The 57671-nt window shown below is 55.0% G+C and carries 53 protein-coding genes and 1 tRNA gene (2 of these 54 only partly in view); 41 read left to right on the forward strand and 13 right to left on the reverse strand.

Annotated elements, in window-relative coordinates; translation table 11 throughout:
* Both recB and recD read left to right on the forward strand, forming a co-directional pair.
* Positions 1-253, forward strand: the 3' end of a protein-coding gene (gene recB / locus FD737_RS07060) for an exodeoxyribonuclease V subunit beta (protein ID WP_160833097.1). The gene continues 3293 nt to the left of window position 1, outside the view; 253 of the gene's 3546 nt are visible here — the last part of the coding sequence; the start codon falls outside the window, past its left edge; it ends in the stop codon at positions 251-253.
* Complete coding sequence (gene recD, locus FD737_RS07065; RefSeq protein WP_160833098.1) at positions 250-2100, forward strand: exodeoxyribonuclease V subunit alpha; 1851 nt, start codon at positions 250-252, stop codon at positions 2098-2100. Before recB ends, recD begins: the two co-directional genes overlap by 4 nt.
* 194 nt (positions 2101-2294) lie before the next feature.
* Here recD and argA read toward each other — a convergent pair whose 3' ends face one another.
* Entirely contained in the window at positions 2295-3623 is a 1329-nt protein-coding gene (gene argA, locus FD737_RS07070; protein ID WP_160833099.1) for an amino-acid N-acetyltransferase, read from the reverse strand.
* Between the two features lie 232 nt (positions 3624-3855).
* Between argA and amiC the strand changes: the two genes are divergently transcribed.
* Positions 3856-5091: an N-acetylmuramoyl-L-alanine amidase AmiC gene (gene amiC / locus FD737_RS07075; RefSeq protein WP_034823092.1), complete on the forward strand. Its 1236-nt coding sequence runs from the start codon at positions 3856-3858 to the stop codon at positions 5089-5091.
* Positions 5092-5170: 79 nt separating this feature from the next.
* Here the strand turns inward: amiC and FD737_RS07080 are convergent.
* A tRNA-Met gene (locus FD737_RS07080) sits at positions 5171-5247 on the reverse strand.
* A 204-nt stretch (positions 5248-5451) separates the two neighbouring features.
* On the opposite strand from FD737_RS07080, the gene mltA reads away from it, so the two are divergent.
* Positions 5452-6600, forward strand: a complete 1149-nt coding sequence (mltA, locus tag FD737_RS07085; protein WP_034823090.1) for a murein transglycosylase A — start codon at positions 5452-5454, stop codon at positions 6598-6600.
* Positions 6601-6732: 132 nt separating this feature from the next.
* Complete coding sequence (tcdA, locus tag FD737_RS07090; RefSeq protein WP_034823088.1) at positions 6733-7539, forward strand: tRNA cyclic N6-threonylcarbamoyladenosine(37) synthase TcdA; 807 nt, start codon at positions 6733-6735, stop codon at positions 7537-7539.
* Here the strand turns inward: tcdA and csdE are convergent.
* Positions 7527-7976: a cysteine desulfurase sulfur acceptor subunit CsdE gene (gene csdE / locus FD737_RS07095; protein ID WP_097117983.1), complete on the reverse strand. Its 450-nt coding sequence runs from the start codon at positions 7974-7976 to the stop codon at positions 7527-7529. The two genes, tcdA and csdE, sit on opposite strands and share 13 nt — an antisense overlap.
* 4 nt (positions 7977-7980) lie before the next feature.
* Positions 7981-9186, reverse strand: coding sequence for a cysteine desulfurase CsdA (gene csdA, locus FD737_RS07100; RefSeq protein ID WP_097117982.1), 1206 nt, complete (start codon positions 9184-9186; stop codon positions 7981-7983).
* 208 nt (positions 9187-9394) lie between these two features.
* Between csdA and FD737_RS07105 the strand changes: the two genes are divergently transcribed.
* From FD737_RS07105 to rlmM, 4 genes are all read left to right on the forward strand, one after another.
* Positions 9395-9619 carry a YgdI/YgdR family lipoprotein gene (locus tag FD737_RS07105; protein WP_034823084.1) on the forward strand — a complete coding sequence of 75 codons (225 nt, stop codon included), beginning with the start codon at positions 9395-9397 and terminating at the stop codon, positions 9617-9619.
* 408 nt (positions 9620-10027) lie between these two features.
* Positions 10028-10945: a transcriptional regulator GcvA gene (locus FD737_RS07110; protein WP_045816412.1), complete on the forward strand. Its 918-nt coding sequence runs from the start codon at positions 10028-10030 to the stop codon at positions 10943-10945.
* Positions 10946-10995: 50 nt separating this feature from the next.
* The gene (locus tag FD737_RS07115) at positions 10996-11391 is read left to right on the forward strand and encodes a DUF423 domain-containing protein (RefSeq protein ID WP_034823080.1); all 396 of its coding nucleotides are present in this window, start codon (positions 10996-10998) and stop codon (positions 11389-11391) included.
* Positions 11384-12484 carry a 23S rRNA (cytidine(2498)-2'-O)-methyltransferase RlmM gene (gene rlmM, locus FD737_RS07120; protein ID WP_097117981.1) on the forward strand — a complete coding sequence of 367 codons (1101 nt, stop codon included), beginning with the start codon at positions 11384-11386 and terminating at the stop codon, positions 12482-12484. The genes FD737_RS07115 and rlmM overlap by 8 nt, the downstream gene beginning before the upstream one ends.
* A 354-nt stretch (positions 12485-12838) precedes the next feature.
* Here the strand turns inward: rlmM and xni are convergent, their stop codons facing one another.
* The 3 genes from xni to queF all read right to left on the reverse strand — a co-directional run bounded on the left by xni (position 12839) and on the right by queF (position 16020).
* Complete coding sequence (xni, locus tag FD737_RS07125) at positions 12839-13594, reverse strand: flap endonuclease Xni (RefSeq protein ID WP_058961520.1); 756 nt, start codon at positions 13592-13594, stop codon at positions 12839-12841.
* A 38-nt stretch (positions 13595-13632) separates the two neighbouring features.
* Positions 13633-14988 carry a nucleotide 5'-monophosphate nucleosidase PpnN gene (gene ppnN, locus FD737_RS07130; RefSeq protein WP_034823077.1) on the reverse strand — a complete coding sequence of 452 codons (1356 nt, stop codon included), beginning with the start codon at positions 14986-14988 and terminating at the stop codon, positions 13633-13635.
* 186 nt (positions 14989-15174) lie between these two features.
* Entirely contained in the window at positions 15175-16020 is an 846-nt protein-coding gene (gene queF / locus FD737_RS07135) for an NADPH-dependent 7-cyano-7-deazaguanine reductase QueF (RefSeq protein WP_160833100.1), read from the reverse strand.
* Between the two features lie 62 nt (positions 16021-16082).
* On the opposite strand from queF, the gene syd reads away from it, so the two are divergent.
* The 4 genes from syd to FD737_RS07155 all read left to right on the forward strand — a co-directional run bounded on the left by syd (position 16083) and on the right by FD737_RS07155 (position 18785).
* Positions 16083-16631, forward strand: coding sequence for a SecY-interacting protein (gene syd, locus FD737_RS07140; RefSeq protein WP_058961517.1), 549 nt, complete (start codon positions 16083-16085; stop codon positions 16629-16631).
* Positions 16632-17220: 589 nt separating this feature from the next.
* Positions 17221-17547 (forward strand): YqcC family protein, encoded by a 327-nt coding sequence (locus tag FD737_RS07145; RefSeq protein WP_097117977.1) that lies wholly within the window; start codon positions 17221-17223, stop codon positions 17545-17547.
* Positions 17547-18326 (forward strand): tRNA pseudouridine(65) synthase TruC, encoded by a 780-nt coding sequence (gene truC / locus FD737_RS07150; RefSeq protein ID WP_160833101.1) that lies wholly within the window; start codon positions 17547-17549, stop codon positions 18324-18326. The genes FD737_RS07145 and truC overlap by 1 nt, the downstream gene beginning before the upstream one ends.
* 12 nt (positions 18327-18338) lie before the next feature.
* The gene (locus FD737_RS07155; protein WP_034823070.1) at positions 18339-18785 is read left to right on the forward strand and encodes a flavodoxin; all 447 of its coding nucleotides are present in this window, start codon (positions 18339-18341) and stop codon (positions 18783-18785) included.
* 118 nt (positions 18786-18903) lie between these two features.
* Here the strand turns inward: FD737_RS07155 and garD are convergent, their stop codons facing one another.
* Complete coding sequence (gene garD, locus FD737_RS07160; protein WP_160833102.1) at positions 18904-20463, reverse strand: galactarate dehydratase; 1560 nt, start codon at positions 20461-20463, stop codon at positions 18904-18906.
* 506 nt (positions 20464-20969) lie between these two features.
* Between garD and FD737_RS07165 the strand changes: the two genes are divergently transcribed.
* From FD737_RS07165 to FD737_RS07190, 6 genes are all read left to right on the forward strand, one after another.
* Complete coding sequence (locus tag FD737_RS07165; protein WP_160833103.1) at positions 20970-22316, forward strand: MFS transporter; 1347 nt, start codon at positions 20970-20972, stop codon at positions 22314-22316.
* A 9-nt stretch (positions 22317-22325) separates the two neighbouring features.
* Positions 22326-23672 (forward strand): enolase C-terminal domain-like protein, encoded by a 1347-nt coding sequence (locus FD737_RS07170; RefSeq protein WP_160833104.1) that lies wholly within the window; start codon positions 22326-22328, stop codon positions 23670-23672.
* Positions 23673-23682: 10 nt separating this feature from the next.
* Positions 23683-25014: a glucarate dehydratase gene (gene gudD, locus FD737_RS07175; RefSeq protein ID WP_058961510.1), complete on the forward strand. Its 1332-nt coding sequence runs from the start codon at positions 23683-23685 to the stop codon at positions 25012-25014.
* A 52-nt stretch (positions 25015-25066) separates the two neighbouring features.
* The gene (garL, locus tag FD737_RS07180; protein WP_097117971.1) at positions 25067-25834 is read left to right on the forward strand and encodes a 2-dehydro-3-deoxyglucarate aldolase; all 768 of its coding nucleotides are present in this window, start codon (positions 25067-25069) and stop codon (positions 25832-25834) included.
* A 19-nt stretch (positions 25835-25853) separates the two neighbouring features.
* Entirely contained in the window at positions 25854-26738 is an 885-nt protein-coding gene (gene garR / locus FD737_RS07185; RefSeq protein WP_034823058.1) for a 2-hydroxy-3-oxopropionate reductase, read from the forward strand.
* An 85-nt stretch (positions 26739-26823) separates the two neighbouring features.
* Positions 26824-27963 (forward strand): glycerate kinase, encoded by a 1140-nt coding sequence (locus tag FD737_RS07190; protein WP_097117970.1) that lies wholly within the window; start codon positions 26824-26826, stop codon positions 27961-27963.
* Positions 27964-28158: 195 nt separating this feature from the next.
* Here FD737_RS07190 and barA read toward each other — a convergent pair whose 3' ends face one another.
* A complete protein-coding gene (gene barA / locus FD737_RS07195; RefSeq protein WP_160833105.1) occupies positions 28159-30888 on the reverse strand; it encodes a two-component sensor histidine kinase BarA in 2730 nt (909 codons plus the stop codon).
* Positions 30889-30979: 91 nt separating this feature from the next.
* Between barA and rlmD the strand changes: the two genes are divergently transcribed.
* From rlmD to queE, 6 genes are all read left to right on the forward strand, one after another.
* Positions 30980-32296, forward strand: a complete 1317-nt coding sequence (rlmD, locus tag FD737_RS07200) for a 23S rRNA (uracil(1939)-C(5))-methyltransferase RlmD (protein WP_160833106.1) — start codon at positions 30980-30982, stop codon at positions 32294-32296.
* A 32-nt stretch (positions 32297-32328) separates the two neighbouring features.
* Positions 32329-34563, forward strand: coding sequence for a GTP diphosphokinase (gene relA, locus FD737_RS07205; RefSeq protein WP_034823050.1), 2235 nt, complete (start codon positions 32329-32331; stop codon positions 34561-34563).
* Between the two features lie 151 nt (positions 34564-34714).
* Positions 34715-35506 (forward strand): nucleoside triphosphate pyrophosphohydrolase, encoded by a 792-nt coding sequence (gene mazG, locus FD737_RS07210; RefSeq protein WP_160833107.1) that lies wholly within the window; start codon positions 34715-34717, stop codon positions 35504-35506.
* Between the two features lie 249 nt (positions 35507-35755).
* A complete protein-coding gene (gene pyrG, locus FD737_RS07215; protein WP_034823046.1) occupies positions 35756-37393 on the forward strand; it encodes a glutamine hydrolyzing CTP synthase in 1638 nt (545 codons plus the stop codon).
* A gap of 77 nt (positions 37394-37470) precedes the next feature.
* Positions 37471-38766 (forward strand): phosphopyruvate hydratase, encoded by a 1296-nt coding sequence (gene eno / locus FD737_RS07220; RefSeq protein ID WP_160833108.1) that lies wholly within the window; start codon positions 37471-37473, stop codon positions 38764-38766.
* Positions 38767-38915: 149 nt separating this feature from the next.
* On the forward strand, positions 38916-39590 hold the full coding sequence (gene queE / locus FD737_RS07225; RefSeq protein WP_160833109.1) for a 7-carboxy-7-deazaguanine synthase QueE: 675 nt from the start codon (positions 38916-38918) through the stop codon (positions 39588-39590).
* A 142-nt stretch (positions 39591-39732) separates the two neighbouring features.
* Here the strand turns inward: queE and FD737_RS07230 are convergent, their stop codons facing one another.
* Positions 39733-40332 carry an inorganic diphosphatase gene (locus FD737_RS07230; RefSeq protein ID WP_160833110.1) on the reverse strand — a complete coding sequence of 200 codons (600 nt, stop codon included), beginning with the start codon at positions 40330-40332 and terminating at the stop codon, positions 39733-39735.
* A gap of 129 nt (positions 40333-40461) precedes the next feature.
* Positions 40462-40824, reverse strand: a complete 363-nt coding sequence (gene queD / locus FD737_RS07235) for a 6-carboxytetrahydropterin synthase QueD (RefSeq protein WP_176505758.1) — start codon at positions 40822-40824, stop codon at positions 40462-40464.
* A 294-nt stretch (positions 40825-41118) separates the two neighbouring features.
* Here queD and cysJ point away from each other — a divergent pair, with 294 nt between their 5' ends.
* From cysJ to FD737_RS07250, 3 genes are read left to right on the forward strand one after another with little or no spacing between them, the layout of a single operon-like run.
* Entirely contained in the window at positions 41119-42924 is a 1806-nt protein-coding gene (cysJ, locus tag FD737_RS07240) for an NADPH-dependent assimilatory sulfite reductase flavoprotein subunit (RefSeq protein ID WP_160833111.1), read from the forward strand.
* Positions 42924-44648 (forward strand): assimilatory sulfite reductase (NADPH) hemoprotein subunit, encoded by a 1725-nt coding sequence (gene cysI / locus FD737_RS07245; protein WP_058961502.1) that lies wholly within the window; start codon positions 42924-42926, stop codon positions 44646-44648. The genes cysJ and cysI overlap by 1 nt, the downstream gene beginning before the upstream one ends.
* On the forward strand, positions 44645-45379 hold the full coding sequence (locus tag FD737_RS07250) for a phosphoadenylyl-sulfate reductase (RefSeq protein ID WP_097117963.1): 735 nt from the start codon (positions 44645-44647) through the stop codon (positions 45377-45379). The genes cysI and FD737_RS07250 overlap by 4 nt, the downstream gene beginning before the upstream one ends.
* Before the next feature lie 100 nt (positions 45380-45479).
* Here FD737_RS07250 and FD737_RS07255 read toward each other — a convergent pair whose 3' ends face one another.
* The gene (locus FD737_RS07255) at positions 45480-45764 is read right to left on the reverse strand and encodes a YciI family protein (protein ID WP_160833112.1); all 285 of its coding nucleotides are present in this window, start codon (positions 45762-45764) and stop codon (positions 45480-45482) included.
* 9 nt (positions 45765-45773) lie between these two features.
* A complete protein-coding gene (locus FD737_RS07260; protein WP_160833113.1) occupies positions 45774-46793 on the reverse strand; it encodes an aminopeptidase in 1020 nt (339 codons plus the stop codon).
* 248 nt (positions 46794-47041) lie between these two features.
* Here FD737_RS07260 and cysG point away from each other — a divergent pair, with 248 nt between their 5' ends.
* From cysG to rpoS, 13 genes are all read left to right on the forward strand, one after another.
* Positions 47042-48457: a siroheme synthase CysG gene (gene cysG, locus FD737_RS07265; protein ID WP_097117961.1), complete on the forward strand. Its 1416-nt coding sequence runs from the start codon at positions 47042-47044 to the stop codon at positions 48455-48457.
* A gap of 9 nt (positions 48458-48466) precedes the next feature.
* A complete protein-coding gene (gene cysD / locus FD737_RS07270; RefSeq protein ID WP_160833114.1) occupies positions 48467-49375 on the forward strand; it encodes a sulfate adenylyltransferase subunit CysD in 909 nt (302 codons plus the stop codon).
* Positions 49376-49385: 10 nt separating this feature from the next.
* The gene (gene cysN, locus FD737_RS07275) at positions 49386-50813 is read left to right on the forward strand and encodes a sulfate adenylyltransferase subunit CysN (protein ID WP_097117960.1); all 1428 of its coding nucleotides are present in this window, start codon (positions 49386-49388) and stop codon (positions 50811-50813) included.
* Positions 50813-51418: an adenylyl-sulfate kinase gene (gene cysC, locus FD737_RS07280; protein ID WP_160833115.1), complete on the forward strand. Its 606-nt coding sequence runs from the start codon at positions 50813-50815 to the stop codon at positions 51416-51418. The genes cysN and cysC overlap by 1 nt, the downstream gene beginning before the upstream one ends.
* Positions 51419-51474: 56 nt before the next feature.
* Complete coding sequence (locus FD737_RS07285; protein ID WP_058961495.1) at positions 51475-51795, forward strand: DUF3561 family protein; 321 nt, start codon at positions 51475-51477, stop codon at positions 51793-51795.
* Positions 51796-51967: 172 nt separating this feature from the next.
* Positions 51968-52285, forward strand: a complete 318-nt coding sequence (gene ftsB, locus FD737_RS07290; RefSeq protein ID WP_007893240.1) for a cell division protein FtsB — start codon at positions 51968-51970, stop codon at positions 52283-52285.
* Between the two features lie 3 nt (positions 52286-52288).
* Positions 52289-53005, forward strand: coding sequence for a 2-C-methyl-D-erythritol 4-phosphate cytidylyltransferase (ispD, locus tag FD737_RS07295; protein WP_058961494.1), 717 nt, complete (start codon positions 52289-52291; stop codon positions 53003-53005).
* Positions 53005-53481 (forward strand): 2-C-methyl-D-erythritol 2,4-cyclodiphosphate synthase, encoded by a 477-nt coding sequence (gene ispF / locus FD737_RS07300; protein ID WP_045816453.1) that lies wholly within the window; start codon positions 53005-53007, stop codon positions 53479-53481. The genes ispD and ispF overlap by 1 nt, the downstream gene beginning before the upstream one ends.
* 2 nt (positions 53482-53483) lie before the next feature.
* Complete coding sequence (truD, locus tag FD737_RS07305; protein ID WP_160833116.1) at positions 53484-54527, forward strand: tRNA pseudouridine(13) synthase TruD; 1044 nt, start codon at positions 53484-53486, stop codon at positions 54525-54527.
* A gap of 217 nt (positions 54528-54744) precedes the next feature.
* Positions 54745-55506: a 5'/3'-nucleotidase SurE gene (gene surE, locus FD737_RS07310; protein ID WP_160833128.1), complete on the forward strand. Its 762-nt coding sequence runs from the start codon at positions 54745-54747 to the stop codon at positions 55504-55506.
* Positions 55500-56126, forward strand: a complete 627-nt coding sequence (locus FD737_RS07315; RefSeq protein WP_058961492.1) for a protein-L-isoaspartate(D-aspartate) O-methyltransferase — start codon at positions 55500-55502, stop codon at positions 56124-56126. The genes surE and FD737_RS07315 overlap by 7 nt, the downstream gene beginning before the upstream one ends.
* 166 nt (positions 56127-56292) lie before the next feature.
* On the forward strand, positions 56293-57432 hold the full coding sequence (gene nlpD / locus FD737_RS07320) for a murein hydrolase activator NlpD (RefSeq protein WP_097117956.1): 1140 nt from the start codon (positions 56293-56295) through the stop codon (positions 57430-57432).
* A 51-nt stretch (positions 57433-57483) separates the two neighbouring features.
* On the forward strand, positions 57484-57671 hold the 5' portion of the coding sequence (rpoS, locus tag FD737_RS07325) for an RNA polymerase sigma factor RpoS (protein WP_034822992.1). 805 nt of this gene lie beyond the right edge of the window; only the first 188 of its 993 coding nucleotides appear in the window; the start codon lies at positions 57484-57486; the stop codon falls past the right edge of the window.

Here is a 57671-nt window from a genome sequence, read left to right on the forward strand (position 1 = left end):
AGCGATGAGACAGGCGATGATCGACCACCGCTATGATTTGCAATATCAACTCTACACGCTGGCGCTACATCGCTATCTTCAACATCGCCTGGCAGATTATGACTACGAGCAGCACTTTGGCGGCGTGTTTTATCTGTTCCTGCGTGGCATGGATGGCACTTCACCGGCCAACGGCGTATTCCACACACGGCCAACTCTGGATTTTGTTTCACAACTGGATAGCCTGTTTCGCGGGCAGGGAGCCTCGGCATGAGTGGCATTACAGCGCTACTTCAACAGGCGGTTGAGCTGCGTTTGCTGCGCTCACTGGATGTTCAGTTCGCCCTGTTGCTGGCGGATGACACGCAGCCAGCACGCCTCCTGGCGGCTGCCTGTCTCAGCGCGGAAGCGGGTGAGGGGCACGTCTGCTTACCGCTGTCACAGCTGAGCCGTGAAGGGTTATTCAATGGCCGCCATCCTGAACTGGCGCAGGCCATCTGGCTGGCGGCGGGCGAGCCGCAGGACTGGACGCAAATTCTGGCTGGCTGGCCTGCTCTGAGCAACAGCAACAACGATCAGGCAGCACCGATTGTACTGACCGAAGGCCGTCTTTATCTGCATCGTCTCTGGCACCATGAAGGGCAGGTGGCGCGTTTCTTTCAGGCGCAGTCTGCTCCGCAGGCATTTCCTGATGGAGAGGTGCGTGCGGTACTGGATAACCTGTTTGGTACTGAACCCGATGACTGGCAAAAAATCGCGGCGGCGGTGGCGCTAACGCAGAAAACAGCAGTCATTTCCGGCGGCCCAGGCACCGGGAAAACCACCACCGTGGCAAAATTGCTGGCGGCATTGATTCGCCTGAGCCAGGGTGCACTGCGCATTCAACTGGCAGCCCCGACCGGCAAAGCGGCGGCGCGTTTAACCGAATCGCTCGGTAAAGCGCTGCAAAAACTGCCGGTCAGCGACACTGAGCGCCAACGCTTCCCAGCGGAAGCTACCACGCTGCACCGTTTGCTAGGTGCCCAGCCCGAAACCCAGCGCTTGCGCTATCACGCCGGTAACCTGCTGCATCTGGATGTGCTGGTGGTGGATGAAGCCTCAATGGTTGATTTGGGCATGATGGCCAATCTCATCGCCGCACTGCCACCCCAGGCGCGCGTGATTTTTCTTGGTGACCGCGATCAGCTGGCGTCAGTAGAAGCCGGTGCGGTACTGGGCGATATTTGCCGCTGTGCGGAAGCGGGATACAGCGTCGCGCGTGCAGCCCAGCTGAGTGCGTTAACCGGTTGCCAGGTTGAAGGCCACGATGATGACAGCGCGCCAGCCGTGCGCGACGCCATCTGCCTACTACGCAAGAGCTATCGCTTTGATGCTAACTCGGGCATCGGCAAGCTGGCGGCTGCGGTCAATGCCGGTGAGCCAAAGGCGGTTGAGGCGGCATTTAACGCGGGCTTCAGCGATATATCACGCCAGCCACTCAATGATGGCGAGGCCTATCAGGCAATGCTGAATGCTATCGCGGAAGGCTACCGTCCATTCCTGCGGCTGGTGAGCCAGCGAGCACAGCCCGCAGAGATTCTGCACGCATTTGGGCATTATCAGCTGCTGTGCGCATTGCGCGAAGGGCCGTTTGGCGTGCAGGGATTAAATCAGCGTATTGAGCAAAAACTGATGCAGATGCAGCTGATTCGTCGTCCGCTGGGGGGGAGCCGCTGGTATCAGGGCCGTCCGGTGATGGTGACTCGCAATGACAGCGCGCTTGGGCTGTTTAACGGCGATATTGGCATTACGCTGTTTGATGATGAAGGGCTGCTGAAAGTTTTCTTCCCGTTGCCGGATGGCAGCATCAAAGCCGTACAGCCAAGCCGGTTACCGGCGCATGATACGGCCTGGTCGATGACGGTGCATAAATCGCAGGGATCGGAGTTCGACCATACCGCGCTGGTGATGCCGGCACAGTTTTTACCGGTACTCACCCGCGAACTGATTTATACCGCCATTACGCGTGCGCGCAAACAGTTAACCCTTTACAGCGATGAAGGCGTATTTCGTCGTGCGGTGCAATTACGCACTCAGCGTCGCAGCGGATTGTTGGACCGGTTAAGCGGAGAGTCATTCTGAGCGAGAGTTGAGGTCGGTAAAGAAACCGACCGCATGCAATGCAGATGTTTTATTGGATGCGCGTGGATGCGCATCCTGACAACGTTACCAGTTTAAGACGTTGGGCAATTCCAGACCGTTTAGCGAAACCTATCCTACGCTGCCTTTAACTGCCTTTAACTGCCTTTAACCACGCTAGCTGGCATTCCCCGCCGTTAGCGCAAATCCGCCATCAACACTTTCGAACGGCGCTGATAGTTATACATCTGCTTCTTACTCTCCGGCAGTGATTCAATATCCACCGGCGTAAAGCCGCGTTCCTGGAACCAGTGAATACTGCGGGTGGTCAGCACAAACAGCTTCTTCAACCCCATCTGGCGTGCCTGTAGCGCCACACGCTCCAGCAACAGCTCACCGCGTGAAGAACTGCGGTAATCGGGATGCACCGCCACGCAGGCCATTTCACCAATCTGCTCATCCGGGAACGGATAGAGTGCAGCACAAGCGATGGTCAGATTATCGCGCTGAATAATGGTGAATTTGTCGATCTCCATTTCCAGCTGCTCGCGCGAACGACGCACCAGAATGCCTTGCTGCTCCAGCGGGCGAATCAATTCGAGAATGCCGCCAATATCGTTGATGGTGGCGCGACGAATCTGCTCAGCGGACTCCATCACAATCTGCGTACCAATACCGTCACGCGAGAACAGTTCCTGAATCAATGCGCCATCTTCCTGATAGCTGATCAGGTGGCTACGACGCACGCCGCTGCGGCAGGCTTTCACCGCGCCGCGCAGGAAACGCACGGTGCCTGACAGGAAATCACCGTCGTTCTCCATCTCATCGATACGCGCCTGCGCTTCGTTGGGGAACAGCTCAGAGATAATGATACCTTCGCGGTTGGTGACGCCTTGTTCAGAGCAGAAGCCAATCATTTTCTCGGCTTTTAGCTTAATCGCCAACTGCGTGGCCACTTCTTCTGATGTCAGGTTAAAGCTTTCACCGGTCACCGACACCGCGACTGGGCCGAGCAGCACAATGGCATCATTATCCAGCTGACGATGGATGGCTTCTTCATCAATACGACGAATACGGCCGCTGTGGCAGTAGTCGACGCCATCATCGACGCCCAGCGGCTGGGCAATAATAAAGTTACCGCTTACCACGTTGATGTGCGCGCCCTGCAGCGGGGTGTTATTCAGGCTCATCGACAGGCGTGCGGTGATATCCAGCTGCAAACGTCCTGCAGCCTGCTTCACCAGTTCCAGTGATTGGGCATCGGTTACGCGCGTGTGTTTGTGGTAAATCGGTTCCAGCTGTTGCTGGGCCATGCTGGCATCAATTTGCGGTCTGGCACCATAGACAACCACCAGGCGAATGCCGAGACTATGCAACAAGCCAATGTCGTTAACGATGCTGGAAAAGTTCTCATGCTCGATAGCTTCGCCGCCAAGCATAATGACAAAGGTCTTGTCACGGTGGGCATTTATATAGGGAACGGTATGGCGAAAACCCTGAACCAGTTCAGTACTACGTTCCTTCACGGCAAACCCTCTGTGAATGTTTATTCGTAATTTGTGTATTTTTATGCTCTTTTGCCGGCTATTGCAAGCGCCGGGCCTGACGTTACTTTACGATTTTCCTGATGCAACCCATGCTAACAGCCTGCATTATCTGGTTTTTCTGGCAAAACAACCCACGGCTTGCTAAGCAAAGTTTTCGCCTTCCTCTCGTCAATTGACGATATTTTAGACACTACACGGCAGTTGGAGCGGCATGTCCCAGGCTTTTACACGACGACGATTATTGCAGGGCGCGGGTGCGCTCATGCTATTAAGCGTAACGCGAACCGGGCTGGCGGCCAGTCAGCACATTGTGGCGGTGCGCATCTGGCCTTCGTCAACTTACTCCCGCGTGACGCTGGAGTCGAACGTCCCCCTCAAGTACAAACAGTTCACGTTGAGCAATCCCGATCGTCTGGTGATCGACATCGATAACCTGCATATCAATCCGGTCCTGAGAGGGGTGGATAAGCAGGTGCGCGTTGACGATCCCTATATCAAACATGCGCGAGTTGGCCAGTTTGATGCCAACACGGTGCGGGTGGTGCTGGAGCTGAAACGCAACGTGGCGCCGAAGATCTTCACGCTGGCACCGGTTGCGGGCATCAAACATCGCTTAGTGGTCGATCTCTATCCGAGCCAGCCCTCGCCGGAAGAGGATCCGCTACTGGCGTTACTGAACGATTACAACCAGGGCGATCTTGAGCGCGATCAACCGGCGCAAGCACCTTTGCCGGGCAAAGCGGGGCGCGATCGTCCGATCATCATCATGATCGATCCCGGCCACGGTGGCGAAGATCCCGGTGCGCATGGCAAATACAAAACGCGCGAAAAAGACATTGTGTTGAAGATTGGTCGCTATCTGAAGGCGCTGATCGACAAAGAGCGCAACATGAAGGCGTATATGACGCGCAACGAGGATGTGTTTATCCCGCTGCGCGTGCGGGTAGCGAAAGCACGTAAACAGCGCGCCGATCTGTTTGTCTCGATTCACGCCGATGCTTTTACCAGCCGTGCGGCGCGCGGTTCGTCGGTGTTCGCCCTTTCGACCAGCGGCGCAACCTCAACCGCAGCGCGCTTCCTGGCACAAACCCAGAACGAATCGGATCTGATTGGTGGGGTGAGCATGAGCGGTGACCGCTATCTGGATCACACCATGTTCGATATGGTGCAGCGGCAGACCATCAGCGACAGCCTTAAGTTCGGCAAAGAGGTGTTATCGCGCATGGGCCACATTAATCACCTGCATAAACGCACGGTGGATCAGGCGGGGTTTGCGGTGCTCAAAGCCCCGGATATTCCGTCGATTCTGGTGGAGACCGCGTTTATCAGTAATGTGGAGGAGGAGCGTAAGCTGCGCACGCCGCGTTATCAGCATCAGGTGGCTGAGGCGATTCTGCATGGGATTAAGGCGTATTTCGATAAAGGTGCGGTGCTGGCGCGTCGCTGAGAGGAGGGCGGCCACTGCGCCGCTTTTTTTACCGGAAGCCAAAAACAAAAAAACACCCGTTAAGGTGCTTATCTGTAATTGGTTGCGGGGGCCGGATTCGAACCGACGACCTTCGGGTTATGAGCCCGACGAGCTACCAGGCTGCTCCACCCCGCGTCCGTGGATGCGCACTATACTCTCGACGCGCGGCGATGCAACCCCTTTTTGTGTTAAAGCCTTAAATTTACAGCCAGTTGGTGATTAATAGTGCCATTGGGCGATTAATTGTACAGATGTGAGCGCGGTAACTCGTGGCGGATTTCATTCTCTCTGCCCCTTTGCTATCGTCGCGGTGCAAACAACCGAGAAAAAGAGAAAGTGATGAAAGGACATTGGGCGAAGTATGCACTTACTGGCGCGTTTCTCGCGCTGTTAGCAGGTTGTAGTTCTAAACCGACTGACCGTGGTCAGCAATATATTGATGGCAAGCTGGAGCAACCGCTTGGGCTGGTCAATGAACCGAATGCCAAAGGGCGCCCGGTGAATGGCAGAGATTTTGGTGTGCAGATTCAGCAGATTCAGAGTGCCTCCAGTGGCTTATACAGCCGCAACACCGGCACTTACAGCGCTATTCAGAACTGGCTGCTCTCCGGTGCCGATACCCGTCAGTTGAGCCAGTTCGGACTTAACGCTTATCAGATGGAAGGCACCGATAATTACGGTAACGTGCAGTTTACCGGCTACTACACCCCTGTGGTGGAAGCGCGCTACACGCGTCAGGGTGAGTTCCAGTATCCCATTTATCGCATGCCACCGCGCACGCGCGGTCAGAAGCTGCCGAGCCGTGCTTCTATATATAGTGGCGGACTTGACGATCGTTACGTGATTGCCTGGAGCAACTCGCTGATCGACAACTTTATGATGGACGTGCAGGGTAGCGGCTACGTTGATTTCGGCGACGGTCGCCCGCTGCGCTTCTTCGGCTACGGCGGCAAAAATGGCTGGGCCTATCACAGTATCGGCAAAGAACTGATCGATCGTGGTGAAGTGAAGCGAGAAGATATGTCGATGCAGGCGATTCGCCAGTGGGCACAGGAACATACGCCGGAGCAGGTGCGTGACGTGCTGGAGACCAACCAATCGTTCGTGTTCTTTAAACCAGAAGAGTATGTGCCGGTGCGCGGTGCCAGCGCAGTGCCTTTGATTGCCAAAGCGTCTGTCGCATCCGATCGTTCATTGATTCCCGCAGGTACGGCGCTGTTAGCCGAAGTGCCGCAGTTGAACGAGAAGGGCAAATTTAACGGCAAGTATGAGATGCGCCTGATGGTGGCACTGGATGTGGGTGGGGCGATTAAAGGTCAGCACTTCGACATCTATCAGGGTGTGGGTCCAGACGCTGCGCATCTTGCCGGATTTTATAATCACTATGGCCGCGTTTGGGTGCTGAAAGCCGCGCCAGGTGCAGGACAGCCGCTGTTCAGCAATCCGCAAAATGGCAATAATGGTTCACTGATTATCGGGGCGAATTGATATTCTTCCCTGCGGCAAATCAGCGGGAGTATTCAGCTGATTTGCCATGGGTCGCCAGTCTTCGCGATCCAATGCGTCCATCACTGTTTCTGTAGGGTGCGTATTCATGCGCACCGCATCAAAAGGTTTGATATGAAAGTAGTCAGCGATGCCTGGCGGCAACGTTTTGGCGGTACGGCACGTCTGTATGGGGAAGAGGCGCTGCAGCGTTTTGCCGACGCCCATTTTTGTGTGATTGGTATCGGCGGTGTCGGTTCGTGGTCCGCCGAAGCGTTAGCGCGCACCGGGATTGGTAAAATCACGCTGATCGATATGGACGACGTCTGCATTACCAACACCAATCGCCAGATCCACGCCCTGCAAGGAAAAGTAGGACAAGCGAAAACCGAGGTGATGGCGGAGCGTATTCGCGCCATAAATCCTGAGTGCGAAGTGATCTGCATTGATGATTTCATCACGCCGGATAACACCGCTGAAATGCTGTCAGCCGGTTTTGATTACGTGATTGATGCAATTGACAGTGTGCGCCCTAAAGCCGCGCTGATTGCCTGGTGTCGTCGTAACAAGATTCCATTGATCACCACTGGCGGTGCGGGCGGGCAGATCGATCCGACGCAGATTCAGGTCAGCGATTTAGCCAAAACTATTCAGGATCCGCTGGCGGCAAAACTGCGTGAGCGCTTGAAAGGCGACTTTGGTGTGGTGAAGAACAGCAAAGGCAAGTTAGGGATTGATTGCGTGTTTTCCACTGAGGCGCTGGTTTATCCTCAGCTAGATGGCAGTGTTTGTACTTCCAAAAGCACCGCAGAAGGCCCGAAACGTATGGATTGTGCGGCGGGCTTCGGTGCGGCCACCATGGTGACCGCCACTTTCGGGTTTATCGCGGTGTCGCACGCGTTGAAGAAATTCCTCGCACGCGCGGCGCGTCAGGCTGCTTGATGCGCGCGCGCGTGGCGCTGCACTGCATCTGCCAACGCTTTTAAGCCACTGCTGCGTGAGGCGCTAAGCTGCGCACGCAGGCCTAAAGTATCAAACAACGCCAGCGGATCTTGTGCTAACAGATCGGCTGGCGTTTTGCCTTCCACCGCCGTCAACAGCACCGCCAGCAAACCGCGCACGATGCGGCCTTCACTGTCGCCGTAAAAGTGAAGTTTGCCGTTGGGTAGCCGTTGGCTGCTCAGCCAGACACGATTTTCGCAACCGCTCAGCTCAATCTCTGCCGTCTTCACGTCATCTTCCAGAGCGGGTAACTGGCGGCTGAGCTGGATCAGCTGGCGATAGCGATCTTCCCACTGATGAAAATGGGAAAATTTTTCGGTCAGGCTGGCTTCAGTAATCACATCGCCAAACGGATGTGGGCCGATCAGGGTGGTCATAACGTTATTCACTCAACAGGTCTACGGCATGATGCATGGCGCGCACCAGCGCATCCACGTCCTGCAAATTATTATAGGGGGCGAATGATACGCGCAGGGTGCCGCTAACACCCAGTGCCGCCATTAATGGCTGTGCACAGTGCTGTCCGGCACGCAGCGCAATATCCTGCTCTGCCAGCAGAGTGACAATATCGCTGTGATGAATGTCCGCGATATCAAACGCCAGCAAACTGGCATTACCACAACGGAAACTGCGAAAGCCGGGAATCTCGCCTAATTGCTCTTCGGCGAGGCTGGCCAGTTGCTGGCTCCACATCTCTGCTTTTTCAGCGTGGTGATGCGACAGCCATTCCAGCGCCGCGCTCAGGCCCACCACGCCCGCGACATTGGGCGTGCCGGCTTCAAATCGCCACGGTACCGCCTGCTGCGTGAAGCCATTAAAGTCGACGTGCGTTAACATCTTGCCGCCGCCTTGCCACGCATCCATCTCTTCCAGCAGCTCGGCTTTGCCGTACAGCGCACCAATCCCCATTGGGCCATACAGCTTGTGCGCGGAGAAGGCGTAAAAGTCGATGTCCAGCGCCTGAACGTTGGGGGGCGCGTGCACCACGCCCTGTGCGCCATCTACCATCACTTTGGCGCCAACATGATGTGCCAGGGTAATCGCCTGTGCCAGATCCGGACAGCCACCGGTGACATTCGACATCTGCCCAATCGCCAGCAGCTTAGTGCGTGCGTTTAGCAAATCAGGCAGTAGACGAATATCGGGCAGACGATCCGCGCCAATCGGCCATTTCACCACTTTCGCGCCTGCGGCTTGTGCCACCTTTAACCACGGCACCAGATTGGCGTGATGCTCGGCTTCGCTGACTACGATTTCATCGCCAGGTTGTAAGCGCGGTGCCAGCCAGCTGTGCGCCACCAGATTGATGGCCTCCGTGGTGCCACGCGTCCAGACAATCTGACGGTCATCGCCCGCGTGCAGCCATTTGGCCACCCGGCCGCGCGCCTGTTCATACTTCTCTGTCAGGTCGCGTGCTGATTTGAACTGGCTGCGATGCACGGTGCCTGCGCTCAAGCTATAGAACTGCGATGTGGCGTCGATCACAGCCTGAGGCTTCAGGGCAGTGGCTGCGCTATCAAGATAAACGCCCGCATCGCTTAATGCCGGAAACTGCGCACGGAAGGCGGTTGGGGAGAAGATGGTCATACGAAACCCACTGTATTCAATTTTAGGACCAGGCTGAAACCCGGCCGATTCGCTGGCAAAGCTGGAAAAGCGCGTTATGCTATTTATTGCAAGGTTTGAACCGCAACCCGCATAACGAATCGACCTTTACCAGTCGATTTCACTTTTTGCTGCCTCTGGTCAGCGCTTGCGGGTGGTTTAATGCAATCAATCTGCAAGGAGATAGAAGATGAAAAAACTCGCCGCAGTGCTGGCCGTGTGTACCATGGCCTTTACCCTGGCTGCTTGTTCCAGCAATTATGTCATGCATACCAATGATGGTCGCACCATTGTAGCGGACGGGAAACCGAAAGTTGACGATGAAACCGGTATGATCAGTTATAAAGATGCCAATGGCAACGAGCAGCAGATCAATCGTACAGATGTGAAAGAGATGGTTGAGATGGGGCAGTAAGCAGCAAGCCAAAAATTTCCCGGAGAAATTTTTACGTCGCTTCAGTGACGGCCCGAAAGGGGTACACAGGGATGTGTAGGACAAAAAAAAGCACCGCAATTTGCGGTGCTGCATAAAATCACTTGGACAGACAGGGTAAATCTACAGGAATTAAAAGCTTGATCTGCAATCGTCAGATCAAAATGCAAACACAACATCACGACCACAAGCCAAAAGCTCTCCAAAAGTCTGCGATCTCTCGCACGTTTCCAGAAATCTTTTCGTTCCGGCTCAGGAAGTGCGGCAACTATAGGTATTTGCTGGAGCTTCCTCAACGGACAAATTATAATGTCTCGGATTAAAATAACTAATACGTAACGACCTTGTATAAGTCGGACTGTTACCTTGTGAATCCGCTGATGGAAAACCATGTCTAAACGCCTTCCACCGCTTAATGCTTTACGCGTCTTCGATGCTGCAGCCCGCCATTTAAGCTTTACAAAAGCCGCTGAAGAGCTGTTTGTCACCCAGGCAGCTGTTAGCCACCAGATTAAATCTCTGGAAGATTTCCTCGGTCTTAAGCTATTTCGACGGAGGAATCGTTCGCTTTTACTGACAGAAGAAGGTCAAAGCTACTATCTGGATATTAAAGAGATCTTCTCGGCTATCAACGATGCGACGCGTAAACTTCAGGCGCGCAGCGCGAAGGGTGCCTTAACCGTCAGTCTGTTGCCCAGCTTTGCCATTCAATGGCTGGTACCCCGTCTTTCCAGCTTTAATATGGCTTATCCGGGCATCGATGTGCGTATTCAGGCGGTGGACCGTGATGAAGAGAAACTGGCCGATGATGTTGATGTGGCGATTTTCTATGGGCGCGGTAACTGGCCGGGTCTGCGCGTTGAGAAACTGTATGCCGAATATTTGCTTCCGGTCTGCTCGCCCATGTTTCTGACTGGCGACCATCCGCTTAAAACGCCCGCCGATCTGGCACACTTTACGCTGCTGCATGATGCTTCGCGCCGCGACTGGCAATCCTATATCCGTCAGCTAGGATTGCAGCACATTAATGTGCAGCAGGGGCCAATTTTCAGTCATAGCGCGATGGTGCTGCAGGCGGCGATTCACGGCCAGGGCGTGGCGCTGGCTAATAATGTGATGGCGCAGAGTGAAATTGAAGCTGGACGGCTGGTCTGTCCATTTAATGACGTGTTAGTCAGTAAAAACGCTTTTTATCTGGTTTGTCATGACAGCCAGGCAGAACTGGGTAAAATAGCCGCCTTTCGTCAGTGGATCCTGGAAAAAGCCGCAGCTGAACAAGAAAAATTCCGCTTTCGCTACGATCACTAATGCGTTGAGTGCTGCACAGTGATGTGCAGTGTCATCCTGAGGAACAATGAATGTCCAGTCGTGCCATGTTTGTGTTTGCCGCCATTAGCGGATTCCTGCTGGTGGCCTTTGGTGCTTTTGGGGCACACGTGCTGAGCAAATCGCTCGGCCCGGCGGAAATGGCGTGGATCCACACCGGTCTTGAATATCAGGCCTATCACACATTAGCGGTGATCGGTCTGGGTGCGGCCATGCTGCGTCGCGCCAATATCTGGTTTTACTGGAGCAGCGCTGCGCTGGCGCTTGGCACCGTGTTGTTCAGTGGCAGCCTGTATTGTTTAGCGTTGTCGCACTTGAAGTTTTGGGTTTTTGTTACGCCAGTGGGAGGGTTGTTCTTCCTGATTGGCTGGTTCTTGATGTTGATTGGCGCATTGCGTCTTAAACGAAAGGCGGATCGCCATGAATAAAGTTTTACTCTATTGCCGTCCTGGCTTTGAGAAAGAGTGTGCGGCAGAGATCAGCGCCAAAGCCGCTGAACGTGAAGTTTACGGTTTTGCCCGTGTCAAAGATGATTCTGGTTACGTGCTCTATGAGTGCTATCAGCAGGAAGATGCCGAAAAGCTGATTCAAACGCTGCCGTTTGCCGAGCTGATTTTTGCCCGTCAGATGCTGGTGGTGGGTGAACTGCTGCGCGATTTGCCGCCAGAAGATCGTATTACCCCGATTGTCGGCATGCTAACCGGTGTGGTGGAGAAGGGCGGCGAGCTGCGTGTCGAAGTGCCGGATACCAATGAAGCGAAAGAACTGACCAGGTTCTGTCGTAAGTTAACCGTACCGCTGCGCGCCAGCCTGCGTGAGAGCAAAATCCTGCTCAACTACGAATCGCCGAAACGCCCGGTGGTGCATGTGTTCTTTATTGCACCGGGTACCTGCTATGTCGGTTACTCGCTGCCAGAGAACAACTCACCATTCTATATGGGCATCCCGCGCCTCAAGTTCCCGTCGGATGCGCCAAGCCGTTCAACGCTGAAGCTGGAAGAGGCGTTTCACGTCTTCATCCCGGCCGATGAGTGGGATGAGCGCCTGGGCAGCGGCATGTATGCCGTGGATCTTGGCGCGTGTCCTGGCGGCTGGACCTATCAGCTGGTTAAACGCAGCATGTGGGTGTACGCCGTAGATAACGGCCCGATGGCGCCCAGCCTCATGGATACCGGGCAAGTCACGCACTGCCGTGAAGACGGTTTCAAATACCGCCCATCGCGCAATAACATTAGTTGGCTGGTGTGTGACATGGTGGAAAAACCCGTTCGCGTCGCCAGTTTGATGACGGAGTGGCTGGTCAACGGCTGGTGCCGTGAGGCGATTTTCAACCTCAAGCTGCCGATGAAAAAGCGTTATGAAGAAGTGACGCAAAATCTGGCCATGATGGATGCGGCATTGAAAGAGAAGGGCGTGAATGCCCAGATTCAGGCGCGCCAGCTGTATCACGATCGGGAAGAGATTACTGTACATGTGCGCCGGCTTTGGGCGGCTGTAGGCGGCCGTCGCGACGAACGCTAAATTTCCCGTCATACTTCGCGCCACAGGTGCGTTGGCTACGTTTATACGCCCCAGTCACATACTGATGTATGTCTCTGGGGACTTAATAAACTTGCCGATCCTGCTTCATACTTTGCACTACAGCGGCGTTGGCTGCGCTTGTTCGCCCCGGTCACATACTGGCGTATGCTCCCGGGGACTCTCGCACTTGCCGCCTTGCTGTAGCACAAATTATTTCGCAGGATCTCTCGGGTTAAGTTCGTCGCAGTGCAATTTTTTGCACCAATCACCAATCACCAATCACCAATCACCAATCACCTATCACCTATCAAGAGATTCGCGTGTTTATGTGGCAGAGGGCGCTGCACCTGCCATTCACGGCTTATACCGCAACGTATTTAAATTCCCCTGCAGAACCAAATCGCGTTTTAACGTTGAGACCTGGCGGCAAATCTCAGCTATCTGCTGGTGGTCGCGCAATTTCTTTTGCCACTTTTCCGGAACCTGATCGAACTGCTGATAAAGAGCTTCAAGGGTGCCGAACTGCGTGAGTAAATCGCGGGCGCTTTTGGGGCCAATGCCGGTAACGCCGGGGATTTTGCTGCTGCTAATGCCGCACAGTCCCCAGTAATCGGGTAATTGCGCGGGCGTTACGCCAAACTCGTGCTCGATGAAAGGCACGTCCAGCCAGCGTTTCTGGAAATAATCACGGATGCGGATATTCGGCGCTAAAAGCTGGCAATAACCTTTGTCGGTGGAGACGATAGTTGCCTGATGTCCGGCATCGGCCATTTTCACCGCCAGCGTGGCAGCGAGATCGTCAGCTTCATCGAGATCGGCGACCCAGCAACGCACGCCGACTGCCTCGAAGGCCTGCTGGATAACGGGCATCTCCGTCTGCAAATCATCCGGCATCGGTGGGCGGCCCGCTTTGTAATCGGGCAGCAGCTGATGCCGCCAGCCAGGGTGACGATCGTGGCTATCGAATACCGCCACGACGTGCGTCGGTTGCGTGTGGCCTAAAAGCTGATGCAGCGCGGCGACGCAGGCTTCGCGGCAGGGCGTGCCTTGCACCGCATGCAAACGGCGGATCAGGTTTAGAGCATCAATAATCAGAAGATGAAACGACATAATGATAGCGGCAGCCCGCAGGCTGCCTTCCTGGTGGGTTATTTAATGATTTCGTAGCAGGGGATGTAGGCGCTGCCCGGCAGTTTCATACGTTGTTGTGCGACGAAGCCCTGCAGCAGTTCATCCATGCGATGCATGATGTCGGCGTCGCCGTGCAGTTTGTACGGACCTTTTTCACGAATTTCGCGGATGCCCACTTCCTTCACGTTTCCTGCCACGATACCTGAGAAGGCGCGACGCAAATCAGCGGCCAGTTTCTCGGCAGGCTGGTTCGGGAACAGTTTCAGATTGGCCATGTTTTCGTGTGTTGGAACAAACGGCACCTGCAACTCTGGCGCGATGCGGATTGACCAGTTAAAGCTGTAGGCATCGCCAGTTTCGCGGCGATACTCTTTCACCTGCGGCATGGCTTTCTTCATCAGACGCGCTACTTCAGCAGCATCATCAATGATGATCTTGTAGTGCTTACGCGCGGTTTCACCCAGCGTATTAACAATGAAATCATCCAGAACGCGGAAGTAGTCGGCGCTCTCTTTCGGGCCGGTCAGAATCAGCGGCAACACCTGATCGCTGTTATGGGGATTCATCAGAATGCCCAGCAGATACAGCAGCTCTTCTGCCGTACCGACGCCGCCTGGGAAAATCACGATGCCATGGGCAATACGCACAAAGGCTTCAAGGCGTTTTTCGATATCCGGCATGATGATCAGTTCATTCACCAGCGGATTCGGTGGCTCAGCCGCGATAATCGACGGTTCGGTCAGACCAATGAAACGGCTGTCATGATAACGCTGCTGGGCATGACCCACCGCGGCGCCTTTCATCGGCGCTTCCATCACGCCTGGCCCGCAGCCAGTGCAGATGTTAAGTTCACGCAGGCCCATTTGCGTACCGACATTGCGGCAATACTGATACTCCACCGCGTTAATCGAGTGACCACCCCAGCACACCACGGTGTTGGGATATTCGCCAATGTGCAGCGCACGCGCGTTACGCAGAATCGAAAACACCTGATTCGTGATGTGAGCGGAATCATCAGCGTTTTTCTGATCGCTGCGCTCAAGCTGGCCATTCACAAACAGAATATCGCGCAACACGGCAAACAGGTTGGCCTGCAATGAGCGAATAATACGGCCATCAACAAAGGCTTCTTCCGGAGGATTAATCAGTTCGAGTTTGACGCCGCGCTCACGGCGCAGCACGTTGATGTCGAAATTTTCAAAACGGGAGAGCAGTTCCTGACTACTGTCGGTCTGGCTGCCGGAGTTGAGCACTGCGAGTGAGCAGTTGCGAAAAAGCTGGTAAAGGTCGCTGCTGGCCGTTTGCTTCAGCATGTCGACTTCCAACTGGGAGAGCAGATCCATTGAGCCAAGCGGGCTGATATGTGTAATCAAGAGAACTCCTTTACACGCAAATGCGTGGCGGGTGACGCTGCGCTTAACTTGCTGAACGCAGTGACGAAAATCCTTCGGGGCGCAGGTTTAGACCTTAGCGCCTTTGACAGAGTAACGTTGTACGCAGTGAATGCTCAAGTGGAACCACGCATCCGTGCTGCGGCCTGCGAGGCGTCTCGCAATCTGTTACTGACGGACCAGGCGGGAAAACCCGGGAGAGAAGGGGACGTTGCTGCGCCACGGATTAATATCCAGTCCTCCACGGCGCGTATAACGTGCATAAACAGTGAGGGCTTCTGGTCGGCAAAAGCGTTGAATGTCGTTGAAAATGCGCTCAACGCACTGTTCATGGAATTCATTGTGCTGACGGAATGAGATCAGGTAACGCAGCAGGGCTTCACGATCGATACGTGGGCCTTTGTAGCGAATCATCACAGAGCCCCAATCGGGCTGATGGGTGATCAGACAGTTGGATTTCAGCAAATGGCTCACCAGCGTTTCTTCCACCACTTCACTGCCCGCAGCCTGCACTAAATAATCGGCGTTAAAAGCATAGTCGTGAATCTCGATATCCTGCTCGTCAATGACATCGCCATTGAAATGGCCGATCGGCTGTCCTTCCACTTCGCCCAGACGGAACAGCGCCACGCTGACCTCGCCATTGGCGCAGGCACGCAAATCGCGCTCGAGTGTCTGGCGCACTTCGCCCCAGTCAGCGAAACGCGTCTGGTTAAAACTGTTAAGATAGAGCTTAAAGCTCTTGGACTCGATCAGGTTTTCGCTGTCCGCGCGCAGTACCACTTCGCCTACCGCCACCTGCGGCACGCCTTTGCTGTTGAGCCAGGAGAGTTCGTACAGCGTCCAGATATCTGCGCCCTGGAACGGCAGATTATCCGGGTAGAGCCCCAGCGGTTCGCGATTCAGGCTGCGCGGCACCGATTGCAGCAGCGTGTTATCGTAGCGATCAACATAAGCCGTGGGCTTACCTAACGTCAGGCCGCTTAACGCCTGATCGCGGTTTTCAGAAGACATATCGGTTACCACTAAATTCCATCAAAGTGGCTAAGTGTAACCGATCACAAGCGAGAAGAAGAATGATGCAGCAAACCGCAGATGCCCTGCGTGAGTTTACCGCCCGTTATGTGCAACATTGGCAGCAGCAGGCTGGACATCTGCCCGCCAGTTCGGATCTGCTGGGTGTGCCATCCCCTTGTATTGTCAGCACGCTGGATGATTGTGTGCTGTGGCAACCACAGCCCTTCACCTTGCCAGCCACGCTGGAAGCCGTCGAGCGGGCACTGGATATTCAGTTGCAATCGGAAATCAGTGCTTTTTACACCTCGCAGTTTGCCGGCGATATGACCGCAACCTTTCAACAGCAGCCGATAACGTTGTTACAGGTGTGGAGCGAATCAGACTTTACCCGCTTGCAGGAGAATCTGATTGGCCATCTGGTCATGAAGCGCCGGTTAAAACAGAGTCCAACATTATTTATTGCGACTACTGAATCGGAGCAGGATGTGATTGCTCTGTGTAATCTTTCCGGTGAAGTGATTCTGGAACAGCCTGGTAGTAAAAAGCGCCAGGTGCTGGCGGCAAGTATTCAGACATTTCTTAATGATTTACAACCGGTTAAAGCCTAATTAGCAGATTTCACAGGTTAGGTTTGTAAGAGATCTCTCACATCAGGTGTGAGAGATCGCTAGATCATCTTGCAGCCATCCGGAAAGCAAAGATGTAAAAATATTGTGAATCATAAGGTTATGGCATCACTCCTAAAATTAGTAGTGTGAGAAATCTATTAACGCGTCTTACTAACTTGTTATTACGATGGTTTCTGACAGAATAGTCACCACTGGCAGGATGCTGGGGATGAAGAGACGTTCAGGAGAATGTCAGCCAGTAGGCAGGAACGTAACGGAGTTTACGGCACATGGAAGGCTTCAGGATGAAGCAGGACACTCAGGACTGAGTCAGGGACACCTCCAGGACGGAGAATGAGAGCCACGTGGATGGTGGTGGGCCAGGATGCTAAGGATAACTGTCACGATGACAGGCAATGGAAAGCAGAGGAAGAGTTGTCATGGATGAGCAGGGAGCACAGCGGTGGCGGGAATGCTGCGAACGAAACCGGGAGCACTGTAATCACAGTGCTCCCTTTTTTTATGCCTTTTTTGCACGTTGAACGACTAGTGGTATGCTTGCCGCCCAATTTTTCTCTGGAGGTGGCGTATGTCGTCGCAAATGGTTATTCAACAGCTGCAGCAAATCGAAGCGGTGATGCGCGAACACGGCCACTGGCAGACGCAATCCCCTGAGGTGGCAGCCTTCGCCAGCACCGAGCCTTTTTGTCTCAATACCATGGAGCCGCTGGAGTGGCTGCAGTGGGTACTCATTCCACGTTTCCATGCGCTAATCGAAGCCGGCGCGCCACTGCCGCAAAATTTCTCTGTGACGCCTTATTATGAAGTCGCGTTACCTGCGACCACGCCAGGCCATGCGGTCCTGTTGCTGACATTGGGCCAGTTCGACGCGCTTTTTCAGGATCCGACCCCTTAATGCTGGAAATCCTTTATCAAGATGAATGGCTGGTCGCCGTCAACAAACCGTCCGGCTGGCTGGTGCATCGTAGCTGGCTCGATCGCGACGAAAAAGTGGTGGTGATGCAAACGGTACGCGATCAAATTGGTCAGCACGTATTTACTGTGCATCGCCTCGATCGCCCCACCTCCGGCGTACTGTTAATGGCGCTCTCCAGCGAAGTGGCGCATCTACTGTCACATCAGTTCGAGCAGCATAAAATGCAGAAGACCTATCACGCAGTGGTGCGCGGTTGGCTGGATGGCAGCGCGACGCTCGATTATCCGTTGGTCGAAGAGCTGGATAAGATTGCCGATAAGTTCGCCACTCAGGAACGTACCGCGCAGCCTGCCGTCACTGATTATCGCTCACTGGCGCAGGTAGAGATGCCCGTGGCGATCAGTCGCTACAACAGCGCGCGTTATACCCTGGTGGAGATGTCGCCGCATACCGGCCGTAAACATCAGCTTCGCCGCCATATGGTGCATCTGCGCCACCCGATTATTGGCGATAGCGCCCATGGTGATTTGCGGCAGAATCGGGGGGCAGCAGAGCACTTTGGTATGAATCGATTGATGCTGCATGCCAGTGCGCTGAGTCTGACGCATCCGGTCACCGGAGAACCTCTGGTGATTCGCGCCGGGCTCGATCGCGTCTGGCAAGGCATGCTGGAACATTTTGGCTGGCAGCATCAGATCCCTGAGGTTCCCAGGGTTGAGTTTGCCGACGAGGCAGTCCAGGATAAGCCAACAGAATAAAGGAGCGGCAAGATGGCAAAGATTGGCATTTTTACAGGTACGGTTTACGGCAATGCATTGCTGGTGGCGGAAGAAGCGCAGCCGGTACTGGAAGCGCAGGGCCACGAAGTGAAAGTTTTTGAGGATGCGTCACTGGCGGATTGGCAGGCTTACAGCAAGGAGGTCATTCTGATTGTCACCTCCACCACCGGCCAGGGCGACTTCCCGGACAATATTGCCCGCTTGTATGTGCAGATACGCGATGAAGTGGGTTATCAACCAGAGCTTCGCTACGGCGTGATTGCACTGGGTGATAGCAGCTATGAGAACTTCTGCGGCGCGGGTAAAACTTTTGATGCCACCTTGCAGGAGCAAAGTGCCAAACGCATCGGTGATGTGCTGCTGGTGGATGCCACTGAAGATCCTGAGCCTGAGTCAGTGACCACGCCTTGGGTTGAGAGCTGGGGTAAGCTGCTGTAATTCTGCCTTCGCTTCGTCTTTGGCAAGCGGCAATCTGAACGGCCTGAAAATAAGATGATGATGTTTCAGGCGCGCCAGATTGCATCCTCTCCCTTGTTGGGAGAGGGTGAGATCGCACTCAGGTCACCGGCGCCGGATTAAACACCGCCAGCTGATTGCGAATGCCCCAGCGATCAGACCAGGTTTGTTTGCGACCACTGGCAATCTCCAGTATCAACTCAAACAACCGCCAGCCCACCTGCTCGATACTCTCTTCACCCGTCGCAATGGTGCCTGCATTAATATCCATCAAATCGTGCCAGCGTTCAGCCAGGGCATTGCGCGTCGCCATTTTAATCACCGGAATCGCAGCCAAACCGTAGGGTGTGCCACGACCGGTGGTGAACACCTGCAAGGTAATGCCCGAGGCCATCTGCTGGGTGCCGCAGACAAAATCACTGGCCGGTGTCGCTGCATAGATCAAACCGCGCTTTGTTGGGCGCTGCCCTGGTGACAGCACTTCTACAATCGGACTGCGTCCTGATTTGGCAATCGATCCCAGCGCTTTCTCCACCACGTTCGCCAGCCCGCCTTTCTTATTACCCGGCGAGGGATTGGCGCTGCGGTCGGTTTGGCCCTGGCTAAGATAATCGTCATACCACGCCATCTCTTCCAGTAGGCGTTTACCCACATTTTCATCGACCACGCGCGGCGTCAGCAGATGTATTGCATCGCGTACTTCGGTGACCTCGGAGAACATCACGGTGGCGCCGCAGCGCACCAGCAAATCAGAAGCAAAGCCGACTGCCGGATTGGCCGTCACGCCGGAAAATGCATCGCTGCCGCCGCACTGCGTGCCAATCACCAGTTCTGATGCCGGGCAGGTCTCGCGCTGGCGCAAATTCAGTTTTTTCAGATGGCGTTCGGCGACCTGAAGGATCTCATCCACCATCGCGCCGAAACCAACATGCCGTTCATCCTGCAAACGCACAATGTCATGATCATCCAGCGAGATGGCCTGCACATCCGGCGTGCCGGTCAGCAGACGCTCCGGCTGCAATTTCTCGCAGCCGAGACTGACAATCATCACTTCGCCCCCAAAATTGGGGTTCAGCGCGAGGTTATGGATAGTGCGAATCGGCACCACCGCAGCGGGCGCATTGATCGCCACACCACAGCCATAAAGATGATTCAGTGCCACTACACCATCAACGTTGGGATAGCGTGGCAGCAGATCGCGCTCGATCATTTGCACCACGTAATCCACGACGCCAGCGACACAGTGCACGCTGGTGGTGATACCGAGCAGATTGCGTGTTCCTACGCTGCCATCGGCGTTGCGATAACCCTCAAAGGTGTATCCTTCGAGCGGTGGCAGAGTGGGGGGCACATTGTTCGCCAGTGGCAAACTGTTGAGCGGAGGCGCTTCGGGTAGCGCCACCAGAGATTCTTCAATCCAGCTCCCTTGCGCAATCGGGCGCAAGGCGGTGCCAATCACTTCGCCGTAGCGCAGGATGACGCCGTTTTGAGGAATGTCCACCAGCGCCACTTTATGTCCTTGCGGCACGTGTTCGGTGAGCTGCAGGCCATCCTCAAAGCGGGTACCCGCAGGCAAACCCTGATGATTCACCACGATCGCCACGTTGTCGGCGTCGTGTACTTTTATATAAAGCGGTTTCTCTGTTAGCGGTCGGTTCATTGCTCACCTTCCAGTTCGTCGCGCTGTACATGGCAGCGCGTTGTAAATACTTCCGTCACGTCATCATTTTTTGCCAGCCTCAGTATATGCAGGGGTATTGGCCTGCGCATTGTGCAACTGACTGGCTTTTTAGGGTTTTATTACCTGAGTTTGGTTCGTTTATCCAAATACAAGTGAACAGACTCACAAAGCGCACGTTGGCTGGCTGCTTCTTAATCAATCTATGGGTGAAAAATCAGGTTCCGTGAGCTACGCCGCAGGGATATGTGCAATTGCCATAAAATCAGCATGAATCAATGTTCATCATCATGCGTTCTTCCAATGCCTCGTGGTTGGGCTGTTCCTATACTGATTCTCGTTCTTCAACGTTTGGTTATTCGTCACGACGCATCATCGTTTTGCCATAACAACAATCGCCGTGTTTAACCCGACATCATTCTGATACCCAACGCGATGTGTATGCAGTCAGAGTGAATGTAGCGTTCGCTATATTTCAGGAGTGCATCATGAATAGTTTCAGCCAGACAGCGGAAGCGGTGCAAAAACGCACCAACGCCCGTTACTGGATTGTGGTGATGTTATTTATCGTCACATCATTCAACTACGGTGACCGTGCAACCATCTCGATTGCCGGTTCCGCGATGTCTAAAGATATCGGCCTCGATTCGGTCGGTCTGGGATATATCTTCTCCGCCTTCTCATGGGCTTACGTTATTGGACAAATACCTGGCGGCTGGCTGCTCGACCGCTTTGGCTCAAAACGCGTTTACTTCTGGAGTATTTTCCTCTGGTCGCTGTTTACCCTGCTGCAAGGCTTTGTCGATCTGTTCAGTGGCTTTGGCATCATCATCTCTCTGTTCCTGCTGCGCTTTCTGGTGGGTCTGGCGGAGGCTCCGTCCTTCCCCGGTAACAGCCGCATTGTGGCAGCCTGGTTCCCGGCACAAGAGCGTGGTACCGCCGTCGCCATTTTCAACTCGGCGCAGTATTTCGCCACGGTGATCTTCGCCCCGATTATGGGCTGGCTGGTGGCTGAAGTGGGCTGGGCGCACGTGTTCTGGTTTATGGGCGGACTGGGCATCATCCTCAGCTTCGTCTGGCTGAAGTTCATGCACGATCCGAACAACCATCCGGGTGTGAACAAAGCTGAGCTGGAGTACATGGAGCAGGGCGGCGCGTTGATCAACATGGATGCCAAAAAAGCCGACCGCAAAGTGAGCTGGGATGAGAAGTGGTATCAAATCAAACAGCTGCTTTCGACCCGCATGATGTGGGGTATCTATCTCGGACAATATTGCGTTAACGCGCTGACCTACTTCTTTATTACCTGGTTCCCGGTGTATCTGGTGCAGGCGCGCGGCATGTCGATTCTTAAAGCGGGCATGATCGCCTCGATTCCGGCCATCTGTGGCTTCCTCGGTGGTGTGTTAGGTGGCGTGATTTCCGATTACCTGATGCGCAAAACTGGTTCGCTGAACGTTGCACGTAAGACTCCCATCGTGGTTGGCATGCTGCTCTCTATCAGCATGGTGATGTGTAACTACACCGAAACTGAGTGGGTAGTGGTGCTATTTATGGCGCTGGCGTTCTTCGGCAAAGGTATTGGTGCGCTGGGCTGGGCAGTGATGGCGGATACCGCACCGAAAGAGATCAGTGGATTGAGCGGTGGCTTGTTCAACATGTTCGGCAACTTCTCCGGCATCGTGACGCCGATTGCTATCGGTTACATCATCGCCGCTTCTGGCTCTTTCGAAGGAGCGCTGATTTATGTCGGGATCCACGCCTTCGTCGCTGCGTTTAGCTTCCTGTTCATCACGGGTGATATCAAACGTATCGAACTGAAACACCGAGCATAAGGACGAACTATGAATACGCAAAGTAGCCCGGTGATCACCGATATGCAGGTGATTCCGGTTGCCGGTTACGACAGCATGTTGCTGAACATTGGTGGAGCGCACAGCGCCTGCTTCACCCGCAACATTGTGGTACTGACCGACAGTGATGGTCATACCGGCGTCGGTGAAGCGCCGGGTGGCGAAACGATCTACCAAACGCTGGTGGAGGCAATTCCACAGGTCAAAGGCCAGCAGGTGGCGCGCATGAACCGCCTGGTGCAGCAGGTGCACAAAGGCAATCAGTCGGCGGATTTCGATACCTTTGGTAAAGGGGCCTGGACCTTCGAACTGCGTGTCAATGCGGTGGCGGCGCTGGAAGCGGCACTGCTGGATTTGCTGGGTCAATGTCTGGGCGTACCGGTAGCCGAGTTGCTCGGTCCGGGACAACAGCGTGATGAAGTCACCGTGCTCGGTTATCTGTTCTATCTCGGCGATCGTCGCAAAACCGATTTACCGTATCTGACGGGCGAAGGCGCCAGCCATGACTGGTATCACCTGCGTCATCAGGAAGCACTGACGCCAGATGCGGTGGTGCGCCTGGCGGAAGCGGCACAGGACAAATACGGTTTCAAAGATTTCAAATTGAAAGGCGGCGTATTGCCGGGCGAGCAGGAGATGGAATCCGCGGCCGCGCTGAAAAAGCGTTTCCCGGATGCGCGTATCACCGTTGATCCCAACGGCGCCTGGACGCTGGATGAAGCGATTGGCTTGTGCAAAGGCATGGGCGAGGTGCTGACCTATGCTGAAGATCCATGCGGTGCCGAACAGGGCTATTCCGGCCGTGAAGTGATGGCGGAGTTCCGCCGTGCCACCGGCTTGCCGGTCGCCACCAATATGATTGCCACCAACTGGCGCGAGATGAATCACGCGGTGATGCTCAACTCAGTCGATATCCCGCTGGCCGATCCGCACTTCTGGACGCTGAGCGGTGCGGTGCGCGTGGCGCAACTGTGCGACGACTGGGGCTCAACCTGGGGTTGCCACTCTAACAACCACTTCGATATTTCGCTGGCGATGTTTACCCACGTTGGCGCTGCCGCACCGGGCAAACCGACGGCTATCGATACCCACTGGATTTGGCAGGAAGGCGATCAGCGCCTCACCAAAGAGCCGCTGCAAATCCGCAACGGCAAGATTGCCGTACCGGATAAGCCCGGCCTCGGCGTCGAGCTGGATTGGGATCGTCTGCATCAAGCCAATGCCCTCTACAAATCTCTGCCGGCAGGTGCGCGTAACGACGCCACGGCGATGCAGTATCTGGTTCCCGGTTGGTCATTCGACCGTAAGCGTCCGGCCTTCGGTCGCCGTCATGCATAAGGAGCAGGAAATGAGTCAGACACCAAAAATCACATCGCTGCAGGTCATTCCGGTGGCCGGTCACGACAGCATGTTGCTGAATCTGAGCGGCGCCCATTCACCGTTCTTCACCCGTAACATCGTCATTATCAAGGATAACGCGGGCCACACCGGCGTGGGTGAAATTCCCGGCGGTGAGAAAATTCGTCAGACGCTGGAAGATGCGGCGGCGCTGGTGGTGCAAAAGACCGTGGGTGAGTACAAAAACATCCTTAACCTGGTTCGCAGTACTTTTGCCGACCGCGATTCCAGCGGACGCGGCAATCAGACCTTCGACCTGCGTACCACCATCCATGTGGTGACTGGCATTGAAGCGGCGCTGCTGGATCTGCTCGGTCAACACCTGGGCGTCAACGTTGCCTCGCTGCTCGGCGATGGCCAACAGCGTGACCGCGTGGAGATGCTTGGGTATCTGTTCTACGTCGGCGACCGCAAGAAAACGTCGCTGCCTTATCAGAGCCAGGAAACAGACAAGTGCGACTGGTATCGTCTGCGTCATGAAGAGGCACTGACGCCGGATACCGTGGTGCGACTGGCGGAAGCTGCCTATGAAAAATATGGCTTCAACGATTTCAAACTGAAAGGCGGCGTGCTGCGCGGTGGCGAAGAGGCCGAAGCGGTCACGGCGCTGGCTAAACGCTTCCCGCAGGCACGCGTTACCCTCGATCCCAACGGTGCCTGGTCGCTGAACGAGGCAATTCTGCTCGGTAAACAACTCAAAGGCGTGCTGGCTTACGCAGAAGATCCATGCGGGGCCGAGCAGGGTTATTCCGGCCGCGAAGTGATGGCGGAATTCCGTCGCGCAACCGGTTTGCCGACCGCCACCAACATGATCGCCACCGACTGGCGCCAAATGGGCCACACGCTGTCGCTGCAATCGGTGGATATCCCGCTGGCGGATCCACACTTCTGGACCATGCAAGGTTCAGTGCGCGTGGCGCAGATGTGTCATGACTTCGGCCTGACCTGGGGTTCGCACTCTAACAACCACTTCGATATTTCGCTGGCGATGTTCACCCACGTGGCCGCTGCCGCGCCGGGCGCGATTACCGCCATCGATACTCACTGGATCTGGCAGGAGGGCAATCAGCGCCTGACCAAAGAGCCGTTCCAGATCAAGGGCGGCATGGTACAGGTACCGCAAAAACCGGGTCTTGGTGTCGAGCTGGATATGGATCAGGTCATGCAGGCCAATGCGCTGTATCAGAAACACGGTTTGGGCGCGCGCGACGATGCGCAGGCGATGCAGTACCTCGTGCCGAACTGGACCTTCGATAACAAGCGTCCGTGCCTGGTGCGCTAATGTTTCCGGCGCCCCGTGCGGGCGCCTGTTGTAACAGACAGGAGTAAAGACAATGAGCAATGCCTGGCCGAACCACTTTCGTCGCCGTTTGCAGGCAGGGGAAACCCTGATTGGTAGCTGGTGCGCACTTGCCAGCCCGATTTCCACCGAAGTTCTGGGTCTGGCGGGTTTTGACTGGCTGGTGCTGGATGGCGAACACGCGCCCAACGACATCACCACCTTTATCCCGCAGTTGATGGCGCTGAAGGGCAGCCACAGTGCGCCGGTGGTGCGTCCGCCGTGCAACGAACCCATCATCATCAAACGCCTGCTGGATATCGGTTTCTACAACTTCCTGGTGCCGTTTGTGGAGACCGAGGAAGAGGCGATTCGCGCCGTGGCGTCAACGCGTTATCCGCCAGCGGGCATTCGCGGCGTGTCGGTTTCGCATCGCAGCAATATGTACGGCACGCTGCCGGATTACAACGCCACCATCAATGACAACATCACAGTGCTGGTGCAGATCGAAACGCAGCAGGCGGTGGATAACATCGATGCGATTGCTGCCGTTGACGGCGTGGATGGCATTTTTGTCGGACCGGGCGATCTCTCGGCGGCGATGGGCTATCTCGGTCAGCCTGCACATCCTGAAGTGCTGAAAGTAATCAAACACATCTTTGAACGTGCCAAAGCGGCGGGCAAGCCAAGCGGCATTCTGGCGCCGGTGGAAGCCGACGCGCGCCGTTATCTCGAATGGGGCGCCACATTCGTTGCCGTGGGCAGCGATCTCGGTGTTTTCCGCAACGCCACGCAGGCGCTGTGTGACAAATTTAAGAAATAACTGACGAAGAGGAAAGGCAATGAAAATTGGATTTATCGGCCTCGGTATTATGGGCAAACCGATGAGTAAAAACCTGGTGAAAGCCGGTTATTCACTGGTGGTACGTGACCACAACGTCAGCAATGAAGCCGAGCTGGTGGAGCTGGGCGCTACCGTGGCGAAAACGCCAAAAGAGGTCGCCGAACAGGTTGATGTGGTGATCACCATGGTGCCGAACTCACCGCAGGTGAAAGAGGTTTGCCTCGGCGCCAACGGGATTATCGAAGGTGCGAAGCCAGGACTGATTGTGATCGACATGAGTTCGATTGCGCCGCTGGCCAGCCGTGAAGTGCACGATGCGCTGGCAGAAAAAGGCATCAAGATGCTGGATGCACCGGTCAGCGGCGGCGAGCCAAAAGCGATTGAGGGCACGCTGTCTGTGATGGTTGGCGGCGATAAAGCGGTATTCGACCAGTGCTATGACATCATGAAAGCCATGGCCGGTTCGGTGGTGCACACCGGCGATATCGGTGCAGGTAACGTCACTAAGTTGGCAAACCAGGTGATTGTGGCGCTGAACATCGCGGCGATGTCCGAAGCGCTGTCGCTGGCAACCAAAGCCGGTGTGAACCCAGAACTGGTTTATCAGGCGATTCGTGGTGGGCTGGCAGGCAGCACGGTACTCGATGCCAAAGCGCCGATGGTGCTGGATCGTAACTTCAAGCCAGGCTTCCGCATCGACTTGCACATCAAGGATTTGGCGAATGCGCTGGACACTTCACACGGCATTGGCGCGCATCTGCCGCTGACGGCTGCGGTGATGGAAATGATGCAAGCGCTGAAAGTCGACGGCAAGGGCACATCTGACCATAGTGCACTGGCTTGCTATTATGAAAAATTAGCTCAGGTCGAGATCACCCGGTAGTTTGCCTGTCCGGTGTCTGCGGATGCCGGGCAGCTTACTGCATTAGCAGGACGGAACTCCGTCATCCATCGCGCTCGGATTGCCTATGAAAATTGTCATCGCACCGGATTCATATAAAGAGAGTTTGTCCGCACTGGAAGTGGCTGCGGCGATTGAAGCGGGATTTAGCGAAATTTTTCCCGACGCCGAATACGTGAAAATACCGGTCGCCGACGGTGGCGAAGGCACGGTAGAAGCCATGGTGGCGGCGACGCAGGGAAGTATTGTCAGATTGACCGTGACCGGACCGCTCGGCGCGCCGGTTGAGGCATTTTATGGATTATCGGGTGATGAGCGCAGCGCCTTTATTGAAATGGCGGCAGCCAGCGGCCTGGAATTGGTGCCGGCCGCGCAGCGTGACCCGTTGATCACCAACTCTTATGGCACTGGCGAGCTGATTAAAAACGCGCTCGATCGCGGTGTTGACCACATCATTATTGGCATTGGCGGCAGCGCCACCAACGATGGGGGATCCGGCATGATGCAGGCGCTGGGCGCTCGCTTGCTGGACCAGCAGGGCAATGAGATTGCCTTTGGCGGCGGCGCACTGCCGCAGCTGGCGCGGATTGAAATCGATCAGCTGGATAAACGTATTCAGCAGTGCCGCATTGAAGTGGCCTGCGATGTCACTAATCCCCTGACCGGTGAAGAGGGGGCTTCGGCGATTTTTGGTCCTCAAAAAGGGGCCACGCCGGAACTGGTGCAGCAGCTGGATAAAGCGCTGGCGCATTACGCTGAGATTATCCATCGCGATTTAGACATTGATGTGCTGCACATTGCGGGCGGCGGTGCGGCGGGGGGCATGGGCGCGGCACTGCATGCGTTTTGCCAGGCCGAGCTACGTCGCGGTATTGAGATCGTCACGGAAGCCCTTGCGTTAGCGGATCAGGTGCAGGATGCCGATCTGGTGATTACCGGCGAAGGGCGTATTGATAGCCAGACCATTAACGGCAAAGTGCCGATTGGTGTGGCGAAGGTGGCAAAGCAGTTTAACAAGCCGGTGATTGGCATTGCGGGCAGTTTAACCGCAGATGTTGGCGTGGTGCATCAGCACGGGCTGGATGCGGTATTCAGCGTGTTGTTTAGCATTGGCTCACTGGAGGATGCGTTAGCCAATGCGGCGCAGAATGTGCGACTGACCGCGCGCAATGTGGCGGCAACAATCAAGGTGGGGCAGGCCTTATAGATGCGGCTGATCGCGCGCAATGTCGTGGCAGCGAACAATGTGGGGCAGGCCTTACAGGCGCGCCCCTCTCATCCTAACCCTCTCCCGTTATCGGGCGAGGGGACCGTTGGTGGCGATGATTGAGACGACGAGTCATTCTTTAACCATGCTCGATTAGCGCTCTCTTGTGCTTAAGAGAGGGCATGAAACGTTCCGTTATCCCACGCCCAACACTTTCCTGGCCTCACGCGCCACGTTCGCCATCTCATCACTCAACTCCAGCAATTCCGGCTCCAGCGCTTCGATATCACTCTCCTGATGCAGGCTCTTTTCCAGCTGCTGACACAGCTGTTTCAGTCGGGGCACGCCGCTGTAGCTGGCACTGCCGTGCAGCTTATGGATGATCTCGCGTAGGCCATTAACATCGTTACTGGCCATGGAACCCTCCACGCGCGCTTCCACCTCCGGCAGGAAATCCAGCAGCATCTGCAGCAGATCGCGCGCCAGATCCGGTTTGTTGGCGGCCTGACGCAGTGCCAGCGCCCAGTCGAGCGATGGCGCAACATCCGGCAGTAGTGTGGGTGCCGCCGTGGGGTTCGGGGCATAGCGCTGCAACAGCTGGCTCAGTTTGCCTTCGTCTATCGGCTTCGCCAGATAATCATTCATCCCGGCGCCAATCAGCTGCTGGCGCTCGCCATCCAGCGCATGCGCGGTCACCGCGACAATCGGGGTATTGGCATGCAGCGGCAGGCTACGGATAATTTCACTGGCGCGAATGCCATCGATATCCGGCATCTGGATATCCATCAAAATCACATCCAGCTTGTGTAAACGCGCCTGGCGGATAGCCTGTTCCGCGTTGTCGCACAGAATGATGTGCTGAACCTGCTCCTCCAGCAGCGCACCGATTAACTTCAGATTGGCAGGATTGTCATCCACCGCCATCACCGTCAGCGGCTGGCGGGTACTGTGCGGTAAGGCATCGTTATGCAAACTGTGCAAATCCAGCAGCATCGGCAACAAGCGCGTCAGTGAGACGGGTTTGGCGATACAGCCGGCGATGCCTCGTGCGCGCAAATCGTCGGCGAACAGCATCATCTCGCTGGGCAGCGCCAGCAGTACCGAATCGGCATGGGCGCGCAGCCGTTGAATTAAAGCATCCGGCAGCGTGGCGGGGTGAGGATCGTTCACCGGCAATCCCATCAACAACAGCGGGAAGCGGGTATCCGGCAGCGCTTCCAGTGAAGTGAAATGCTGAACCTGCAGCGGCGTGATGCTAAGCATCTCCTGCACCGCTTTCGCCACCGCCGCATGGGGTTCGATATAGGCTAACGGGATGGCGCGCAGATCTTCCAGCATACGCGGAATGGGCGGCGCGTTGGGATTGAGATCGAGATGAACGTGCACCCAGAAAGTGGATCCCTGATTCTGACGGCTGTGGAACGCGATCTCTCCGCCCATCTCCGACACCAGTTTTTGCGTGATCACCAGACCCAAACCAGTGCCGCCGTGGCGGCGGGAAATACTCGCATCGGCCTGACGAAACGCCTGGAACAGCTGTGACTGTTGCTGCTCAGAAATGCCAATGCCGGTGTCGTGTACCTGAATTTCCAGTTCAACGCGCGTGGTGCTCAGGCTACGCAGCTCAACACGCAAATCGATGTGCCCCTGCTCAGTAAACTTAATGGCATTACCAATCAGGTTAATCATGATCTGCTGTAAACGTAGCGGATCGCCAATCACATTATCCGGCACCTGTTTTTCCAGACAAACGGTGATCTCGAGTCCTTTGTCATGTGCCGAAGGTGCCAGCAGCACCAGCGTTTCATCCAGCGTGGCGCGCAGCGGGAAGGGGATCGATTCCAGCACCAGTTTGCCGGCTTCGAGCTTTGAGAAATCCAGCACATCGTTGATGATGCTCAGCAGGTTATTGGCCGAGCGTTCAATGGTGCTCATATAATCGCGTTGGTTGGTGCTCAGTCCGGTTTTCAGCATCTGACGGGTAAAGCCAATCACTCCGTTGAGCGGTGTTCGTAACTCATGCGACATATTGGCGAGAAATTCTGATTTAATACGCGCCGCTTCCTGCGCGCGCTTCTTCGCCAAATCCAGCTCGACGTTTTGAATCTCCAGCTGCTCCAGGGTTTCACGCAGATCGTAGGTGGCCTGATCGATATTCTGCTGCATCTCTTCGTGATAAGCGGTGAGCGACATCGCCATGGCATTGATGCCGTTTTTCAGGATGCTGAGTTCGCCCAGCATGTAGCCATCAACGCGGCTGTCGAGTTGGCCGCGACGAATGCGGTCCACGGTGGAAACCATGTTACGAATTGGCCCGGTGACGTCGCGCATCAGACGATAGGCAAACAGCATGGCGATGCACAAACAAAACAGTAAGAGCAAAGTGGCCACAAACACCTCTTTGTACTGCTCCAGCCGCACCGATTGCAGATCGAGTTCAATAGCCACATACCCCAACGGATTACCCGCCGGTTTGGCATCTTCTCCGGGCAGTTCGTCTACGGAATAGCGTTCGGAGATAATCGGGGTTCGCAGCACCATCAAATTGCCGTGGCGCTCGACGGAGACACCATCTTCCAGCGTCGAGATGTCTTCTTTCTGCAACAACGCCAGATTTTGGTTGTTGTTCGAAGTGACGTAGATGTGATTGTTGTTGTCGAAAACGGTAATGGCACGGACAATATCGGAATGACGACGATGCAGCAGGCTGACCAGCTCGCGAATCGCATCACGATTGTGCCAGGTCATGCCGTATTCGCTGGAGACTGCCAGCGGTTCGATAATGTTCGATCCGGCATCGCGCACCTGATGTTGTAATTCGTTATAACGGTGCACCACGAAGAAGGTACTGAGCAGCAGACCAATCATTAACGTTGGCGCCAGTATCAAAATCATCATTCGCGCCCGCAGGCTATATTTGGTCATAATTGTGGCCTGGCAACTCCTGGCATTGATATCCCTGTGCACAATCCGCTTGCGATGGCACACCCCATTAATTTAGAGAATTCACAACACTATGGCGCAATTTTACTCCGCAAAACAGCGTGTGGCGACAAAGCAGCGTATTACCGTCACTATCGAAGACCTTGACCCCTTTGGACAAGGTGTTGCGCGCCATAATGGCAAAGCGATGTTTGTCAGCGGCGCACTGCCGGGTGAACAGGCCGAAGTTATGGTCGTGGAAGATAAACGTCAGTTCTCGCGGGCCAAAGCCAAAAAGATTATGCAGCCAAGCGCACAGCGGGAAAAACCGCGCTGTGTGCACTTTGGCGTGTGTGGTGGCTGCCAGCAACAGCATGCCGCGATCGCGTTACAGGAGGACAGTAAAGCACGTGCGCTGAGCCGAATGTTGAGCCGGGATGCGCCTTTGCCGGTGCAGGTGAATGAGATCATCAGCGGCAACACCTGGGGCTATCGCCGTCGCGCCCGTCTGGGACTGCAATGGCAGCCTAAACAGCAGCGTTTACAAATGGGGTTCCGCCAGGCGGCCAGCAACGATTTGGTTGAAATAACTCAATGCCCCATTTTGGTGCCCGAGCTTGAAGCGTTACTGCAGCCGTTGCACCAGTGTCTTAGCAGCTTACAGGCCGCACGGCGACTGGGGCATGTCGAGTTAGTGCTGGCAGATAATGGCCCGGTGATGGTGCTGCGTCATCTTGATGCATTGTCCGCAGGCGATCGTGTAAAACTGGAACGCTTTTCGCATGAGCATCAGCTGATGTTGTATCTGGCGGACGGCAGCGAGCATTTGCAGCCGCTGGGGGATTACGCACCTTTCTACCAATCGTTTGATTTGAAACTGACTTTCAGCCCGCAGGATTTCATCCAGGTGAATGATGGCGTGAATCAGCAGATGGTGACAAAAGCCATTGAATGGCTCGATTTACAGCCCGAAGATCGGGTGCTGGATCTGTTTTGCGGTATGGGTAATTTCACTTTGCCTGTAGGAAAGTTCGTACAAAATGCTGTGGGTGTGGAGGGTGTTGCAGCATTAGTCCACCAGGCAGCGTATAATGCTGAGCTGAATAATCTTAAAAATGTCCGCTTTTTCCAGCACAACCTGGAGGAAGACGTTGCCCACCAGCCTTGGGCAGCGCAGGGATTTAACAAGGTGTTACTGGATCCAGCACGTGCTGGGGCCGCGGGTGTGATGTCGCATATCGTTAAACTTGCGCCGCAACGCGTGGTCTATGTTTCCTGTAACCCAACAACACTTGCGCGCGACAGTCAGGCATTACTGTCGGCGGGCTACCATTTGGAAAGGGTCGCGATGCTGGATATGTTCCCACATACCAGTCATCTCGAGTCCATGGTGCTGTTTAGCAAAGCATAAGCGGCGTTTTCGTCGTTATGGCAGGAGAGGATATGGTTGCGGTTAGAAGTGCGCATTTAAATACGGAAGGGGAGTTTGCCCTTGACCAGTGGATCGCCAGTTTAAATATCAATAATCCGCAATCCTGTCAGCGATTGGCGGACACCTGGCGCTACTGTGAAACCGAAACGCACAACCATCCAGATCAGGCTCTGCTGCTGTGGCGCGGTATTGAGATGGTGGAAATACTCACCATGCTCAGTATGGACAACGATAGCCTGCGCGCGGCCTTACTGTTCCCGCTGGCCAACGCGGATGTGGTCAGTGAAGAAGAGCTGGAAAAGTCGTTCGGCAAAGGCATTGTCTCGCTGGTACACGGTGTGCGCGATATGGACGCGATCCGCCAGCTGAAAGCCATCCACAATGATTCTATGGCCTCCGAGCAGGTGGATAACGTGCGCCGCATGCTGCTGGCGATGGTGGAAGATTTCCGCTGCGTGGTTATCAAGCTGGCAGAGCGTATTGCCCACCTGCGTGAAATGAAGGATGCACCAGAAGACGAACGTGTTCTCGCCGCCAAAGAGAGCACCAACATCTATGCGCCGTTAGCCAATCGTCTCGGTATCGGTCAGCTCAAATGGGAGCTGGAAGATTACTGCTTCCGCTATCTGCACCCCGATGAGTACAAACGCATCGCCAAACTGCTGCATGAACGCCGTATTGACCGCGAAGGTTACATTGATAATTTCGTGAGTAACTTACGTGCAGAGATGCAGAAGGAGGGCGTGCGTGCTGAAGTCTATGGTCGCCCGAAACATATCTACAGCATCTGGCGCAAGATGCAGAAAAAGTCGCTGGCGTTTGATGAGCTGTTCGATGTGCGCGCGGTGCGCATCGTGGCAGAACGTTTGCAGGATTGCTACGGCGCGTTAGGCACCGTGCACACACTGTATCGCCATCTTCCCAGCGAGTTCGACGACTACGTTGCCAATCCAAAACCCAACGGTTATCAATCCATTCACACCGTGGTGCTCGGTCCGCAGGGCAAGACGGTAGAGATCCAGATTCGTACTCGCCAGATGCATGAAGATGCGGAGTTGGGCGTGGCCGCGCACTGGAAGTACAAAGAAGGCCCGACTTCCAGTAACGCGCGCGGTGCGGCAGGGCACGAGGAACGCATTGCGTGGCTGCGTAAGCTGATTACCTGGCAGGAAGAGATGGCGGATTCCGGCGAGATGCTGGAAGAGGTGCGCAGTCAGGTATTTGACGATCGGGTGTACGTGTTTACCCCGAAAGGCGACGTGGTCGATCTGCCATCGGGCTCAACACCGCTGGACTTCGCTTATCACATTCACAGTGATATCGGACATCGCTGCATTGGTGCCAAAATCAGCGGTCGCATTGTGCCGTTCACCTATCAATTGCAGATGGGCGATCAGATTGAGGTGATTACCCAGAAGCAGCCGAACCCGAGCCGCGACTGGCTGAACCCGAACCTTGGCTATATCACCACCAGCCGTGGCCGTTCAAAAATTCACGCCTGGTTCCGCAAACAAGATCGCGACAAGAACATTCTGGCTGGCCGCCAGATTCTTGAAAGCGAGTTGAGCCAGCTGGATATCAGTTTCCGCGATGCAGAAAAAATTCTGCTGCCGCGTTATAACGTCAGCTCGCAGGATGAGCTGTTGGCGATGATTGGCGGCGGCGATATTCGCCTCAATCAGATGGTCAACTTCCTGCAGGCCAAACTCAATAAGCCGAGTGCGGAAGAGGAAGATCGTGAAGCGCTGCGCCAGCTGACGCAAAAATCACATCAGCCTTCATCTGCGCGCAGAGAAAGTGGACGCGTGGTGGTGGAAGGCGTGGGCAATCTGCTGCACCACATTGCGCGCTGCTGCCAGCCGATCCCGGGTGACGATATCGTGGGCTTTATCACCCAGGGGCGCGGTATTTCCATTCACCGAGCCGACTGTGACCAGTTAAGCGAACTGATCTCCCATGCGCCGGAACGTATTGTCGATGCGGTGTGGGGCGAAGATTATTCGAGCGGCTATTCGCTGGTGGTACGCGTCACCGCCAACGATCGCAGCGGGTTACTGCGCGATATCACTACCATTCTGGCGAATGAGAAGGTTAACGTGCTGGGCGTTTCCAGCCGCAGCGACACCAAAAAGCAGTTGGCAACCATTGATATGGATATCGAAATCTACAACCAGCAGGTGCTGGGTCGCGTGCTGGCGCGTCTTAATCAGGTGCCGGATATCATCGACGCACGCCGTCTGAACTGATGTGGCCAGGCCGCCATGAAAGGGCAGCCTGGCATTTACTGTACGCCCGAAATGGCACGTCCAGGTTGCTCTGCGCGTCGACCAGATTTCGGTGCGCCTCAGGGTCGCCATTTTGGCGACCTTTTCCATTTTAACCCCTAAGGATTTCCCCATGACAGCCCTGAATCGTCTGCTCACCATCATGCAAACCTTGCGCGACCCGAAACGTGGCTGCCCGTGGGATCGTCAGCAGACCTTCGCCTCCATCGCCCCTTACACGCTGGAAGAGACCTACGAAGTGATCGATGCGATTCAGCGCGAGGACTTTGATGACCTGCGCGGTGAACTCGGCGATCTGCTGTTTCAGGTGGTGTTTTACGCGCAAATGGCCGATGAGCAACAGCGTTTCAACTTCGATGACATCTGCAATGCGATTAGCGACAAGCTGGAGCGCCGTCATCCGCACATCTTTGGTGATGTGCAGGCCGACACCACGCAGGAAGTACTGAAAAACTGGGAAGCGATCAAACACAGCGAGCGCGCAGAGAAGTCACAGCATTCGGTGCTGGATGACATTCCTAAAGCCTTGCCTGCACTGATGCGTGCTTACAAAATCCAGAAGCGCTGTAGCACGGTGGGATTCGACTGGAACAACCTGGGGCCAGTGCTGGATAAAGTGCATGAAGAGATCGATGAAGTGATGCACGAAGCGCAGCAGGCGGTGGTCGACAATGACAAGCTGGAAGAGGAGATTGGCGATTTGCTGTTTGCCACCGTCAACCTTTCGCGCCATCTGGGCAGCAAAGCCGAAATCGCCTTACAAAAAGCCAATGATAAATTTGAGCGTCGCTTCCGTCAGGTTGAATCCATCATCAGCGTGCAGGGACTGGCGATGCAGGATGCGACCCTGGATCAAATGGAAGCCGCCTGGCAGCAGGTGAAATGCAGTGAGAACAAAGACTAAGCGGTTATTCTTCAAATTGTCGATTATTCCTGCATTGCGCATAAATTGTCCGCTTGAGCTTACTCGATTCAGCCAAGCGGCAACTTTGTGACGCACGTCAACATTTCACACTCGTCTATTCGCTATGTTATCGGCTGCAATGCGGGGGGGTGATGTGATTCATCAATTGTGGCTGAGGACGACTTCGGGTATACTATTTTCCCGTCTTGGTTATTCCACCGTCTTTAAACCTAAACTCTCAGGTTCAGCATGACAACGAATTATATTTTTGTGACCGGCGGGGTCGTATCCTCTCTGGGCAAAGGCATTGCCGCAGCCTCCCTCGCAGCCATCCTTGAAGCACGTGGTCTGAATGTGACCATCATGAAACTCGATCCGTACATTAACGTCGATCCGGGTACCATGAGCCCAACGCAGCACGGTGAAGTGTTTGTTACCGATGATGGGGCCGAAACCGATCTGGACTTGGGTCACTACGAGCGCTTCATCCGTACCAAAATGTCGCGCCGCAACAACTTTACGACCGGTCGTATCTACTCAGAAGTGCTGCGCAAAGAACGTCGCGGTGACTATCTGGGTGCCACGATTCAGGTTATCCCACACATCACCAACGCCATTAAAGAACGTATTATCGAAGGCGGCGAAGGTCATGATGTCGTACTGGTGGAAATCGGCGGTACCGTAGGTGATATTGAATCCCTGCCGTTCCTCGAAGCGATTCGCCAGATGGCGGTTGATGTGGGCCGTGAACACACCATGTATATGCACCTGACTTTGGTGCCGTATATGGCGGCTGCAGGCGAAGTGAAAACCAAGCCAACCCAGCATTCAGTGAAAGAGCTGCTGTCGATCGGTATCCAGCCTGATGTGCTGATCTGCCGTTCTGACCGCGCTGTGCCGGCCAATGAACGTGCGAAGATCGCCCTGTTCTGTAACGTGCCAGAGAAAGCGGTTATTTCCCTGAAAGATGTGGATTCCATCTACAAGATTCCTGGCCTGTTGAAATCACAGGGTCTGGATGACTATATCTGTAAGCGTTTCAATCTGAGCGCACCGGAAGCGAACCTGGCCGAATGGGAACAGGTTATCTATGAAGAAGCCAATCCGGGTGGCGAAGTGACCATCGGTATGGTCGGCAAATATGTCGAACTGCCAGATGCGTACAAGTCAGTGATTGAAGCACTGAAGCACGGTGGCCTGAAAAATCGTGTAACCGTGAACATCAAGCTGATCGATTCGCAGGATGTGGAATCTCGCGGTGTCGAAATTCTGAAAGATCTGGATGCTATCCTGATCCCGGGCGGCTTCGGCTACCGTGGTGTGGAAGGCAAAATGCTCACGGCGCAATACGCGCGTGAGAACAACATCCCTTACCTCGGTATCTGCCTGGGTATGCAGGTTGCGTTGATGGAATTCGCACGCAACGTGGCCGGGATGGCAGACGCCAACTCAACGGAATTTGTGCCAGACTGTAAGTACCCAGTGGTCGCGCTGATCACTGAATGGCGTGATGAAGAAGGCAACGTTGAGCAACGTACTGAGCAGAGCGATCTGGGCGGCACCATGCGTCTGGGTAGCCAGCAGTGCCAGCTGACGCCGGAAAGTAAAGTGCGCCAGCTATACGGTTCTGACGTGATTACTGAACGTCACCGTCATCGTTATGAAGTGAACAATCTGCTGTTGAAGCCGATTGAAGCGGCGGGTCTGCATATTGCGGGCCGTTCCGGCGACGACCAGCTGGTGGAGATCATCGAACTCCCGAACCATCCGTGGTTTGTAGCTTGTCAGTTCCACCCGGAATTCACGTCGACCCCGCGTGATGGTCATCCGCTGTTCGCTGGCTTTGTTAAAGCCGCGCAGGAGCACCAGAAGCGGTTAGCGAAGTAAGAGTTTAACGAACAGCGCGCGAACTTTTCGCGCGTTGTTTGTCTTAGGATTGACTAACTTGTACTGAGGAAAATCGAATGTCCAAAATCGTAAAAGTCATCGGTCGCGAAATCATCGACTCCCGTGGCAACCCGACTGTAGAAGCAGAAGTGCATCTGGAAGGCGGTTTCGTTGGTCTGGCTGCAGCGCCATCAGGTGCTTCAACCGGTTCTCGCGAAGCACTGGAGCTGCGTGACGGTGACAAATCTCGTTTCCTGGGCAAAGGCGTGACCAAAGCGGTTGCCGCTGTTAACGGTCCTATCGCTGCAGCGGTAACCGGTAAAGATGCCAAAGACCAGGCGAACATCGATAAGATCATGATCGAGCTGGACGGTACTGAGAACAAATCCAACTTCGGCGCTAACGCCATTCTGGCGGTTTCGCTGGCTGCGGCTAAAGCGGCTGCGGCTTCTAAAGGCCTGCCACTGTACGCGCACATCGCTGAACTGAACGGCACCCCAGGCAAATTCTCTATGCCACTGCCGATGATGAACATCATCAACGGTGGTGAGCACGCGGATAACAACGTTGATATCCAGGAATTCATGATCCAGCCTGTTGGCGCGAAAAACGTGAAAGAAGCCATTCGCATGGGTTCTGAAGTTTTCCACAACCTGGCAAAAGTGCTGAAAGCCAAAGGCATGAGCACTGCGGTCGGTGACGAAGGTGGCTATGCGCCTAACCTGGGTTCTAACGCCGAAGCCCTGGCTGTTATCGCTGAAGCGGTTAAAGCAGCAGGCTACGAGCTGGGCAAAGACATCACCCTGGCGATGGACTGTGCAGCGTCTGAATTCTACAAAGACGGCAAATATGTGCTGGCTGGCGAAGGCAACAAAGCTTTCACCTCTGAAGAGTTCACGCACTTCCTGGAAGATCTGACCAAACAGTACCCAATCGTCTCTATCGAAGACGGTCTGGACGAGTCTGGCTGGGCGGGCTTCGCTTACCAGACCAAAGTACTGGGCGACAAAATTCAGCTGGTAGGTGACGACCTGTTCGTGACCAACACCAAGATCCTGAAAGAAGGTATCGATAAAGGTATCGCTAACTCCATCCTGATCAAATTCAACCAGATCGGTTCTCTGACCGAAACTCTGGCTGCAATCAAGATGGCAAAAGATGCAGGTTACACCGCGGTGATTTCACACCGTTCAGGTGAAACTGAAGATGCGACCATCGCTGACCTGGCGGTCGGTACTGCTGCTGGCCAGATCAAAACCGGTTCTATGAGCCGTTCTGACCGTGTTGCTAAGTACAACCAGCTGATTCGTATCGAAGAAGCGCTGGGCGACAAAGCTCCGTTCAACGGTCTGAAAGAAGTTAAAGGCCAGTAAGGCTCTGTTGATGTGTCCCGATGGGCCGCATCATCGCTGATAAAGCCCCGCCTCGTGCGGGGCTTTTGTTTTTTTGGCACGAAGCAGCTGTGAACCGATGGTGAAAATCTGCCATAATCTGCGCCTCGAATTTAAGACGTGAGTAAAAAATGTTCTACCCGATTAACGAAATGTTCCAGACCCTGCAGGGCGAAGGATTTTACACCGGTGTTCCGGCGCTGTTCATCCGCTTACAAGGATGTCCGGTGGGCTGTAGCTGGTGTGATACCAAGCATACGTGGGAAAAACTGGCCGATCGGGAGACCTCGCTGGGTGATATTCTGGTGAAAACCGTGGAGAGTGATGCCTGGGGCAGTGCCGATGCGGCGATGCTGATTGAAACTATTCAAAGTCAGGGCTGGACCGCGCGCCATGTGGTGATCACTGGCGGCGAACCGGCTATTTTTGATTTGCGCCCGTTGACTGAGGCGTTGGAAGCGGCCGGATTTGAGTGCCAGATTGAGACCAGCGGTACACATGAAGTGCACTGTTCTGACAGCACCTGGGTGACGGTTTCACCGAAGGTCAATATGCGCGGCGGTTACGATGTGCTGCCGCAGGCGTTGCAGCGTGCGGATGAGATTAAACATCCGGTGGCGCGTGAGCGTGATGTCGAAGCGTTAGATGTGCTGCTGGCGGGTCTGCATGATGATGATAAGAAGCGCATTGTGGCGCTGCAACCGATCAGTCGTGGCGATGCCGCCACCAAACTGTGCATTGAGACCTGCATTGCGCGTAACTGGCGCCTTTCGATGCAGACACATAAGTATCTGAATATCGCCTGATTCATCAGGTGTGCATCCCTGCGGCACCTGACTCAAACCTGTTTGAAGGGTCGCCATTGATGGCGACCTTGTTCATTACCGCGCCGGCTAAACGATATGGATAGCGACTTTTTCCATTACCCCGCCGACGCATGCTTAGGTTTTATTGCTTTGCTTTATACGCGTCGAAGGCCTGTTTGATCTCAGTTTTGGCTTTCGCCGCATCTTCAAAACCATTCAGCTCCACTTTCTTACGGCCATCTGGCAACTGCTTATACACGCGGAAGAAAGCTTCCAGACGTTCCTGCTCCATTTTCGGCAGGTCTTTCATCTCTTTGATGTCATCATAAGTCGGATCGATTTTGCTGGTCGGCACTGCGACGATCTTGTCATCGACTTCGCCACCGTCGATCATCTTCAGTACACCAATCGGACGCAGTTTGATCAGCGTACCCGGCTGCAGCGGTGCACGAGTATAGAAGATCACATCCAGCGGATCGCCATCACCGCCCAGTGACTGGGTCAGTGAGCCGTAGTTTGCGGGATAGGCAACCGGCATCGACTGGAAACGGTCAGCCACGATAAAACCGGTTTTTGCATCGGTTTCATATTTGATCATGCCGCCCGCCGGAATTTCAGTCACGGCATAGAACTCATCCGGTACTTTTTCAGGCTGCGGAAAATCCAGTACGTTTTGCGCCTGAACGGCGGCAGAGGCGGAAACCAGCAAAGCAATAACAGAAAGGCGTTTAACGAAGTTCATTGTTGATTCTCTTGATCTTTAATGAAGGAGACAACAACGTAGAGGGGGCGGATGACAGGGAGATGAAGTGAACGTAAAGAAGCGTATAGCTAAAAGTCAGGCTGCACAGCGGCAGCCCGTCAACAGTGATTAACCTTTATAAGTACAACCTGCGGTACAGGTTTCCTTGATCATCACTGCACTCAGTTCTGGCAGGATCGGTTTCATCTGATCCCAAATCCATTTTGCCAGCACTTCGCTGGTTGGATTTTCCAGGCCTGGAATATCATTCAGATAGTGATGATCGAGACGATCATAAATCGGCATAAACGCCGCCTTCAGTTCGGCAAAATCCATGACCCAACCGGTATGCGCATCCACTTCACCGGTAATTTCTAATCGCACCAGGAACGAATGGCCATGCAGACGACCACATTTATGCCCTTCAGGCACATGCGGCAGACGGTGGGCAGATTCGAACTGGAACTCTTTAAACAGCGTGGTAGACATAATGGCTCTCAGACTTAAAAACCGCCGAATTCTACCTGAATCACAGATTTTTCGCACCCGCTAACGATGAAAAGGGCATTTTGGGCACGCCTATGCCGCAACATGTTGATTAACGTATTGAATAAAGGCGACTTTATTTACCACTTTTGCCGATTAACATTACCCGAAAAACCACTTAGTCATTTTGGTTATTAATTATGTCGAAGGCGTATTTAATCGTTAATATACAGCCCGGTAACCTACCCACTCTTCCGCCATTTATCGGTCCGGACTTCAGACACTGGAATTTTTAACGCGATGACGACTCAGGCACCAGGTTCAATGCTCCCGCTTAATCCGGAGCAACTCGCGCGCTTACAGGCAGCGACCACGGATTTCAACACCACGCAGATGGCCTGGCTTTCCGGCTACTTCTGGGGCATGGTCAATCAGACGCCGGGCGCCGTTGCTGCACCTGCACCGGTGCAGGCCGAAGTGCCAACCATCACGCTGATTTCCGCCTCACAAACCGGTAATGCTCGTCGTCTGGCGGAACAGCTGCGCGATGATCTGCTGGCCGCCAAACTGAGCGTCAATCTGGTGAACGCCGGTGACTACAAGTTTAAGCAAATCGGTCAGGAGAAATTACTGGTTGTTGTCACTTCGACGCAAGGTGAAGGTGAGCCACCGGAAGAAGCCGTGGCGCTGCACAAATTCCTGCTGTCGAAGAAGGCGCCGAAATTTGCGACTGGCTCCGCGTTTGCGGTGTTCGGCTTGGGCGATACCTCTTACGAATTTTTCAGCAAAGCCGGTAAAGACTTTGATGAGCGTCTGGCGGAACTGGGCGCAGAACGTCTGCTGGATCGTGTTGATGCCGACGTGGAGTACAAAGAGCAGGCTACGGCCTGGCGTCAACAGCTGACCGAGATTCTAAAAGCACGCGTGCCGAGTGAATCCTCGGTGGTCGCGGCTGTGACGGCATCCGGCGTGGTGAACGATATCCACAGCAGCCCTTACACCAAAGAAGCCCCCCTGACCGCCAGCTTTGCCGCTAATCAAAAAATCACCGGTCGTGATTCCGATAAAGACGTGCGCCATATCGAAATTGATTTAGGCGAGTCTGGCCTGCGCTATCAGCCCGGCGATGCGCTGGGCGTATGGTTTGAGAACGATGCCGAACTGGTGCAGGAGTTGTTGCAATTGGTATGGCTGAAGGGCGATGAGCCGGTTGATGTTAACGGTGAAAACCTGCCGCTCGCAGAAGCCTTGCAAAAGCATTATGAGTTGACGGTGAACACGCCGCAGATCGTTGAACAGTATGCTGCGCTGTCACGCAATGATGCGCTGCTGGCGCTGTCGGGTGATAAGCCGAAATTACAGAGCTATGCGCAGAGCTTCCCGATTGTCGATATGGTGCGTCAGGCACCGACTGAACTCAATGCAGAACAGCTCACTGGCCTGTTGCGTCCTTTAACACCGCGCCTCTATTCGATTGCTTCATCGCAAGCGGAAACGGATACCGAAGTACATATTACTGTCGGTGCGGTGCGTTATGAGATTGATGGTCGTCAGCGCGGCGGCGGTGCGTCAACCTGGCTGGCGGATCGCATCGAAGAAGACGGCGAAATCCGCGTGTTTATCGAACACAACGACAACTTCCGCTTGCCGGCGAATCCGGAAACGCCAGTGATCATGGTCGGCCCAGGCACCGGTATCGCGCCGTTCCGCTCCTTTATGCAGCAGCGTGATAACGATGGCGCAGGCGGCAAAAACTGGCTGTTCTTTGGTAACCCACACTTCACCGATGATTTCCTCTATCAGGTGGAATGGCAGAAATACGTCAAAGACGGCTTGCTGACCAACATTGATTTAGCGTGGTCACGTGACCAGGCTGAGAAAATATACGTACAAGATAAAATCCGCGCCAAAGGGGCGGAAGTGTGGCGCTGGATTGAAGAGGGCGCCCACCTTTACGTCTGCGGCGACGCTAATCGCATGGCGAAAGACGTTGAGCAGGCATTACTGGATGTGGTGGTCGAACACGGCGGCATGGATCGTGAAACGGCTGACGAATTTTTAAGTGAGCTGCGCATTGAGCGCCGTTATCAGCGAGACGTTTACTAATGAGCGAAAAACATCCTGGACCGCTGGTCGTTGAAGGCAAGCTGACCGACGCCGAGCGTCTGAAAAAACAGAGTAACTACCTGCGCGGCACCATTCTCGAGGATCTCGATGATGGCCTGACCGGCGGCTTCACTGGCGATAATTTCCTGTTGATCCGTTTCCACGGCATGTACCAGCAGGACGACCGCGATATTCGTGCGGAGCGGGCGGCGCAGAAACTGGAACCGCGCCACGCGATGATGCTGCGTTGCCGTCTGCCGGGCGGGATTATCACGCCAACGCAATGGCTGGCGATTGATAAGTTCGCCACCGATAAAACCATTTACGGCAGCATCCGTCTGACTAACCGTCAGACCTTCCAGTTCCACGGCATTCTGAAAAAGAACGTGAAGCCGACGCACCAGATGCTGCATGAAGTGGGTCTCGACGCGCTGGCCACCGCCAACGACGTGAACCGAAACGTGCTGTGCACTTCGAATCCAGTCGAGTCGGAACTGCATCAGGAAGCCTACGAGTGGGCGAAAAAGCTCTCCGAGCACCTGCTGCCGCAAACCCGCGCATACGCTGAGATTTGGTGGGATAAAGAGAAGGTTGCCACAACGGATAAAGAACCAATTCTGGGCGAAACCTATCTACCGCGTAAGTTCAAAACTACCGTGGTGGTGCCACCGCATAACGATGTCGACCTGCATGCGAATGACCTGAACTTTATCGCCATTGCGGAGAACGGCAAGCTGATTGGCTTTAACCTGTTGGTTGGCGGTGGGTTGTCGATCGACCACGGTAATAAAGCGACGTATGCGCGTACTGCGAGTGAGTTTGGCTTCCTGCCGGTAGAGAAGATCCTTGATGTGGCGGCTGCGGTAGTGACTACGCAGCGCGACTGGGGTAACCGTACCGATCGTAAAAATGCCAAAACCAAATACACGCTGGAGCGTGTTGGCGTCGAAACCTTTAAAGCGGAAGTGGAAAAGCGTGCTGGCCTGACGTTTGAACCGATTCGTCCTTATGCGTTCACGACCCGTGGCGATCGCGTGGGCTGGGTGAAAGGCATTGATAAGAAATGGCACCTGACGCTGTTTATTGAAAACGGCCGTCTGCTGGATTATCCAGGCCGTCCGTTGAAACGCGGCATCGCTGAAATTGCCAAAATCCACCAAGGCGATTTCCGTCTCACCGCAAACCAGAATCTGATCGTGGCGGGCGTGCCGGAGAAGCAAAAAGCGCAGATCGAAGCTATCGCCCGTGAACACGGTTTGATGGAAGCGGTGACGCCACAGCGTGAAAACTCCATGGCCTGCGTGGCCTTCCCAACCTGCCCATTAGCGATGGCCGAAGCCGAGCGCTTTCTGCCTTCGTTTGTCACCAAGGTTGAAGAGATCATGCATAAGCATGGCGTCGGTGAAGAGCACATCGTGCTACGCGTTACCGGTTGCCCAAACGGCTGTGGCCGTGCTTTGCTGGCGGAGTTAGGTCTGGTGGGTAAAGCACCAGGCCGCTACAACTTACACATTGGCGGCAACCGCATGGGTACGCGCATTCCGCGTATGTACCGCGAGAACATCAACGAAGGCGAAATTCTGGCCAGCATCGACGAATTAGTGGCGCGCTGGGCAACCGAGCGCCAGGCCGATGAAGGCTTCGGTGACTTCGTGATTCGCGCTGGCATCATCAAAGCCGTGGTGGATCCCGCCCGTGATTTTTGGGACTCGGAGGCAGTATGACGGTACTTGATCTCGCAGCACTGAATAGTGGCAGCAAAGTCGATCGCATCATGGCACTGGCCGAAAGCAACGTGCAGCTGGAGAAACTCTCCGCTGAGCAACGCGTGAGCTGGGCGCTGGAAAACATGCCAGGCGCGTTTGTGCTGTCATCCAGCTTTGGTATTCAGGCGGCGGTTCTGCTGCATATGGTGACGCAGCAGAAACCGGATACGCCGGTGATCCTGACCGATACCGGCTATCTGTTCCCGGAAACTTATCGCTTTATTGATGAGCTGACCGAGAAGCTCAATCTCAATCTGCAAATCTTCCGTGCTGAGACCTCTCCAGCATGGCAGGAAGCTCGCTACGGCAAGCTGTGGGAGCAGGGCGTCGAAGGGATTGAGCAGTACAACCAAATCAACAAGGTCGAACCGATGAATCGCGCGCTGCAAACCCTGGGTGCGCAGACCTGGTTTGCGGGTCTACGCCGTGACCAGTCAGGCAGCCGCGCCAGTTTGCCTGTGCTGGCGGTACAGCGCGGTGTGTTCAAGATTCTGCCGATCATTGACTGGGATAACCGTCAGGTGCACCAGTACCTGAAACAACATGGCCTCAAGTATCATCCGCTGTGGGATGAGGGCTATTTGTCAGTGGGCGATACGCACACCACCAAAAAGTGGGAACCGGGCATGGCAGAAGAAGAGACACGCTTCTTTGGCCTGAAGCGCGAGTGTGGATTGCACGAAGGTTGATGCATCAATAAAAGGGTAGCGGCGTGATTTATCGCGCCTTCCTGCAGCGCATCTAACGCTGACAGGTGCACGATAAATCGTGCCGCGATCCAATTGTCCTTTAAATCCCTTTTAACCCTTCAAACGCCTCCGCTGCACGCGTCACGTTCACTTTGGTCACGTCATAATGCGCCACCGCGACAAAGGGATCTTCCGCGAGGATAGTATCCAAACGGGCGCGATCCATCTCCTTCACCAGCACCATACCGCCAGTGCGCGGATCTTTACGGCCTGCGGCAATGAAGTCACCGCTGTCAAAGTAACGATCCAGCCACTCAATGTGTGGCGCCAGCAGCACATCGGCTTCTTCTGCCGGACGGAAATAGTTGAGATACACCACGTACATCGCAAATCCTTAAGTTGTTGGGTTAGCCAGCTCAGTGACCAGCGGCAGTAAGATCTTTACGCTATCACGCGTGCGTTGCGTAATCCGGCCCGGTAGCCAGCGATCCAGATAATTGAGGTTATCGCGGTCCGTCTGGTGGCGTACGTTGCCCTCCGGGAAGTGGCTGCTGTGCGCCCGCTGCTGCTGTCCATCTTTATTACCCAGCGCCCAGTTGGCGGCGGTGACATCCAGCAGCGGCATGCCGGCTTTATCAAACGGATTCACGCCCGGATAGTCACGGGCTGTCAGCGTGTGGCTGGCGGCGGAAATACCGTAGCGATGCGCGAGCTGCACGGCGCGCGCGCTGGTCTGCTTGCGTACCGCTGAGGGCGTATTGGCACCACTGTTAAAATAGAGGTGATCGCCGACGATCAGACTGTTGAGATCAATCACCAGCAGCGTGTTCTTTTTCTCCTGCGCACTCATCCGCGACAGGTAGTCATCCATCCCTTGCAGCCCGGCTTCACCAGCGCTAAGCGCGACAAAGCGCACGCCATAATGCAGTGGGGTTTTACTCAGCTGTTGCGCCAGTTCCAGCATCACACCCAGACCGGACGCATTGTCGTCCACACCTTGTAAACGCAGGCCGCCCAGATTGTTATCCGCTTCATGACGGCTGAGTGGCGTCCAGGTGTCGAGATGCGTGACGATCAGGATCTCTTGCGGCACCGCGCCGGCCCGCGCGGCAATGACCGAGGTGGCGGATACCTTGCGCGGGCGCGTCTCACCCTTGCGCTCTAACCAGTTGTAGCTGGTATTGAACTGGCGGGTATTACTCTTGTAACCCAGCTCGGTGAATTGCTGTTGCAGATAATCGGCCGTCATCAGCTCAGCAGGGCTGCCGCTCATACGGCCGGGAAAATAGGTGGCGATGTGGCGCAGCTGCTGTTCGGCAAAATGCCCCGGCGCATAGATTGCGGCTTGGGCAAAGAAAGGCAAACCGCCCGCGATCAGTGCAGCCAGCACGGTGCGGCGGAGGGTGGCAAACATAGTTAAGGTCCTTTTGTGACATCCCGTCAGGCTAAAAAAATTCTGGATTAGTATGAAACTGTGACCGCGATTGCACAATTTGAATTGCTCCGAAACACCAGCAATATCATCTGTTAAGCACAAATTGTTATCAGCAATCCTGGGGCGTTATTCCATTCGGTAACTACTAATGCCAATTCGTAATTTCATCTGTCAGAAGGTGGGAAAGTATAGTCGCGTTAACTTATTGTAAAACTAACAAGGTTAACGTGGATTATCTGCCTCTCTTTGCCGATCTCAAAAACCGTCCAGTGCTGGTTGTTGGCGGTGGTGAAATCGCGGCGCGTAAAATCGAACTGCTGCGTCGTGCCGGTGCGCGCGTGCGGGTAGCTGCGCGCGACCTTGGCCATGAGTTGCAGGCGCTGCTGGAAATCGACGCCATCGAGTGGATTGCACATCACTTCGATCCGGTTCAGCTGGATGGCGTCTTTTTAGTCATCGCTGCCACTGACGATAACGCGCTCAATGCGCAAGTCTTTGACGCCGCCAATGCCCGCCACAAGCTGGTCAACGTTGTCGACGATCAGCCCAAGTGCAGTTTTATCTTCCCCTCTATTGTCGACCGCTCCCCCTTGGTGGTGGCGATCTCCTCTAGTGGTACGGCGCCAGTGCTGGCCCGCTTATTACGTGAAAAAATTGAGTCGCTGTTACCTGCCAACCTCGGTCAGATGGCTGAAGTGGCAGGACAGTGGCGTGACAAAGTTAAACAGCGCTATCACAGCATGTCGGAACGTCGTCGTTTTTGGGAGCGGGCATTTAACGGTTTGTTCGCCAGCCAGATGTCAGCCGGTAACGTCAATGAGGCCCGCCGCACGCTGGATCGCGAGTTAGAGAACAGCAGCGACAATCAGGGTGAAATCACCCTGGTGGGTGCCGGTCCGGGTGACAGCGGTTTACTGACGCTGCGCGGCCTGCAGGTGATGCAGCTGGCGGATGTGGTGCTGTATGACCATCTGGTGAGTGACGAAGTGCTGGAGCTGGTGCGCCGTGATGCTGACCGCATCTGCGTCGGTAAACGTGCTGGAGCACACTCCGTATCCCAGGAAGAGACCAATGCGATGCTGGTTGAGCTGGCGCAGCAGGGTAAACGCGTGGTGCGTCTGAAAGGCGGCGATCCGTTCATCTTCGGTCGCGGCGGCGAAGAGCTGCAGGCGGCGAAAGCGGCGGGCATTCCTTTCCAGGTGGTGCCGGGCATTACTGCGGCAGCGGGAGCCACTGCTTATGCCGGGATTCCGTTAACCCATCGCGATCACGCGCAGAGCGTGCTGTTTGTTACCGGCCACTTACGCAGTGATAGCGAGGGCATTGACTGGCCGACGCTGGCGCGTGCGCGTCAGACCTTAGCGATTTATATGGGCACGTTGAAAGCGGCAGAAATTGCGGCGGGCCTTATCAAACATGGACGCGCGGCATCAACGCCGGTAGCCGTCATTGGCTGCGGCACGCGTCAGAATCAACAAGTGCTGACCGGTACCTTAGATCAGCTTGAGGCGCTGGCGGTTGCCGCGCCCACACCGGCCCTGATTGTGGTGGGTGAAGTGGTGAATTTGCACGGGCAATTAGCCTGGTTCCAACATTCGGCACAGCAGGGGGCTCGTGAGTCCGCCGTTGTCAATTTGGCTTGAGGAAAAATTATGGACCAAAATCATCTTACTCATCTGCGCCAGCTGGAGGCAGAGAGTATCCATATCATCCGCGAGGTGGCGGCCGAGTTCAGCAATCCGGTGATGATGTACTCCATCGGTAAAGACTCCTCGGTAATGCTGCATCTGGCGCGTAAAGCCTTCTATCCTGGCACGCTGCCATTTCCGCTGCTGCACGTTGATACCGGCTGGAAATTCCGTGAAATGTACGAGTTTCGCGATCGCACCGTGAAAAACATGGGCGCGGAACTGCTGGTTCACCGCAACCCGGAAGGCGTGGCGATGGGCATCAATCCGTTTGTCCACGGTAGCGCCAAACACACCGACATCATGAAAACCGAGGGCCTGAAGCAGGCGCTGAATAAGTACGGGTTTGATGCCGCTTTCGGTGGTGCGCGTCGTGACGAAGAGAAGTCACGCGCCAAAGAGCGTATTTACTCGTTCCGTGACCGTTTCCATCGTTGGGATCCGAAAAATCAGCGTCCAGAGCTGTGGCACAACTACAACGGCCAGATCAACAAAGGCGAAAGCATCCGCGTGTTCCCGCTCTCCAACTGGACCGAGCTGGATATCTGGCAGTACATCTTCCTGGAAAACATCGAGATCGTTCCGCTGTACCTTGCGGCACCGCGTCCGGTGCTGGAGCGTGATGGCATGCTGATGATGATTGATGACGATCGCATTGATCTGCAGCCTGGCGAAGTGATCAAACAGCGCATGGTGCGTTTCCGTACCCTCGGCTGCTGGCCGCTGACCGGTGCGGTGGAATCCGAAGCGCAAACGCTGCCGGAAATTATTGAAGAGATGCTGGTCTCCACCACCAGTGAACGCCAGGGCCGTTTGATTGACCGCGACCAGGCCGGTTCGATGGAAATGAAGAAACGTCAGGGTTATTTCTAAGGAGACGCAGATGAACACCGTAATTGCACAACAGATTGCCGATCAGGGCGGCGTAGAAGCCTGGCTGACCGCGCAACAACACAAAAGCCTGCTGCGTTTCCTGACCTGCGGTAGCGTCGACGACGGCAAAAGTACGCTGATTGGTCGCCTGCTGCACGATACCCGTCAGATTTATGAAGATCAGCTCTCTTCGCTGCACAACGACAGCAAGCGTCATGGCACCCAGGGCGAGAAACTCGATCTGGCGCTGCTGGTGGATGGCTTGCAGGCCGAGCGTGAGCAGGGCATCACCATCGACGTGGCATATCGCTACTTCTCCACCGAGAAGCGCAAATTTATCATCGCCGACACGCCGGGACACGAGCAGTACACCCGCAACATGGCGACCGGCGCATCCACTTGTGATCTGGCGATTCTGCTGATCGATGCGCGTAAAGGCGTGCTGGACCAGACGCGTCGTCACAGCTTTATCTCTACGCTGCTGGGTATCAAACACCTGGTGGTCGCCATCAACAAGATGGATCTGGTGGAGTATAAACAGGAGACGTTTGAACAGATCAAACAGTCTTACCTCGATTTTGCTGGCCAGCTCCCTGAAGATCTGGATATTCGCTTTGTGCCGATGTCTGCGCTGGAAGGCGATAACGTGGCGACGCCAAGTGTGACCATGCCATGGTACAGCGGCCCTACGCTGCTCGACGTGCTGGAAACCGTGGAACTGAACCGCGTGGTGGATCATCAGCCGATGCGCTTCCCGGTGCAGTATGTGAACCGTCCAAACCTCGATTTCCGTGGTTATGCCGGTACGCTGGCCTCTGGTGCGGTGCAGGTCGGACAGCGCGTGAAAGTATTGCCTTCAGGCGTCGAGTCTTCGGTTTCACGTATCGTCACTTTCGATGGCGATCTGCAGGAAGCAGCAGCGGGTGAAGCGATTACGCTGGTGCTGAAAGATGAGATCGACATCAGCCGTGGCGACCTACTGGTCGATGCCGCTGCAGAATTGCAGGCAGTGCAATCTGCCACCGTGGATGTGGTGTGGATGGCAGAACAGCCACTGCAGCCGGGTCAGAGCTATGAAGTGAAGATCGCCGGTAAGAAAGCGCGTGGCCGCGTGGAAAAGATCATTCATCAGGTGGAGATCAACACGCTGGAGAAACTTGCGGTGGAAAGTCTGCCGCTGAACGGCATCGGCTTAGTCGAGATCACGTTTGATGAGCCGATGGTACTGGATGCCTATCAGCAGAACCCGGTGACCGGTGGCATGATCTTTATCGATCGTCTGAGCAATGTCACAGTCGGTGCGGGAATGATCAATCAGCCACTGAGTGATGTGCGTGGGCAGGCTGGCCAGTTCAGTGAATTCGAACTGGAGTTGAATGCGCTGGTGCGTCGTCACTTCCCTCACTGGAATGCGCGCGACCTGCTGGGTGGCAAGTAATGGCACAACACGACGAAAACGTGGTGTGGCACGATCATCCGGTAACGCGTGAAGAGCGAGAACAGCAGCACGGCCATCAGGGCGTGGTGCTGTGGTTTACCGGGCTATCAGGCTCGGGTAAATCCACCGTAGCGGGTGCAGTGGAGCAGGCGCTGCATCGCGCGGGCGTCAGCACCTATCTGCTGGATGGTGACAACGTGCGTCACGGCCTGTGCCGTGACCTCGGCTTCAGCGATGACGATCGCAAAGAGAACATCCGGCGCGTGGGAGAAGTGGCGAAACTGATGGTGGATGCCGGTTTAGTGGTATTAACTGCCTTTATTTCGCCGCATCGCACGGAGCGTCAGATGGTGCGTGATTTGCTCGGCACCGGGCAATTTGTCGAAGTGTTTGTCGATACGCCGCTGGCCGTGTGTGAAGCGCGTGACCCCAAAGGTTTGTATAAAAAAGCGCGTGCCGGTGAGCTGCGCAATTTTACCGGTATCGACAGTGTTTATGAGGCGCCAGACGCGCCGGAAATTCACTTAGATGGCGAACAATTAGTTACAAACTTGACCGCCCAATTGTTAGACCTCCTGCGTCACCGCGATATCATCAGATCCTGAACCGACAGCGGCAAATCTCGATTGGTTTGCCGCTTTTTAGCGTCAACAGGATCTCTATGCAGAACGTTACCCCCATGCTGGCACGCAAAGATGAACGCACCCCAGATGAGTCCCGCTCATCACTGCCGGGCGGCGTGATTGGCTTTCTCTCGTACTGGTGCGCGCTGGCGATTCCGTTCATGCTCTACGGTTCCAACACGCTATTCTTCTTCCTCTACACCTGGCCGTTCTTTTTGGCGCTGCTACCGGTATCGGTGCTGATTGGTATCGTACTGAGCTTAATGATTCGCGGACGCCTGTTCTGGAGTGGGGTGATCACCGCTATCGTGGTGGTGTGCCTGTTCTGGCTGCTGTTCTCATTTCTCTCGGGTTGGTAGTCCGATCCTGATGTGCAAACGCATCGGCAGGTTACAAAACTTTACCTGCCGTCCCGCTTTTAGCCTTGCCGTTTTTTTGTACAGACAATCGTCTGCTGCTGGCATTTTCGCTGTCGCTGTGGAGTCCTGTGCGAAGTTATGGGATGATTAGGCCGTTTTTCAGGGGGCGGGGATGGGAAAACTGACGTTACTGTTGCTCGTGCTGCTGGGATGGCTCCAATATTCCTTGTGGCTGGGTAAGAACGGTATTCATGACTATACGCGCGTCAATGAAGACGTCGCGTCGCAACAGGCGAATAACGCCAAACTCAAAGCACGTAACGATCAGTTGTTTGCCGAAATTGATGACCTCAATGGCGGTTCAGAAGCAATTGAGGAACGTGCACGTAATGAACTGGGTATGATTAAGCCCGGTGAGACTTTCTATCGTCTGGTGCCAGACCAGAATAAACGTAACGCGCAACAAGCTGCGCAAAATCAACAACGATAAACCATGAACAACCTCTCTTCCCTTGCGGATGTGATTGCCGTGGTGCCTGCCGCAGGCGTGGGCAGCCGTATGCAGGCTGCCTGCCCAAAACAGTATCTGACCATTGGTCAATTTACCCTTCTTGAACACAGCGTTGCGCGCTTGCTGGCTCATCCAGCCGTTAAACAAGTGATCGTGCCCATCAGTCCTGATGATGGCTGGTTTGATTCGCTGCCATTGGCGCAGGATTCACGCGTACTGCGCGTGACAGGTGGCGATACGCGTGCTGAGTCGGTGCTGGCAGGTTTGCAGGCGATTAAGCATAGCGAATGGGTACTGGTGCACGATGCCGCGCGGCCATGCTTGCACCCGGATGATCTGGCACGCCTGCTGGCAGTTCGTGAGCACAGCAAAGTGGGTGCGATTCTGGCGGCACCGGTGCGTGATACCATGAAGCGTGCTGAACCTCGCAAAACGGCGATTGCGCATACCGTTGAACGCGAAGATCTCTGGCACGCACTCACGCCACAATTTTTCCCGCATCAACTGCTGACGGCGTGTTTAACGCGTGCACTCCATGAAGGCGCTACCATTACCGATGAAGCGTCGGCGTTGGAATACTGCGGCTATCATCCAGAGCTCGTCAGCGGACGCAGCGACAATATTAAGGTGACGCGGCCAGAAGATCTGGCGCTGGCGGCCTTCTATCTCACCCAGATTCAGTTAAAGGAGAGCGCATGATGCGTATCGGTCACGGTTTTGACGTTCACGCTTTTGGCGGCGAAGGTCCGTTAGTGATTGGCGGGGTGCGTATTCCCTTCGAACACGGTTTTATTGCCCATTCAGATGGCGATGTGGCACTGCATGCATTAACGGATGCGCTGCTGGGCGCGGTGGCGATGGGCGATATCGGCAAGCTATTCCCGGACACCGATCCCGCCTTCAAAGGGGCGGACAGCCGTGGCTTGCTGCGTGAAGCCTGGCGTCGTATTCAGCAGAAAGGTTATCGCATTGGTAATGTCGACGTGACCATCATCGCGCAAGCGCCGAAAATGCTGCCGCATGTGCCGCAGATGCGCGTCAACATCGCTGAAGATCTCGGTTGCCATATGGATGATGTCAACGTCAAAGCGACCACGACTGAGAAGCTTGGCTTTACCGGCCGTGGCGAAGGCATTGCCTGTGAAGCCGTGGCGCTGCTGGTGAAGGCCGATTAAGTATGAGTGAACTGCTTTACCTGCACGGCGTTCCGAGCGCCACCGGCGTGATCAAGGCCAATCCCGAAGATTTCGTGGTGATTGAAGACCTCGGCTATCCCTATGATGGCGAAGGCGAGCAGGTGCTGGTGCGCATCCGCAAGATAGGCTGCAATACACGCTTTGTCGCCGAAGCTATCGCGAAATTCCTCGGCGTGCATCAACGTGATATGAGCTATGCCGGGATGAAAGACCGCCATGCGGCGACTGAGCAGACGCTGTGTTTCCGCGTGCCGGGTAACGCGATGCCGAATTTGGCCGGTTTCCAGCTGGAAGGCGTGGAAATTCTGCAGGTGATCCGCCATAAGCGCAAATTGCGCACTGGCGCGCTGGCAGGTAATGCGTTCCGTTTGGTTGTGCGTCAGATTTCGGATCGCGCAGAAGTGGATGCGCGCTTGCAGCAAATCCAGCAAAACGGCGTGCCTAACTACTTTGGTGAACAACGCTTTGGCCGCGGCGGTAATAACCTGACGCAGGCAAAACTGTGGGCTGAAGAGAAATTCCGCCCGCGCGATCGCAGCATGAAAGGTATTTTGCTGTCTGCTGCGCGCAGCCAACTGTTTAATCAGGTCACCAGTGCGCGTTTGCAGCGTGATGGCGTGTTGGATCAGGTACAAGCGGGTGATGCACTGCAGCTGGCCGGTCGCGGCAGTTGGTTTGTGGCGCAGGCGGAAGAGCTGGCGGAATTGCAGCAGCGTGTGAATCATCATGAACTGCGCATCACCGCGCCGCTTGCCGGGCGAGGTGATCTGGGCCCCCGGGGGGACGCGCTGGCCTTTGAGCAGGCTAATCTGGCACCTGCTGCGGATTTGCTGGCGCTGCTGGAGCGTGAGCGCGTTGATGCGGCACGCCGCGCCATGCTGGTGGTGCCAAAAGATCTGCGCTGGAACTGGTGGGATGACGTCACGCTAGAGATGCAGTTCTGGCTGCCAGCCGGGAGTTTCGCCACCAGCGTGGTGCGCGAACTGCTGAGTAACGGTGCCGCTGCGCCTATCAGCGATGAATAACCCCACTTTACCCGGCCTCAACGCCGGGTAAATATCTGCTCCGACTGCATAATGTTGCGGCAAACGCCGGAAGTTCCGTGATTTACGCCTACCACTTCCCGCGCCTCACCGCTAGAATGCAAACATCTTCGTCTCGCCAAATCCTGTTTTTGCGGCACCCCAACAGCGGATGCCAGGCGAGTTGAGGACCCGTTGAATGAACAAAGGTCAGGAACAGATGCGGATATTGCTCAGCAACGACGATGGAATTCATGCCCCCGGCATTCAGACGCTGGCTCGCGCACTGCGTGAGTTTGCGGAGGTGCAGGTTGTCGCGCCCGATCGCAATCGAAGTGGCGCATCAAATTCTCTGACGTTAGAAACCCCGCTGCGTACTTTTACCCATGAGAATGGTGACATCGCTGTACAGATGGGCACGCCGACGGATTGCGTGTTTCTTGGGGTTAACAAACTGATGCAGCCGCGTCCGGACATTGTGGTTTCAGGCATCAACGCTGGCCCCAATCTGGGTGATGACGTGATCTACTCTGGCACCGTGGCTGCCGCGATGGAAGGGCGCCATCTTGGACTGCCCGCGCTGGCGGTTTCACTCAACGGTCATCAACACTATGCCACCGCTGCGGCAGTGACCTGCGCGCTGCTGCGTGCGTTGTCCCGCGCACCGCTGCGCACCGGGCGTATCCTGAACATCAATGTGCCTGATTTACCGCTAGCGGAAATCAAAGGTTTCCGTGTGACGCGTTGTGGCAGCCGCCATCCGGCCGATCAGGTGATTTGCACGGAAGATCCGCGCGGCCATACCCTGTACTGGATTGGCCCGCCGGGGGACAAACTGGATGCGGGCCCCGACACCGATTTCGCTGCGGTAGATGCAGGTTACGTGTCGCTGACGGCATTGCATGTCGATCTTACGGCACATGCGGCGCAGGAAGTATTAAGCGACTGGTTGATCGAGGCTGAGGTAAATCTCGCATGGTGAACCGGCGCATCGAAACGCTGTTAGAGCAACTGCGTGCGCAGGGTATTCACGATGAGCACCTGTTAAAAGCCATCGCTGATGTCCCGCGTGAACGCTTTATCGATGAGGCGTTTGAGCATAAAGCCTGGGAAAACGTTGCGCTGCCGATTGGCAGTGGGCAGACAATTTCACAGCCCTACATGGTAGCGCGGATGACCGCGTTACTTGAACTGAACCCGGAATCGCGCGTGCTGGAAATCGGCACCGGTTCAGGCTATCAGACCGCTATTCTGGCCCATCTGGTCAATCACGTTTATTCCGTTGAACGCATAAAAGGGTTGCAATGGCAGGCTAAGCGCCGCCTGAAACAACTCGACCTGCACAATATTTCGACTCGCCATGGTGACGGTTGGCAAGGCTGGGCAGCACGTGGCCCGTTTGATGCCATCATTGTCACCGCTGCACCCCCTGAAATTCCGACTGCGCTGATAGCGCAATTAGGTGAGGGTGGCAAAATGGTGCTGCCAGTCGGCGAAGATCAGCAGGTTTTAAAGCGTTTACGTCGTCAGGGTGGTGAATTAATTGAAGAAATCATCGAACCCGTCCGCTTTGTGCCGTTAGTTCAGGGCGATCTGGCCTGAGCCATTGCTACGTAAATCTTCACAACTGTTACATGGCATGGCGCAGTTGATATTGTTACTATCCTTGTTAATCAATGTGAAAGACCGTATTCCGCCTGTTGCGCAGTGAATCATGCGGTCACAACCACGACACAGTTACATCCAGGATTGCCATAACGGGGGATCAATGAGCACGGGAAGCACAGTATTTCAATTACGCCGTTTGGCGGCACTCTCACTGGTAGGTTTTTGGCTGGCGGGCTGTAGCTCAGGCGACAACACGCAAGCTCCGATTAGCCAGATTGGCGGCGGTGGCGACAGCGGTATGATGTCCTCTGGCGGCGGCATGACCTCCTCACCGAGCAGCGGTGGCATGCTCTCATCGCAGAACAGTACCGTACCAGCCATGCCACACGGCGGAATGTTAAGCGGCGGTACACCATCAGCTGCACCCTCCGGGGGAATGGTTAGTGGCAATAATAATGTTGTCACGCAAAATGGTCGTATCGTGTACAACCGTAATTATGGGAATATTCCTAAAGGTAGTTACGGTGGTGAGACTTACACCGTTAAACGTGGAGATACCCTGTTCTACATTGCCTGGATTACCGGCAATGACTTCCGCGATCTGGCGCAACGCAATAACGTCCCGGCCCCGTATGGCCTGGAAGCGGGGCAAGTCCTGCAGGTTGGCAACGGTAATGGCCAGACCATCACCGGTGGCAATGCGATAACCGCAGCGGATGCGACACAGGGCGGCGTGCCGGTGGCATCCAACCAAACGCAAATTAAATCGGCCCCTGTTGCACAGCAACCTGTTATTACGTATTCTGATGATTCGGGTTCGACAGGCGGTAAAATGCTGCCGTCGAAAGGGGCAAATAATGTGGCAACGACCACAGCTCCGGTTACCGTACCGCCTACAGTCAGCAGCACGACTAACAGCACAACCCCAGTGGGAAGCTGGCGTTGGCCGACTGATGGGAAGATCATCGATAACTTCTCCGCTGCGGAAGGCGGAAACAAAGGGATCGATATCGCCGGTTCGCGTGGACAACCTGTTGTCGCCACTGCTTCAGGAAGGGTGGTATACGCAGGCAACGCGCTCCGTGGGTACGGTAATTTAATCATCATCAAACACAATGATGATTATCTGAGTGCTTACGCCCATAACGATTCCATGCTGGTCCGGGAACAACAGGAAGTTAAGGCGGGGCAAAAAATCGCTACCATGGGTAGTACCGGAACCAGTTCGGTTAGATTACATTTTGAAATTCGTTACAAGGGGAAATCCGTAAACCCGTTGCGTTATTTACCGCAGCGATAATCCGGCAGAACCTTAGGTGTTCTGCCCTTGGATCACGGGTAGGAGCCGCTTATGAACCAGAATACGCTGAAAGTTAACGAGTTACATGAAGATGCGGAATTCGAGGAGAACGGAGCTGAGGTTTTTGATGAGAAGGCTCTCGTTGAGAACGAACCTGGTGATAACGAAGTAGCTGAAGAAGAGCTGTTGTCACAGGGTGCGACGCAACGCGTTTTGGATGCGACGCAGCTTTACCTTGG

The organism is Pantoea sp. Seng, from assembly GCF_009829935.1.
Classification (GTDB): domain Bacteria; phylum Pseudomonadota; class Gammaproteobacteria; order Enterobacterales; family Enterobacteriaceae; genus Pantoea; species Pantoea communis.

Bases quoted from the DNA above. Each gene is read 5' to 3' on its own strand.
- recD (WP_160833098.1), top strand. From the start codon at position 250: ATGAGTGGCATTACAGCGCTACTTCAACAGGCGGTTGAGCTGCGTTTG.
- amiC (WP_034823092.1), top strand. From the start codon at position 3,856: ATGTCCCAGGCTTTTACACGACGACGATTATTGCAGGGCGCGGGTGCG.
- mltA (WP_034823090.1), top strand. From the start codon at position 5,452: ATGAAAGGACATTGGGCGAAGTATGCACTTACTGGCGCGTTTCTCGCG.
- tcdA (WP_034823088.1), top strand. From the start codon at position 6,733: ATGAAAGTAGTCAGCGATGCCTGGCGGCAACGTTTTGGCGGTACGGCA.
- csdE (WP_097117983.1), bottom strand. From the start codon at position 7,976: ATGACCACCCTGATCGGCCCACATCCGTTTGGCGATGTGATTACTGAA.
- csdA (WP_097117982.1), bottom strand. From the start codon at position 9,186: ATGACCATCTTCTCCCCAACCGCCTTCCGTGCGCAGTTTCCGGCATTA.
- FD737_RS07105 (WP_034823084.1), top strand. From the start codon at position 9,395: ATGAAAAAACTCGCCGCAGTGCTGGCCGTGTGTACCATGGCCTTTACC.
- FD737_RS07110 (WP_045816412.1), top strand. From the start codon at position 10,028: ATGTCTAAACGCCTTCCACCGCTTAATGCTTTACGCGTCTTCGATGCT.
- FD737_RS07115 (WP_034823080.1), top strand. From the start codon at position 10,996: ATGTCCAGTCGTGCCATGTTTGTGTTTGCCGCCATTAGCGGATTCCTG.
- rlmM (WP_097117981.1), top strand. From the start codon at position 11,384: ATGAATAAAGTTTTACTCTATTGCCGTCCTGGCTTTGAGAAAGAGTGT.
- xni (WP_058961520.1), bottom strand. From the start codon at position 13,594: ATGTCGTTTCATCTTCTGATTATTGATGCTCTAAACCTGATCCGCCGT.
- queF (WP_160833100.1), bottom strand. From the start codon at position 16,020: ATGTCTTCTGAAAACCGCGATCAGGCGTTAAGCGGCCTGACGTTAGGT.
- syd (WP_058961517.1), top strand. From the start codon at position 16,083: ATGATGCAGCAAACCGCAGATGCCCTGCGTGAGTTTACCGCCCGTTAT.
- FD737_RS07145 (WP_097117977.1), top strand. From the start codon at position 17,221: ATGTCGTCGCAAATGGTTATTCAACAGCTGCAGCAAATCGAAGCGGTG.
- truC (WP_160833101.1), top strand. From the start codon at position 17,547: ATGCTGGAAATCCTTTATCAAGATGAATGGCTGGTCGCCGTCAACAAA.
- FD737_RS07155 (WP_034823070.1), top strand. From the start codon at position 18,339: ATGGCAAAGATTGGCATTTTTACAGGTACGGTTTACGGCAATGCATTG.
- garD (WP_160833102.1), bottom strand. From the start codon at position 20,463: ATGAACCGACCGCTAACAGAGAAACCGCTTTATATAAAAGTACACGAC.
- FD737_RS07165 (WP_160833103.1), top strand. From the start codon at position 20,970: ATGAATAGTTTCAGCCAGACAGCGGAAGCGGTGCAAAAACGCACCAAC.
- FD737_RS07170 (WP_160833104.1), top strand. From the start codon at position 22,326: ATGAATACGCAAAGTAGCCCGGTGATCACCGATATGCAGGTGATTCCG.
- gudD (WP_058961510.1), top strand. From the start codon at position 23,683: ATGAGTCAGACACCAAAAATCACATCGCTGCAGGTCATTCCGGTGGCC.
- garL (WP_097117971.1), top strand. From the start codon at position 25,067: ATGAGCAATGCCTGGCCGAACCACTTTCGTCGCCGTTTGCAGGCAGGG.
- garR (WP_034823058.1), top strand. From the start codon at position 25,854: ATGAAAATTGGATTTATCGGCCTCGGTATTATGGGCAAACCGATGAGT.
- FD737_RS07190 (WP_097117970.1), top strand. From the start codon at position 26,824: ATGAAAATTGTCATCGCACCGGATTCATATAAAGAGAGTTTGTCCGCA.
- barA (WP_160833105.1), bottom strand. From the start codon at position 30,888: ATGACCAAATATAGCCTGCGGGCGCGAATGATGATTTTGATACTGGCG.
- rlmD (WP_160833106.1), top strand. From the start codon at position 30,980: ATGGCGCAATTTTACTCCGCAAAACAGCGTGTGGCGACAAAGCAGCGT.
- relA (WP_034823050.1), top strand. From the start codon at position 32,329: ATGGTTGCGGTTAGAAGTGCGCATTTAAATACGGAAGGGGAGTTTGCC.
- mazG (WP_160833107.1), top strand. From the start codon at position 34,715: ATGACAGCCCTGAATCGTCTGCTCACCATCATGCAAACCTTGCGCGAC.
- pyrG (WP_034823046.1), top strand. From the start codon at position 35,756: ATGACAACGAATTATATTTTTGTGACCGGCGGGGTCGTATCCTCTCTG.
- eno (WP_160833108.1), top strand. From the start codon at position 37,471: ATGTCCAAAATCGTAAAAGTCATCGGTCGCGAAATCATCGACTCCCGT.
- queE (WP_160833109.1), top strand. From the start codon at position 38,916: ATGTTCTACCCGATTAACGAAATGTTCCAGACCCTGCAGGGCGAAGGA.
- FD737_RS07230 (WP_160833110.1), bottom strand. From the start codon at position 40,332: ATGAACTTCGTTAAACGCCTTTCTGTTATTGCTTTGCTGGTTTCCGCC.
- cysJ (WP_160833111.1), top strand. From the start codon at position 41,119: ATGACGACTCAGGCACCAGGTTCAATGCTCCCGCTTAATCCGGAGCAA.
- cysI (WP_058961502.1), top strand. From the start codon at position 42,924: ATGAGCGAAAAACATCCTGGACCGCTGGTCGTTGAAGGCAAGCTGACC.
- FD737_RS07250 (WP_097117963.1), top strand. From the start codon at position 44,645: ATGACGGTACTTGATCTCGCAGCACTGAATAGTGGCAGCAAAGTCGAT.
- FD737_RS07255 (WP_160833112.1), bottom strand. From the start codon at position 45,764: ATGTACGTGGTGTATCTCAACTATTTCCGTCCGGCAGAAGAAGCCGAT.
- FD737_RS07260 (WP_160833113.1), bottom strand. From the start codon at position 46,793: ATGTTTGCCACCCTCCGCCGCACCGTGCTGGCTGCACTGATCGCGGGC.
- cysD (WP_160833114.1), top strand. From the start codon at position 48,467: ATGGACCAAAATCATCTTACTCATCTGCGCCAGCTGGAGGCAGAGAGT.
- cysN (WP_097117960.1), top strand. From the start codon at position 49,386: ATGAACACCGTAATTGCACAACAGATTGCCGATCAGGGCGGCGTAGAA.
- cysC (WP_160833115.1), top strand. From the start codon at position 50,813: ATGGCACAACACGACGAAAACGTGGTGTGGCACGATCATCCGGTAACG.
- FD737_RS07285 (WP_058961495.1), top strand. From the start codon at position 51,475: ATGCAGAACGTTACCCCCATGCTGGCACGCAAAGATGAACGCACCCCA.
- ftsB (WP_007893240.1), top strand. From the start codon at position 51,968: ATGGGAAAACTGACGTTACTGTTGCTCGTGCTGCTGGGATGGCTCCAA.
- ispD (WP_058961494.1), top strand. From the start codon at position 52,289: ATGAACAACCTCTCTTCCCTTGCGGATGTGATTGCCGTGGTGCCTGCC.
- ispF (WP_045816453.1), top strand. From the start codon at position 53,005: ATGCGTATCGGTCACGGTTTTGACGTTCACGCTTTTGGCGGCGAAGGT.
- truD (WP_160833116.1), top strand. From the start codon at position 53,484: ATGAGTGAACTGCTTTACCTGCACGGCGTTCCGAGCGCCACCGGCGTG.
- surE (WP_160833128.1), top strand. From the start codon at position 54,745: ATGCGGATATTGCTCAGCAACGACGATGGAATTCATGCCCCCGGCATT.
- FD737_RS07315 (WP_058961492.1), top strand. From the start codon at position 55,500: ATGGTGAACCGGCGCATCGAAACGCTGTTAGAGCAACTGCGTGCGCAG.
- nlpD (WP_097117956.1), top strand. From the start codon at position 56,293: ATGAGCACGGGAAGCACAGTATTTCAATTACGCCGTTTGGCGGCACTC.